Here is a 57,671-nt window from a genome sequence, read left to right as displayed (position 1 = left end):
GTCTAATCCACCATTTTAATGTTGTTTATATGATTACGTTACGACTACCTAGGCTTGTTATGTTGCTTTCGACGATTTCAAGTTAAATCTATTCCAGTAGTGTAAGCGCTATATGTCTTACTTATACCCTCATCTAAACTAAACTCAGGTTTCCACCCAAGTTCATGAATCCGGGACGAGTCAAGTAGTTTTTGGGGAGTGCCATCAGGCTTGTTTTGATCTTTTATTATACGACCTGTAAAACCAACGACTTTGGCAATTTTCTCGGCGAGATTTTGAATAGATAAGTCACTGCCATAACCAACATTTATAAGACCAGGAACAACTGAATAGTTGAGTAATTCTTGATAAGCTTGCGCAGAAAGTTTAGCAAGAAAAATGCATGCAGACGCCATATCATCTACATATAAAAATTCACGACGAGGATTTCCGCTTCCCCATATTTCTACTTCTGATGAGCCGGAAATTTTAGCTGTATGGAATTTTCGTATTAGAGCGGGTAGCACATGTGAGTTATCCAGATCGTAATTGTCGTTGGGCCCGTAAAGATTGGTAGGCATCACAGAAAGGAATTTGCTACCAAATTGTTTATTGTATGACCGACAGGTTTCAATGCCTGCAATTTTTGCAACTGCATAGGCACGATTAGTCAGTTCCAACGGACCGCTAAGGAGATATTCTTCTTTAATTGGTTGTGGACAGTTTCTGGGATAAATGCAACTGGAGCCTAGAAACAACAATCGTTGAACATTAGTTTTGTAAGCAGCATGGATAACATTTGTTTGAATAACTAAGTTTTGTCGAATAAATTCGGCAGGATAAGAGTTGTTGGCGTGAATACCTCCTACTTTAGCAGCAGCAAGAAAAACGTATTCGGGCTTTTCCTCAGCGAAAAATGCTTCGGTAGCGTGCTGGTCAGTTAAGTCCAGCTCTGCATGTCTGCGTAGTAACAGGTTGGAATAGCCATTGGCTTGCAAGTTACGGACTAAGGCAGATCCCACCAGTCCATTGTGTCCAGCTACGTATATCTTTGCATTTTTGTCCATAAATTATCCTTTGTAAAGTCGCTATTTACTTCTAATTTTATCAGTCATTAGTGAAGAAAGGCCGAATTTTAGCGTTAAGCCTAACTTAAGCAGCTTAAAAATGGCAATTCCCAAGTATTATGCAATTCTTTGGTATATGTAACTGTTACATTTTAATGACTGAATAATTAACGAGACGGATATCTTAATTCCCTTCATGCTCAGCAAACACAGTCATTTTTCCTTGTTTATCAAAAGAGATAACTTGATAAGCTTGTTTTTGCCCTTCAGTTTCCATACCCGGACTGCCTAACGGCATTCTGGGTGCAGAGATACCCGCCACATCGGGTTTTAATTGTAAAAGCTTTTTAATATCATTCGCTGGCACATGTCCTTCAATGACGTAGCCATTAACCAGAGCAGTATGGCAGGATGCTAATTTGTCCGGGATACCATATTTGGCTTTGATAGCTTGCATATCATCGGTAATGATGGTCTTAATATTGAACTGATTAGCTTCAACATGTTCGGACCATTTGCCGCAACAACTACAGGAGGGGCTTCGATAGACGGTCATTTCCACGGGAGTGATAGATTCGTCAGCCAAAATGGGTAAGCTTAGAAAGGATGACATCAGTATGCTGAACAATTTGAAAGTTTTCATTTTTTCACACCGCTGAAATTGAAAATGTATAAGTTTTTTGCGCAAAGCCTAACAGATAGCAAGCTATCGGGTCGGAGAGGTATGTTCAACATTAAGGACTCCAAACTTTAATCGCCATTAATGGTAATCAAGATAGAGCGCATCCCAGCTTGATTTCGATGTTCACATAAATAAATACCCTGCCAGATACCCAGTGCAAGTTTTCCATCACATATGGGTATAGTAAGGGAGCAGCCCAATAAGACGGATTTTATGTGTGCAGGCATATCATCTGCGCCTTCCAATATATGTCGAAAATAAGTCTGATTTTCAGGAACTGCCCTTGAGAAATAACTCTCCAGATCGCGACGTACATCGGCATTTTCATTAATGCTTAAAGAAGCAGAAGTATGCTGCAAGAAAATATGTGCCAGCCCTAACCTAAATTTATTAAGATCAGGCAGCTGCTGTAGTATTTCATCTGTTATCAGATGAAAGCCGCGCGGTTTAGCACTTAAATGCAACTGCTTTTGCATCCACATTAGCTGCGCACATGATATTGTGGACTAAGTTCATGCACTGCATCAACCATCGCTTTTACATGCTCAGGATTAATGTCTGGCAAAATGCCATGCCCCAAGTTAAACACATGGCCACTACCGTGACCGTAACTGTTTAAAACTTTGCCTACCTTATTACGGATTACTTCAGGTGAAGCATAGAGCGTAATGGGATCCATATTACCCTGCAAAACGACTTTTTCACCCACACGGTTTCTGGCATTGCCAATGTCGGTTTGCCAGTCTAATCCGAGTGCGTCGTATCCACTATCGGCCATTGATTCTAGCCACAGTCCGCCACCTTTAGTAAACAAAATACAGGGAATTTGTTGGCCATCACGCGTTGTGTTCAGCAATTGTCGAACTTGCTGAGCGTATTGGAGTGAAAACTCTAGATAATCATCATGGCTTAGCATGCCACCCCAAGTATCAAAGACCATCACCACATCTGCGCCTGCAGCAATTTGAGCATTTAGATAAGCTGCAACAGATTGTGCTAGTTTGGCTAGTAAGGTATGCATGCATAGTGGTTGTTCGAATAGCATGCCTTTAACTTTTTGGAAGTTTTTACTGCTTTTCCCTTCTACCATATAGGTTGCCAATGTCCAGGGGCTACCCGAAAAACCAATTAATGGCACACGACCATGCAAATTAGTTTTTATCAGACGTACAGCATCCATTACATAGCGCAGCTCAATTTCTGGGTCAGGGATAGGGAGATTTTTAACATCCTCAGCAGTTTTGATGGGGTGTGCAAATTGTGGCCCCTCGCCTTCAGCAAATGATAGACCTAAGCCCATTGCATCAGGAATTGTCAAAATATCTGAAAACAAAATAGCGGCATCAAAACTAAATCTTTCTAAGGGTTGTAGTGTTACTTCACAAGCCAGTTCTGGGTTGGTGCATAACTGCATAAAACTACCTGCTTTACTGCGAGTTTGACGATACTCTGGCAAATATCGGCCTGCTTGGCGCATCATCCAAACCGGAGTGCGTTCAACTTCTTGTTTAAGTAGGGTTCTGATAAATAAATCGTTTTCTAGGATAGTCATGTGCTAAGTGTTAATTTCGGTGTCTGCTTTCAATTTGAATGGCCCGAAAGCGTTTTTCCAGTGCTTGTTTAAATTCATTTGGCATCGTGGCTTTGTATTGTTTGGCTTCGTTAGCGGTCTTAAAAGATCCGTAAATTAGCACGTATTTTTCTGGCTCGCCGATACCTTTAGTGATTGGATAGTATTTTAGATTGTCGCTATATTCATCGTATTTCTTAATAAAACGGCTTGCAGCTAGTTTATTAGATAAAACCATGATTTGTAATGTATAATTGTTCGCTGGTTGTGCTTGTATCCAATCATCAGTGTCAGTCTCGCTGACAGGTTTGTCAGGTTTTTTTTCAGCGGTATGGACAGTGGATTCCGGTGTTTTGGCGAGAGTAGTTGTCTCAACTACGGGCGGAGTGGTTAATGTTGGTTTTTCAGCTTGAGAACTAATAACAGGCGCAGATTTAACGATCTGAGCAGTACTTGCATTTGTACTGGTGGACGGCAAGGCAGGGATAACCGGCAAATTAGATGGCTGTAGCTTTATTTCTTGCGAGATAATGTCCTTGTCTTGGTTTAGTGATTGAGTTGACGAAGGTTCGCTGGTGCTTATTGTCGGCAATGCTGCTTTGTTAAATGCATCATTCTTAACGGGTTCAATTTGGCTAGGCGTTAAAACATTTTCTTTTATGTCTTGATTCTGAATAGTTGTTGCAGGAGTATCGGGCTTTACGTCAGAAAATGTTGGGATGGCTAACAGTGATTTTGTGACTTTCTTGTCGTCTTCGGGCTGATTAGCGATGGAAGTCTCTATGGTATTTGTTGATATAGGAAAGGATGGCAAAAGCAGTGTGATACACCAGCCAGTAATAACAACTATTAAGGTGATACTTAGCCATAATCCAATCCGACTTCTTTTCCGATTTTGGTAGCGATCAAGCTTGGGGAGTTCTTGCAGAATTTTGCCAGGTATGCCATGCGTTTCACGATAAAGCGCCGTTACCAGATTGTCGTCGACAGCTTGAAACGATAATGCTGCTCCAGGTTGAGCTGATAAGTTTTGTAAAAACTCTCGGCATTGTTTTAAGTTCAGAGGGGGTAATTCAATGAAATGACAATCGTCTACTGTTTTATCCGAAGCGTGTTTAATATGAAATTGATCATAAGTCATAGAAAAAACAAGTTGTAATTTTGGCATTGATTCGGACAATGCGATTAATTCGCCTAAGAGACCTGGCACCAGTTCTCCTGCATCGTCGATCATTAATATTACTTTTTGCTGTTCACAAAAGTGGCGTAGCACAGTCAGATCAAATCGATTATCTGTATCTTTTATATCTAGAAATCGATTCAAATTATTAATAATAGTTTCAAAGCTTAGATTAGCAGATCCTTGCTGCGGACATATCCACCACTGGTCGCCACGGCTTTCTTGTAATGTGTTTAGAAATGTGGTTTTACCTATGCCCTCAGGGCCGCACACGACAAGTGGTTGACGCAAATTGCTAAGTAAATGAATCAGCAAGTCTAACTTTTGGGAACGTTCCTGAGAAAGTAACGTGCGCATAGTAGTATTGCTGGCAGTCAGCTTTGAATTAGTTTGAGTAATTTTTTTATTATCCTGCATAATTTTTCAGCGTTGCAAGCAGCTGTGCATGATCGACATTGATGGGCAACGAAGCTTTACCCATTGCTTCCAGTAGAATAAGCCGGATTTTGCCATCCAGATTTTTTTTGTCCACCGACATTAGTTCAAGGAAGTGATCAACTGTCATTTGTTCAGGCGTTAACACAGGCAAATGTGCTGATTTAAAAATGGCAATAATGCGCTCAACTTCCTGTAAATTTAGCCAACCTATACGTCTGGAAAGATCTGCTGCCAAACAACATCCGATTGCAACGGCTTCCCCATGTAGATAATGGCCATAGCCCGTACCCGTTTCTATGGCGTGACCAAAAGTATGTCCCAAATTTAATGTAGCACGTACTCCGGTTTCAAACTCATCTTCACCAACCACTTCGGCTTTGTTTATACAAGATCGTTCAATTGCATAGGTAAGTGCAGATTTATCTCTGGCCAATAAATTTTTCATATTGGCTTCCAGCCAAAATAAGAAGTCGATATCACGAATCAAACCATATTTTATGACTTCTGCAAGACCTGCCGATAGTTGTCTATCTTCTAGGCTATCCAGCACATCTACATCAGCAATCACACATTTGGGTTGGCAAAAAGCGCCTATCATGTTTTTGCCCAAAGGGTGATTAACGCCCGTTTTACCACCTACTGATGAGTCGACTTGGGCTAATAATGTGGTGGGAATCTGTATAAAAGCAATGCCACGTTGATAACAGGCAGCAGCAAATCCCGTCATATCGCCGATAACGCCACCACCTAGTGCTATTAAAGTAGAGTTGCGGCTAAATTTGTTTGCTAGCAAATGATCAAAAATTTGTTCCAGATAGTGCAAAGTTTTGTATTGCTCACCATCCGGCAAGATAACCGACTGCACTGTGTAATCTTGCAACACTGCTTCTAACTTTGCTAAATACAAAGGTGCTACAGTAACATTACTGACAATCGCTACCTGTTTTGACTGGATGTGTTGAGTCAATAATCGGGATTGGTTTAACAAGCCAGAGCCGATGTAAATGGGGTAGCTTCTATCATTATTTAATTCAACTATCAATTCTTTCATGATTGTCCAAAGCTGTTCGATACTGTTGTAGAATGGTTTTAACGACGGTTTTACCAGGAATAGAACCGGAATCTATTTTAAAGTTAGCACATTCTTTATAAAGTGGTTCTCGTTGAGCAAGCAATGATTGCAAGCGCTGTTTGGGGTTGGCCGTTTGCAACAAAGGTCTTTGAGTGTCGTGTCGGGTTCGGTAAAGTATTTTATCTATTGAACAATATAAATAGACCACGAAACCCGTTTGTTTTATGGCTTCACGATTTTCAGCTTTAAGGATCGCTCCTCCGCCGGTTGCCATGACGATACCTTGCAAAGCAGTCAATTCGGCAATGACACTTTGCTCACGAATTCTAAAGCCTTCTTCGCCTTCGTAGGAGAATATAGTGGAAATACTCGTACCAGTGCTTTGCTCAATAATTTTATCGCTATCATAAAACGGGCGATGTAAGGCTTTGGCAAGTTGTTTTCCTATGGTGGTTTTACCAACCCCCATTAAACCAATAAGGTAGATATTCTCCATTTTATTCATGTGCAATGGCGAGATTTATGCATTAAAGCTCGGCATTATGCCCACTTTTCTATAGGAATAAAATTTTATCTTAACTCTTTAAAATGGGCAGCAATTTGAGTCTGAATTTTTTCTGCCATTGCTTTACGATCAATGGCGTCTCGGATTGGCCTGCCAACTACCAGAAAATCAGCCCCATTTTGAATGGCTTCATCAACACTGACGGCACGTTTTTGGTCATCGTCCTCGCGATTATCAACAGGCCTAATTCCAGGTGTGATGACCAACAGGTTTTGTCCTAGTTGTTCTCTTATCAGAGGGGCTTCCAATCCAGACGACACAATGCCATCGCAACCAATTTGGAAAGCGCGTTTTGCACGGGATAACACTAAATCTGTAATGTTACATTGAAATCCCAGATCGTCAAGATCACCTCGGTCAAGGCTAGTCAATGCGGTAACCGCTAAAACTTTCAAATTGCCTTTGTTTTGAACTGCGGCTTCCATGATGGCATCATTACCATGAATAGTGGCTAAATCGACGCCTTTAATGCTTAAGGCTTTTATTGCCCTACCTACGGTGGCGGGTATGTCAAAAAATTTTAAATCTACAAAAACTTTTTTATCGCGGGCTTTTAACCAGTCGATAAATCCGAAATAATCTCCAGACATGAACAGTTCCATGCCTACCTTATAAAAAACAACCGCATCCCCTAGTTCTTCAACTAAATTTTGTGCTTCGGCAATACTGGATACATCCAACGCCATGATTAGTCGCTCGCGAACAGGAATGGCTTTTGTAGAGATAAATGCAGAGTTTGTCATGCCGATTTCCAGATTGGTAAAAATGTACAAATGATTAAATACCTGGATTTTATCCGATGTTTGATCAGGAAGGCGTATTTTTGTGAATTATCTGATGTGATACCGATTCCTACATTTCAAATTTGTGTTTAATAGGTTATTGTAGTATTGATAAATGCATTAATACATTGTGAACAAGCCTTGTTTAATTTGTATGGGTAAATATTCTGCTACTCATAGGCATAATTACTTATGTTTATTCAAAAACTACAGTTGGCTAATATATCCATAACTGACCTGAATTAAAGGGTAAATAGGACAATTGCGTTATGAATCAGATACGTTCAAAAGGCTTGATCAGACCTTTACATTCTCAGTTGCAGGGTCTTACACGTGCTGTTGATAGTTTGCTGATTGTTGGTTCGCTATTAGCTTCTTTAAAGGTTTATAACATTCCCTTAGCTCCAGAGTACTTATTTGTTAGTTTAAGTAGCATTGTACTTTTTAGCCTGTTTGCTGAAAATCAGGAGATTTATCATGGTTGGCGTGGTGCGCCCATGTTTGATGAGGCAATACGGATTTTGTTTTCATGGTTAGCAACATTTGTGTTTATCTTTACGGGATTATATTTATCCAGCGACACCTTTCATTTTTCAAGGACCGTAATTGAGTTGTGGCTGCCATTGGTGCCTTTGTTAATTATCCTTGTTCATTCAACACGTCGAGCTATATTGGCTTACTTGAGACGACATGGTTTAAATAGTCGTAACTACGCTATATTGGGGGCTAATAGTCTGGGGCAAAGATTAAAAACAGCTTTGACTGATATGCCTTGGTTAGGCTACACCTTTGTCGGATACTATGATGATCGTACTTTTGGTAAGGACTCCCGGCTTGACGAATCGCAGCAGACGGCTGGTAATTTTAAAGACTTGTTGTCGATGGCTCAAAATGGTGAGATAGACCACATCTATATCACTTTACCTCTGCGTGCAGAAAGAAGAATCAATCAGTTGATTCAGGAATTGGCGGATAGCACCGTTTCTGTAAACATCGTGCCAGATTTTTTTACCTTTAATTTAATTCAGTCGAAATGGAGTAATGTACAAGGTATCCCAGTAGTCAGTGTATTTGATACGCCATTTAATGCGATGAACGGGGCAACAAAACGTATAGAAGATCTAATATTGTGTTTAATTATTTTGCCCATTATTTTTTTTCCGATGTTGGCTATTGCCATAGCGATAAAGTCCACATCGCCAGGCCCCGTCATTTTTAAACAGAGACGATATGGCATCAAAGGCGAACAAATCGAAGTTTGGAAATTCAGGTCTATGTCGGTCTGTGAGAACGGTGATAATATTAAACAGGCAACTGCCAACGATAGCCGGGTTACGCCTTTAGGTAGTTTTTTAAGACGCACTTCTTTGGATGAGTTGCCTCAGTTTTTAAATGTACTGCAAGGCACAATGTCTGTAGTGGGACCACGTCCGCATGCCATTGCGCATAACGAGTATTATCGTAAACAAATTCAAGGCTATATGCTACGTCATAAGGTTAAACCGGGTATCACTGGGCAGGCACAAATTAATGGATGTAGGGGGGAAACTGATACGATTGAAAAAATGGAGGCCCGTATTCATCACGATCTAGAATATTTGCGGCATTGGTCTTTGTGGTTGGATGTTAAAATTGTGTTTATGACTTTATATAAAGGTTTTATTGGCAAACAAGTTTATTAATTCAAACCGTGTGGGTTCCTGTCATTATGCAGATAATTGGCAAATGCCACTAAAACGGCTAGTTACCAAATTAGATCATCAGGAATTTGATAAGCCGCATAAGGATCTTCCGTGGCATGCACTTCTTGACTATTTTCATTGAGCAGAACTACGCTTTCTGCATCGCGAGACACTATTTTACGCGCGATTTCTGCGGGTACCATTTCATATTGGTTATCAACACAAATAATTCCAATTCGACCAGAAATTAAAGCTAAACGAACATTTTCGCTGACATAGACTGTTTTGACCTTATTCAGATGGTTAAATTGGTATAGGACGCCATTGACATCCTGTTCGATACGATTAAGGGTGACGATTTGTTTAATTTGTGCCAATAAGGCTTTTTTTTCCTCAGTTTGTTTGCGTAGCAGATTGAGTTCTCGGTCGCGTTCTGCTTGCTGCAAGCGGGTTTGTTCCAGGTTAATCTTTAATTCATCAACAATTTCAATACCTTGACTGCGCTGTAGCTTGGACTGCTTACGCTTGTCAGTTTTAACTTGTTTGGCTTTTGCATCACTAGCCAGGCCAGATTGGAGAAGTTGCTCCTGTAAAGATAATGTTTGTGGTTTTTTCATGGGTATCTATAACCGTTAAAAAATAGAAAAATTTTACATCAGTCCGACAAAATCTAGTCAACCAGAATAAAAAAGCAGTATGTTTCTTAAGCAATGCTCAATAGGATTAGCCCGATTAGCGGCCCAGCATTTTAGATGTGGCATCTTGCCACCATTTTAAAGGGCGGGTGAGAGCTGTATTGCAATGATCATAACCTTGATATTCAATTCCTTTAAATACTTCGTCACGTAACCACAAATAAGCAACAGGTGCGCTTTGCTGAAGGCGCTCCGGTATCAGGATATACTGTGCCATCAGTTCTGCCAGTTTTTCCTGTGTGTTACCGTCGTAACGCCCTTCGTTAACTTCCCATAAATATTCAAAAGCTTCAAACCATTTAGATGGCCAAAGAGCCAGTTTGGCTTCTGCTATAATTTTCTCAGTCTCTTCAGCGTTAGAAATTTTTCGATATTGATAGAAAAAGTATAAATCGTCTGTACCGTTCCAAAAGTGAAAATTATCAATGGTATGAGCAATTTCATGCACTACAATGGGTAAACGGAAATCAACCAGATATTCAAGATCAATGTCACGATAAGACGATCCTTCCTTACCTTTATCGAAAGCCTTAATTGTAAAAATAATTAGATTCTGACCACTATACACTTGTGCTACTGTCTGGTTGCGGAACCCGTAACCAGGAACCAGTGTCAGTGGGTGAGTATGATCTTGCCAGATGCTGGTTTTGTAATCATCGGGAAACGCTTCAAGAATCAGTGCTTGTAATGCGCTGGGTTTGTTAGCAATTTCTTGAGCTAAATGATCATTTGGCTTAGCTTTGCTAATTGATTTTCGTAAAAAAGCTGGAATTTTACGAATGGCTTTTTCGAAAATCCGTAAATGATCGGCTTTAAAGCGAGGCAACTGGTAATCATCACTATGTTTAATGATGGTTTTGGTGTCGTAAAATAATGCCAATGCTCGCCAGGCTGCATCACGGTCACCCCAGTATTTTTCTAATACACATAAATCATCGGCTTGATTGTTGGCACAATCACGACGGAAGCCAATTAAATCTGCCAGATGCTCGGGATTATTATGATCGGTGAGCACTAAAACAGCCTGTTTTCGCAAGCCAGGATGATTAGCTTCGTAAAATTCGATAATGGCAGCCAATGCGCCAATGGGAGCGTACTCTTGTTGGCTGGTTGCGCATAATAAATCGGTATTTTGCGATAGTGAAAAAAATCTGTTCTGAAACAGAGTTTCGGCTTTGCTGTCAGCGTATGTTAACAGTGGCAGGCAGAGTAACAGACAGACTAGACGCATCATGTATAGTAAGCACTTTCGAAAACAAACGATCAAAGTTAATGATTTAGACGCTATTATTTCAAGCGAATGGTCGAGTTTTAGTGTTAATGGTGATCTAAGCCCATGGTATCCCATATTTTTTGAATAACGCCTTCATCCTTATAATCACCCATCGGTGCTCCGTTAGGATAATTGAGTTTAAATACTCGATCAGCATCCGCAGCCATATCTTCTAAACCCAGTTTTCGATAACCGTCTGCCATCATTTGCAATGCAATTGGAATTGCAGGAGTGCGCGGAAATTCTTTCAGAACATAATTTGCACGATTGATTGCTGCTTCATAAGCTTTGCGGCGCATGTAAAAATCAGCAACATGAATTTCGTACATACCCAGATTATTTCGTAGTGCTGTCATACGTTGTTTTGCATCGGGTGCATATTGGCTATTGGGAAAACGACGAATTAACTCCTGAAAATTGTCAAAAGAATCGCGGGCGCTTCCCGGATCGCGTTGCGATGAGTCGGTTGGTAAGAAACGATCAATAAAACCAATCCCACGATTATAATTCACCAAGCCTTTCAAATAATAGGCATAATCGACATTAGGATTGCGTGGGTGGGTTTTAATAAACCGATCTGCTGCCGCAATGGCCGCTTCTGGATCGTCATTTTTGTAATAAGCATAAGCCACATTTATTTGTGCTTGCGGAGCATATTCGCCAAAAGGATAACGAGCTTCTAATGCTTCGTATAAAGCAACGGCTCTCTGGTAACTTTTTTTATCCAAAGCGGTTCTTGCTTCGTCATGGAATTTTTTTTCATCCCAGTTGGCAAACTCATCTTCTTTTTCTTTACTGGATGATGAGCCCTTGTCAAATAACCCTCCCAGGGTTTCACAGCCTGATAAAATTAAGATTAAACTTGCAAGAAAAATAATTTTTACTAAAAGAAATCGCATACGATAGACAACACGTTGTAATATTGTTGGTTTTTTGGCGCTTAAAGCGGCATTTGGTTAGGAGTATAACTTAAAAACGATTATGACGATAATAACGGCAAGGGTTCCTGAGGAACTGGCAGGCATGCGCCTCGATCAATGTTTGGCAGAAATGTTTTCTGACTATTCTCGCAGTAAGCTGCAAACCTGGATTAAAGCCGGGCGAGTGCAGGTGAATGGTGTGGTCTTGAAAGGCAGAGACAAGCTAGATGGTGGTGAAGAAATTGAATTAGATGCAGAAGCTGAAGCGGTCTTGGACTATGATGCTGAAGATATTCCTTTGGACATCATTTACGAAGATAACTCACTTTTAATCATTAACAAACCCGCTGGTTTAGTAGTACATCCAGCAGTTGGCAATTGGAATGGCACTTTAGTCAATGCTTTGCTTAATCACGATCCTGAGCTAAATACTCTTCCTCGTGCGGGTATTGTGCATCGTATTGATAAAGATACAACTGGGTTATTAATGGTTGCCAAAACTCTACAGGCCCATAATAGTCTAGTTGGGCAATTGCAGGACAGGAGTATAACCCGCGAATATCTAGCGCTGGTTAAAGGCTGGATGACGGCTGGGGGCAGCGTTGATGAACCCATTGGGCGTCACCCAGTTGATCGTAAGCGTAATGCGGTAAGACGAGATGGTAAGGAAGCGGTTACTCATTATCGATTGGAAAGGCGTTTTAAACGCCATACATTGATTCGCGTTAAGCTGGAAACAGGGCGCACTCATCAAATTCGTGTACACATGACCCATATCAATTATCCGTTGGTGGGTGATCAGGTCTATGGCGGGCGCTTTCAAATGCCAGCTGATTGTAATCCTGCCCTTGCTGATGCTTTACGTAGTTTCAAGCGGCAGGCCTTGCATGCAGTCAAATTGGGCTTGGAGCATCCTGAAACGGGTGAATATTGCGAATGGGAACAAGCATTGCCAGACGATATGCAGCATTTGCTAAATGTGCTGGCCGAAAATGAACTGGATTAAACCTGATTGGCCTCTACCAGCCCATATCCATGCTGCTGTGACCCTCAGGTCTGGTGGCGTCAGTGTTGGTGCGTTTTCGACATTAAATCCAGCTACGCACGTTAATGATTATTCAGACCATGTAAATCGTAATCGAGAAATTATCAAGGAAATGTTGCAATTGCCAAGTGAACCAGTTTGGTTACAGCAAGTGCATGGCGTGCGGGTGATTAAAGCTGATACTGTTAATGGCTTGGAATGTGCAGATGCTAGTTATACTGATCAGCCTGGCGTGGTGTGTGCAATACTCACTGCTGATTGTTTACCCGTACTTTTTTGTGGTGATGGGGGGCGGGTGGTTGCTGCTGCCCATGCTGGATGGCGAGGGTTACAAGCTGGAATCCTTTCTGAAACTTTTAAACAAATGAATTGCCAATCGGTTCTTGCATGGCTTGGTCCTGCCATTGGACCTCGGCATTTTGAAGTAGGCGAAGCTGTTTATAATGCTTTTGTTGATGACAGTGCTGTTTATAAAACAGCTTTTCAGGCAATTTCGTCTGGTAAATGGTTGGCAGATATTTATCAATTGGCGCGAATTCAACTTAACCATTTGGGAGTCAAACAAATTTACGGTGGCGGTTTGTGTACGGTTACAGATGCCGCTCGATTCTATTCATACCGTCGAGATGGCGCTGTTACCGGTCGCATGGCGAGTTTGATCTGGAGTTCAAAGTCTTGAGTTTATTGTTTTATATTATTATTTTTACCGCTATCGGTGGCGTTCTTAGTGTGTTAGCGGCTAGTGTATTTTTATTGTTACCAGAACAACAACGGCAACGTGTATTGCCGCATGGAATTAGTTTTGCGATTGGTGCATTATTAACAGGTGCTTTTTGCGGTTTGATTCCACATGCTTTTGAAGAGGTTGCTAGTTCCGAAATATCGGTATTATCCAGTACGCTATTGATTGGTATCCTGCTGTTTTTTGGATTGGAAAAATTATTGATTTGGCGGCATTGTCATTCACATGCGTGTGAAGCGCATGGCGAAGAAGCGCATGCTGATCATGCCTTTCATGGGCATGGTCACACCAGTCAAGCTGTTCAGCAAAATCATCGTCCGGCGGGTACTTTTATTATTTTGGGCGATAGTATTCACAATTTTGTTGATGGTGTACTGATTGCTGCAGCATTTATGACTGATGTACAGCTGGGTATTGTGACGAGTCTGGCGGTAGCTGCCCACGAAATTCCACAAGAAGTAGGGGATTTTGCAATTTTGTTACATAGTGGTTATAGCCGGAGAAAGGCACTTATCTACAATATTTTATCAAGCTTGGCAACAGTATTGGGGGGAGTGTTGGCCTATTTCAGTTTGGGTGATTTGCATACATTATTGCCTTATTTTCTGACTTTGGCGGCTTCCAGTTTTATTTATATTGCGGTAGCGGATCTGATACCCTCGTTACACCAAAAAACGGATCTCAAAACATCGTTACAACAGATCGGATTTATATTGGCTGGCGTAGGATTAATATTGTTAATGCAAACGATTGCGCATGGAGTGACTGGATAAATTTCTGACCAGATTGATAGTCAGGCATAAAAAAGGCGCATTGCCGATGCAACGCGCCTTTTTTAACGTTAACGCTTATAATTTGTCTGCGTTTTTTGTCAGGTATTCGGCTACACCTTTAGGGTTAGCGTTCATGCCTGCATCGCCTTTATTCCATCCTGCTGGGCAAACTTCGCCATGTTGTTCATGGAATTGTAACGCGTCAATCATACGCAACATTTCGTCTATATTACGACCTAAGGGTAGGTCATTTACTACCTGGTGGCGGACTTTGCCGGATTTATCAATCAGAAAGCTGCCACGATAAGCGACGCCGCCCTCAGATTCTACATCGTAATCTTTTGCGATAGTGTGTTTAATATCTGCTGCCAGAGTATAACGAACTGGCCCAATGCCTCCTGCATTGATAGGTGTGTTACGCCAAGCATTATGAGTGAAGTGTGAATCAATGGAAACGCCAACCACTTCTACGCCACGACTTTTGAATTCATCGATGCGATGGTCAAAAGCGATTAATTCGCTGGGGCAGACAAAGGTAAAGTCTAGCGGATAAAAGAAAATAACCGCGTATTTACCGCTAGTTGCAGCGGAAAAACTGTAAGAATCAACTATCTCACCATCAGCTAAAACTGCAGGTACTGTGAAATCAGGTGCTTGTTTGCCAACTAAAACGCTCATCAATTTTCTCCTAATTTTTTTCAAAAACAAAGGGTTATAATATTCTTTATGCCTCGGTTAAAAGGCCGATAGCTATTCTACACTAAATTTCTTGTGAGCTAATTAATAAACTATGAAAATACTACTTGCGCAACTGACAAATTCGCGTTAATTTGTAATCCGTAACTTACACTGGTGGCTCGTTAATTAGATCAATAAATCAATGCACGAGTTTTTCTAATGTTAATTTCTTTTGATGATGATGTATGACAAAAGTTAAACATGTAACCGAACCTGATGCCTTTGGATTTCAAGTGCGTATTGTTCGTCGCGGCAAAGAAAGCAGCCGCTATTTTTCCCATAAGCTGTGGGGAAGTAAAACAAAATCTCTAAAAGCCGCAATTACTTGGCGGGATCAAATGCTGGTTGTGCTAAAAGGGAGCAAAACCCGCTTTTTGAAACCACCTAAAAATAAGACCACTACCGGTGTTACTGGTGTGTCTAGAACCATTAAGTTTGACCATCGTAAAGATAAAAGCTATTTATGCTATACAGTATTCTGGGTTAAAGACGGTAAATCACGTAACAAAACTTTTCAGGTTGGTAATGTACAAATTGTTACTGCTGATGATGAGCTACATGCTTTCCGTACAGCGCGCCTTTTCCGTAGTTGTTATGAACATGCAATTGATCATGACGCAGAGTTCGATGATACCAAATTTGCAAATTGGAAAAAACTGCGCCTTTATGAAAACGAAAGGTTAGACGCAGTTAGTTAAGCACTATTTTATTCGGTCGACCTTAGTTCAATACGCATTGACAGGTCGGCCGCAGTTAAATGTTTGGTCAATGCGCCTATAGAAATGAAATCTACACCTGTTCGCGCATACTCACGTATATTGTCTAAAGTTATATTTCCTGAAGCTTCCAACTCCGCTTTGCCGCAATTGTTATTTACGGCTGTTACGATATCGGCAATTGAAAAATTATCCAGCATGATGCGGTCAGGCTTTGCAGCCAAGGCTAGTGCAAATTCATCCAGGTTTTCCACTTCAACTTCCACCATTGCCTGACTGCACTGTCTGGCAGACAATACGGCTTGAGATATTGAGCCAGCCGCAATGATATGATTTTCTTTAATTAAAATGGCATCAAATAAGCCGATGCGATGATTAAAACAGCCACCACACCTTACCGCATATTTTTGGGCTTGGCGTAAGCCAGGAATGGTTTTGCGTGTATCGAGTACCTTACAGTCCGTACCTGCAACGGCATTTGCGTATAAGCGCGCGGATGTTGCTGTCGCAGAAAGCGTTTGCAATAAGTTTAATGCCGTACGTTCGCCGCTTAGCAGGCTGCGGGCGGGCCCATTTAACTTACAAAGTATGGTGTTAGCTTTTACAAAATCGCCGTCTTTACAAAACCACTCAATCGATACGTCTGTACTTAAATGTTTAAACACAGCTTCGAACCAAGTTTGTCCACAAAGAACAATATCCTGTCGTGTTATTACGTTGGCGGTCGCCTTAGTATTGATTGGAATAATAGTTGCAGTTAAGTCGCCACTACCTATATCTTCGTTAAGAAATGCGGCTATCTCAGTGCTGGTTGGGTACATAAATCAGTTTTGCTAGAATATAATGAGGGTTATTATAAGTTGAAATACTGATTAATTTAAAATCTTGGTACTGACAAAATACTTCGATATGAAAATTGGATTTAACTTAAAATCCGTTTTCCATAGTGATTTATTTAAATCGGTGAGTATAATTATGCGTTACCTGCATACCATGATTCGGGTTAAAAACCTGGAAGAATCATTAGATTTTTACTGTCAAAAGTTGGGTTTAGTGGAAGTAAGACGGTTGGAAAGTGAAGCGGGGCGTTTTACGCTGGTTTATTTATCCGCATCTTTTGATTTTGTGGCGGCAAAAAACATGGATGCGCCCTTGTTGGAACTTACCTATAACTGGGATACAGAGGACTATACTGGCGGACGAAATTTCGGACATTTGGCCTTTGAAGTGGATAATATTTACGATTTTTGTCAAGACCTCCTAGAGCAAGGCGTGAGCATACTTCGGCCTCCACGTGATGGTTGGATGGCTTTTATTCGTTCTCCTGATCAAATATCCATAGAACTATTGCAAAAAGGTAGCCCTTTGCCTATTCAGGAGCCTTGGGCATCTATGCCTAGTGTGGGTGTGTGGTAAGCGAGAAAGCTTTGTCGCCACTTAGCTTGTATATTCATTTTCCCTGGTGTATTCGCAAATGCCCCTACTGCGATTTTAATTCGCATGAAACAAAATCGGCTATACCAGAGGCGCAATATGTTGACGCTTTACTGGCTGATTTACAGCGTGAACTTAGTTTGCTGGTGACCCAACCCCAAATAATCAGTATTTTTATGGGGGGTGGTACGCCTAGTTTATTTTCGGCGACAGAAATTGGACGCTTACTGTCTGAAATCAAACAATGTGTAACTTTGGCGGATGATTGTGAGATCACAATGGAAGCTAATCCTGGTAGTTTTGAAAGTGCCAAATTTCACGAATTTCGGTCAATAGGTATTAACCGGCTATCTATTGGCGTCCAAACATTTAACGACCAGTATTTGAAAGATTTAGGCCGTATTCATAATGCTAAAGAGGCTATTCGGGCGGTGGAAATTGCACGTGCTGCCGGATTTGAAAATTTTAATCTGGATTTCATGTTTGGTTTACCGGGGCAAACCCTTGCTGACGCCATGCATGATATTCAAACCGCAATCGCTTTAAAACCAACGCATATCTCTTTTTACCAATTGACATTGGAGCCCAATACTTATTTTTACAAGTATCCTCCGTTATTACCCGATGATGAAGATATATTCAGTGCACAAAAAGCCTGTCAGCAACAATTGGCAGAAAATGGTTATCAGCAGTATGAAGTTTCCGCGTATGCTTTACCGGGTTATCAGTGTCAACATAATAAAAATTATTGGCAATTTGGTGACTACCTGGGCATTGGAGCTGGAGCACATGGAAAAATTAGTCAAACTTTACCAACCCATATTATACGAACAGCTAAACCTAAAAATCCTGAGCAGTATTTAAAACAAGCCTGTGTTGATCAGCGTACTGTTATTGAAGTTGCGCAATTGCCTTTGGAGTTTTTAATGAACGCCCTGCGCTTGAGTAACGGTTTTAGTCTGGATGACTATCAGCGAGTCACCGGTTTAGACAGGAAAAGTCTGGAACCCACATTAACGCAATGTTTAAAGCAAAGTTTATTGGTAGAACATCAGCAACGCTTTCGTTGTTCCGCTAAAGGCTGGGATTTTCTTGATGTGATTCTCGAAAAGTTCTGTCCTTAACCTAAGCAGGGTATAATCAATCATCAAATACCTATATTAAAATTCACTATGCTTGCATATCAACAACAATTTATCCAATATGCCTTGAATTGTGGCGTGCTTAAATTTGGCGAATTCCAATTAAAATCTGGACGCACTAGCCCTTATTTTTTCAACACAGGTTTGTTTAAAACGGGGGCTCAACTGGATATGCTTGGGCAGTTTTATGCGGAAGCCTTAATTAATTCAGGTTTGGAAGTCGATGTTCTTTATGGACCTGCCTATAAAGGCATTCCCTTGGTCAGTACAACCGCTATTGCCTATTCACGTAAGAAAACAGATATTCCGTTTGCTTTTAACCGTAAAGAAGCGAAAGATCATGGTGAGGGTGGTGTTATAGTGGGTTCAGCATTATATGGTAAAGTTTTGATACTGGATGATGTGATAACTGCGGGTACCTCTGTGCGTGAATCAGTAGAGATTATTAATGCTGCAGGCGCAACGGTAGCAGGGGTATTGATTGCTTTGGATCGTCAGGAAAAAGGTCACTCTGCGCGTTCAGCAGTTCAGGAAGTCTCTGCGCAATTTGGCATTCCCGTTTTATCGATTATATCTTTAGAAGATATTATTGAATTTATTCGGCAAGATGTCTCAAACTTTGAAAAATTAGCTATTATTAATGATTATCGTCAAGAATATGGTATTAATACCAATTCCTGATATCTCTAATCCTAGAAACAGCAGTTGACCGCTTCGTTAACTAATTAAAGTTATTAGAATCAATGAATTTAGTCATTAATCGTACTCACCTAAATGGTGAGACCGCTACACAGCCGACGATACCGTTTTCAGCTCATCTAACTGCGTTGCAATTCCTTTTAGAATGCGGCCATGTGGTGTATCGCGCCTTGCCAGACAAACTGAAAACGGCACCCTCGGGTACGTTCAACTGCTGTTTCTAGGATAATTAATCCATGCAAGTCTTTAATGCAAATGTCACTATAGCGACTGATTGCCAAATCAGGCTATACGATTGGTCTTGTTTAAAATTTGTGATCATTATGTGCTTATATGAGTTAGTCAGCAGAGTAGGTTTACTATGAGAAATCTGGAATTTAAAGAAGAGTTGCTAGACTATTCACATTGGCGGGATAAGTTAATACAATCAATTGAATTGTATAGGGAATGGCGTCGATATAATAAATTCAATGATGAACAAAGTAACGATACTATACTGAGTATTTTACAAAGTCTGCGTGCTGATCGAGTAACATTGGCGTTTGTTGCTGAGTTCTCCCGTGGTAAAACAGAATTAATCAATGCACTTTTTTTTGCAGAAACCGGCGTGCGACTTTTGCCGTCTTCGCCCGGACGCACCACGATGTCACCCACCGAGTTATTTTGGGATCAAAAAGGTGGCAGTTATATTCGTTTGCTCGACATTGAAACTCGTCTTGAAGATACTTCCTTATTAAATTATAAAAGTCAGCTTGATTGCTGGACACAAATTGATTTGGATTGTGACTCGCCCACACAGATGCAGGAAGCCTTTAAATCACTGATTGCAACCAAGCAGGTTAGTAAAGATAAGGCGTATAAACTAGGTTTATGGAATGAGCGAGAAGCTGCCGAACAAGGTAATATTAATCCTGAATATGTGGAAATACCCTGTTGGCGTCATGCTTTAATTAGTTTTCCACACCCGTTATTGAAGGAAGGTTTATGCATACTTGATACTCCAGGTTTAAATGCATTAGGCTGTGAACCAGAGCTAACTTTAAATATATTACCCAGTGCCCAGGCTATTATTTTTGTACTGGCTGCAGACACGGGAGTGACGAAGTCGGATCTGGAAATGTGGAATTCCCATGTTTGCAATGCTAGTGGTCAACAGCGTCAAGGTTTGGCTGTAGTGATGAACAAAATCGATTCCATGTGGGATGATTTGGCTGAAAATCACAACTGCGATGCTGCCATTCAAAATCAAATTCAATCCACTGCATCTATTTTAAATATCGACCAGAATTTTATCTTTGCGGTATCTGCAAAACAAGGATTATTGGCAAAAATCAGAAATGATGCTGATTTGCTTGAAAAAAGCCGTTTGCAAAAGTTAGAAAACTACCTATCCAAAGATATACTCGATCAACGTCGTAACATCCTGACAGCGGGGGTACGCAAAGAAATTGGGTATATGGTTAGTGAATCTTTGAAGTTGATGGAAACTAAAATTGTTAATGCAGAAAAACAATTAAAAGAATTTAAGCAGATTGATTTCAATAATCAAGAAATGACAGAGAAATTGATGGCGGAAACCCGTGAACATCAAAGTACCTATTTGCTAAATGTGGAAAATTTTCAAGCCAGTCGTAAAGTGTTTGCTGTACAAGCCAGAATGCTGATCAATAGTTTCGCGAATGAAAAAATTGACGAAATTATCAAGAGAACCCGGGTGGAAATGGACAAAAGTTTAACCACCTTTGGTTTAAAACAGAGTATCCGTAAATTATTTGATGAGTTGCGAGATCTGCTGCAAGATTCTTTAGATATTACAGATGAAACGCGTCGTTTGGTAAAGGCTATTCATAAAAAATTTCGTGATGATTATGGTTTTAATGAAATTGAACCAGAGTTATTTTCAATTAAATATTATCAATTCGAATTAGAACAGATTTTTGCAGAGGGTGATGCATTTCGAAATAGCGCCAGAACCACCATGACTGAGCAAAGTGTCGTCATCAATAAGCTTTATACCACCCTGATTTATAAAGCCAGATATATTTTGCAACAAGCTTACAGAGATTCTGCAATTTGGAGCAATAGCGTACTAAATCCACTTATTCATCAGATTAAAGATCATAAAATTCAAATCGAAGGTCGGTTGCAGATGCTTAAAAAAATCAATCAGTCAAAAGATATGGTTGCCGTCAGTATCGCTCAGCTTGAAGCAGAGCTGGCACCGATAAAACTTCAGCGCCAGCAATTGGTTGGTATCATCAAAGCCATGCATTTTGAAGTCAAAATTAATTAAGCTTTTTATTTACGTGTTGTACTAAACGTATAAGAGCGCACCAGACCTTGAGGGTCAAAACGAAGTAATAAATCCTGTGTATCGTTATTTCCAAATATGGAATACTTGTATATGCCGTACGTCCAGGTGGTGTGTCCATCTTCTAAGCCAGTGCGCCAGGGTGTACCAAAGAGATCGTTAATGTCCTGTTTCCGGGTTTGACCAATTTTGATTTCGGAAACCCGGCTGGCCGCGAATTCTTGTCCCACCGTAAAGCAGCCTGTCAATTGTGTGGCAGTAATACTGCAAATAAGCAATAATAAGTTAAATTTTCCAGTCAGTAAGCTATGGGTTTTCATAAGTAATCCCTGTTTGATAAAAATTAAAGGTGTGATGCCCCTACAGAGGGGTGTTTTGTTGCAGAAATCCGTAATCTGAGCTCATTTTAGCCAAAATATTATGTCTACCCAAGCAAACAGATATACATTAGACAACTTAAAATTTGATAATCGTTTTGTGCGTGAACTTCCTGCTGATGCTGAAACTGACAATTATCGCCGACAAGTTTACCAAGCCTGTTATTCTCGCGTAATCCCTACTCAAGTAGCAGAGCCTACCTTAGTGGCCTATTCTCCAGATATGGCCGCACAACTGGATTTATCTGCAGACGTCTGTCAATCTATAGCTTTCAGTCAAATATTTGTTGGCAATAGTTTAGCTGAAGGAATGGACCCTTATGCCTGTTGTTATGGAGGGCATCAATTTGGACATTGGGCAGGACAGTTGGGTGATGGTCGGGTCATTAATCTTGGAGAAGCTGTTACGCGTCAAGGCGAATATCTGACTTTACAATTAAAAGGTGCCGGTCTGACACCTTATTCACGCAGTGCAGACGGACTGGCTGTGTTACGTTCATCTATTCGCGAATTTTTATGCAGTGAAGCAATGTATTACTTGGGAGTACCCACTACCCGTGCGTTAAGCGTCATTCTAACCGGAAAACAGGTTAGACGCGATATGTTTTACGATGGTAATCCGCAATGGGAGCAGGGTGCAGTGGTTTGCCGAGTTGCACCTTCTTTTACTCGATTTGGCAGTTTTCAAATTTTCACCTCCCGTGATGATTTGGGTACCTTAAAAAAACTGGTAGATTACACTATAGCACATGATTTTCCCCATCTAGGATCTCCAACCCCAGCGATTTATTTGCAATGGTTCACAGAGGTTTGTGAAAAAACGGCCGATATGATTATTCATTGGCAACGCGTAGGATTTGTACATGGTGTAATGAATACAGACAATATGTCGATACTGGGGCTGACCATTGATTATGGTCCCTATGGATGGTTAGAAAATTATGATCCTGATTGGACACCAAACACTACAGATGCACAGGGTCGTCGTTATCGCTATGGAAATCAGCCACAAATCGCCTATTGGAATTTGGTGCAGCTGGCCAATGCTATTTACCCATTGATTAAACGCGCAGAACCTCTACAGCAGGCGGTAAGTCATTACTTCTCACGATTTGAAAAAGGTTGGCAAACTATGCAAGCCGTTAAGTTGGGATTAGAGACGTTTAATCCAGACAGTGATGAGAGTTTGTTGACAGATTTATTTAAATTGTTACAGATAGCAGAAGTTGACATGACCTTGTTTTATCGAGGTTTAGCCAATTTGAATGTCAATTCGACGCTAAGTGAGTTTTACCTTTTTATTGAACAGGTTAGTTATAAAGCGCTAGATCACGAGAGTACGATATTAGCCGAAGCATGGTTTAATGACTATTTACAGCGGTTGCGGAAAAATACCATCAATGATCAAGATCGTATTACGCAAATGCAAAGTGTTAACCCTTGTTATGTATTACGAAATTATCTCGCTCAAGAAGCCATTGATCAGGCTGAACAGGGAGATTTTGCTTTGGTGGAAGAATTGTTAGACGTGCTACGTCAGCCGTACACTGAGCAGCCAGGTAAATCACGTTTTACTGCCAAACGACCCGATTGGGCTAAACAACGAGCGGGTTGTTCAATGTTATCCTGTAGTTCATGATTAATGGCTGAACGCGTTCAGCGCGTTCAGCCATCAGATTTTATCGTTCTAAATAACTAAGCTTCCCAGTTTTGCCGTTCCATTCGTCGGCATCGGGTGAAGCGTCTTTCACTTCAGTGATAACGGGCCATAATTTTGACAATTCTGCATTCAACGCGATGAATTGTTCTTGCCCTTCAGGCACTTCATCTTCAGCATAAATTGCGTTAGCAGGGCATTCTGGTTCACAAAGTGTGCAATCGATACATTCATCAGGATCGATAACCAGAAAATTAGGTCCTTCATGAAAGCAGTCGACAGGACAGACGTCAACGCAATCGGTGAATTTGCATTTGATGCAGTTTTCGGTGATGACAAAAGCCATAATGTTCTTCCAAGGTAATGATAATGAACAAGTTTCCGCCGTACGGAAACTTTATGGTTTAAAAGACCTGTTGTAAAGACAGCAGGTAGATAAATAATGTAAAAGTGATTTGGACTGAAGACCGAAATCAGTCTTCAGTTACCACCCAATATAATGATTATTTATCTTTGTTACGTTCTTTAACTTCTTTGATGACTTCTTCTGCTACGTTGCGAGGGCAAGGTGTATAGTGAGAAAACTCCATTGAGAACTGACCACGACCCGAAGTCATGGTACGTAAATCACCAATATAACCAAACATATCGCTAAGCGGAACATCGGCTTTAATTCGAACCCCTGTTACACCTGGATCTTGTGATTTGATCATACCGCGACGACGGTTAAGGTCGCCAATAACATCACCCACATGACTATCTGGTGTGAATACATCAACTTTCATAATCGGTTCCAACAGTTGTGGACTCGCTTTAGGAATGGATTGACGATAGGCAGCGCGTGCGGCAATTTCGAAAGCAATAGAGGACGAGTCAACAGCATGGAATGAACCATCGGTCAGATTGACTTTGAAGTCTAACAATGGGAAGCCCGCCAAAACACCTTTATCGATACTTGCTTTGAAACCTTTTTCCACAGCTGGCCAGTATTCTCTAGGTACGTTACCACCAGTAACGGTAGATTCAAATACAAAGCCGCTACCCACTTCACCTGGTTCGATGATGTAATCGATTTTGGCGTACTGTCCAGAACCACCTGATTGTTTTTTATGGGTATAACTGTCTTCAATGCGTTGTGTAATCGTTTCCCGATAAGCAACTTGAGGTTTACCTACGTTTACATCCACACCATGAGTACGTCTTAAAATATCAACTTTAATGTCAAGATGTAATTCGCCCATCCCTTTGATGATGACTTCGCCGCTTTCTTGGTCGGTTTCAACGCGGAAAGATGGATCTTCCTGAATCATCTTACCCAGTGCTATACCCATTTTTTCGTTACTGCCCTTATCTTTAGGCGAAATAGCAATAGAAATAACTGGATCAGGGAATACCATTGGTTCCAATGTTGCTGGCTTGTCTGGATCACATAAAGTATGACCCGTTTGTACGTTTTTCATACCGATAACTGCCACGATATCACCTGCTTGGGCAGAATCGCGCTCTTCACGTGAGTTAGCGTGCATTTCAACGATACGACCAATACGTTCGGTTTTTCCGGTAAAGGTATTTAAAACCGTAGTTCCTTTTTCCAGTCTTCCTGAGTATATACGTAAGAAGGTAAGAGCACCAAAACGGTCGTCCATGATTTTAAATGCCAAGGCGCGTAAAGGTTTGCTTGCATCGACAATCGCAAAAGTACCGGTTGGGTTACCTTCCAGATCCACTTCAGGTTGTGGTTTAACTTCGGTAGGATCAGGCAAATAATCAACAACAGCATTCAATACCAACTGCACACCTTTGTTTTTGAAAGAAGAGCCGCCATAGGTAGGGAAAAATGCCAGTTCACGGGTACCAGTGCGGATGCAGCGATTAACGGTCTCCATGTCGGGTTCAATACCTTCCAGATATTTTTCCATGGCATCATCATCCTGCTCAACAGCAGTTTCAATCAGTTTTTCACGCCATTCTTCAATAAGATCTGCCATTTCTGCAGGTGGCTCTTGAATAGTGTATTTCAATGGATCCCCTGAATCATCCCAAACCCAAGCTTTGCGGGTCAGCAAATCAACTACACCCACAAAATTTTCTTCAGTACCAATAGGGAGTGTCATCACTAAAGGGCGTGCACCTAATACATCTTCTACCTGTTTAACCACGCGATAGAAGTCAGCGCCTAAACGGTCAAGTTTATTGATGTAAATGATCCTGGAAACTTCAGAGTCGTTGGCATAGCGCCAGTTGGTTTCTGATTGGGGTTCAACACCACCAGAACCACAGAATACACCGATACCACCATCCAATACTTTCAGTGAACGATAAACTTCGATAGTAAAGTCAACGTGACCCGGAGTATCAATAATATTTAAACGGTGACCATTCCATTCGCAAGATGTTGCGGCAGACTGAATGGTAATACCGCGTTCTTGCTCTTGCTCCATGAAGTCTGTTGTCGCTGCACCGTCATGTACTTCACCGATTTTATGGATTTTTCCGGTCAATTTTAAAATCCGTTCGGTCGTGGTTGTTTTACCGGCATCTACGTGTGCGAAGATACCGATATTTCTGTATAGCGATAGATCAGTCATGGTTATACTCTAAATGAATGAAAACTTTATTAACCCTTGGCACCTTGCCAGGGTTTCCTCAATGACAGTGTCAATGAAATCTCACCATTCTAACCGAAAATTCAAAAAAAACAGAATGTCAATTTTTTTACAGTATGGAATGGGGTTGTAATTGGGTGATTTGTAGCCTTCTAAGCCTGTTCTTCCAGAATTTGCTTCAAAAAAGGGATGGTTAGTTTACGTTTTGCTACCAAGGTGGCGCGATCAATTTTTTCAAGTAATACCCACAAAGCTGACAAATCATGCACATAATGATTGAGTAGAAACTTTCCCACGCCGGGAGGGATATCAAAACCTAAATCATGTGCTTTATAGGTTAAAGCTTCAATTAGCTGATCATCGCGCAAGGACTGAATTTTCAAGGTAAGCCCCCATCCCATCCGCGTTTTAAGATCCAATAGGCTAAACGGTAAAAATTTGGGCGGACAGTCAGCGGTGAGTAACAAGCGACCATTATTTTGCCGATGGTTGTTATAAAAATTGAATAATGATAGTTGCCAAACGGCATTTTCGGCAATATGTTGTAAATTATCCAGAGCGACGATTTCCATGTTTTCAAGGCCTTCCAAAATAGCTGGTGAGGGAAGATTATCTTGATTAAAACAAAGATAAAAGGGGTCTTTACCTAATGATTTTGCTAATTGGCAACAAGCATGCAGCAAATGGCTCTTGCCACTTCCAGAGTCACCCCAGAGATAAATTTGCTGTTCTTGTTCTTTTTCTGCAAACGTATGTAATTGATTGATAATTTCTGCATTATTGCCGGGAAAATAACTGGTAAAAGTCTGGTTACTTTGGAATTCAAATGCGATGGGGATTTGCATAGACGAATGACTCAGATTTTTTCTGCCTTATATACATACATGCCTGCCCCAAAACACAACAACAGGCTAAATGTTAGTTCCAGTAGAGCATAAGGCCGCTCAGGCTCACTAACGTATGCTTCAGCTATAGCATGGGCAAAATACGGTAAACTTAGATACGTCATCCACGTACAACTTTTGAGCTGGCAGTTTAAAAAACCTCTAAAGGGCAGCAACAGTGGACCGATAGTCATTATAATTAACAAGGCAGTCGGAAATCCGCTCACTGGAAATAGCAAAGTATGCCAGGCAAGTTGTAGAAAAAATAAACCAAAAAAACCCACCAGTCCTGCGTAATAGTAGTAAATGCGTTGCATAGTAAATGTCGTCTAAAGCTGTGTTGAACAAAAGGATTGTTGGCTAGCCGACAATTTTAAAACATAAGGTATCAAAAACCAGTGTACACAGTCTAACTTTTGCTATTTTAACGATCTAAACCAGTAAAAAGACTCATGTTACTAGTCCTTTTTAACTTAAATTCTAAAATAGGCAATGCTGCGTTCCAGAGACGCTGCGATAACTTCTAATTGCTTTGCTGATTCAGATGTTTTGTCTACAGCTATACTGTTTTCACCGGTCATTTCCGCAATACGTTCCACATTTTGAGCAATTTCGCTACAGGTTTTGCTTTGCTCTCTAATAGCGACTGAAATTTGATTTATCCGCTCAACGACTTTACCTGTACTGGATTTGATATCATTAATAGCTTCCCCTGCTTGGTAAGCCAATACCGAGCCTGAACTGACCTGTTCAACGCCTGTTTTCATGCAAGTAACAGCGTTCTTGGTTCCAGCCTGAATTTTTTCGATGGTTGCGGTAATTTCCAATGTAGAAGATCGAGTACGTTCCGCTAAACTACGCACTTCATCTGCCACTACAGCAAAGCCACGACCTTGCTCCCCGGCCCGAGCGGCTTCGATTGCGGCATTTAATGCCAGTAGATTTGTTTGCTCAGCAATAGCTTTAATGACGTTGACGACTGTGGAAACTTCCTTAGAGTGTTGTTCCAACACCCCAATCACCTGAGCGGAATCTTCTACAGAACGTACAATGTTGTTCATACTTGAAGCCGCCTTGTGGATAACTTGACTTCCATTTTCGGAAATGGTTTCAGTCTCGCTGCTAATATTTTGAGCGGTTTGCGCACTTTTTGAAACTTCTGCAATACTTAAATTCATTTCTTCTACTGCCGCAGCAGTAGTAGTGGTAGCATCGCGTTGTATATGAGAGGCATGAGCAACTTCTTGTGCCGTTTGCACTAAACGTTTTGCTGCTTCACTAGCCATATGGGCATTGTTTTCAATTTCGCTAAAAATTTGCCGAAGATTACTGCGCATTGCCACAATAGAAGCCATTAAGCTGGTAGTATCGTTAGCTTTTAGAGGTATCTCTGTCTGAAGATTTCCTGATGCAATATCACGTGCTACATTTGTTACATAATTTATTTCGCCGCCCAATTTTTCATATATTATGCGTACTAGAAACACAGCAGTACCCGCAGAAAATATAATGACAATCAAACCAAGCAATAAATTAGCAAACTTAAGATTTGATGAGTCCGCTATGATAATTGCAATGTTTTTATCCATTTCGGTAGATTGAAATTGCTCAAGTTTGCCTATTAATGCAGTATATTCACGTATATCTTGATGCAAAGTACTAACTAGATAATGCTTGGCGTCGTCTACATAGCCGGTTTTAATTTTTTGTATATATAACTGCCTATGCTCAGTATAAACTTTACGTGCAGCCAGTGCCTGTGCTAATAACTCTTTTTCATTGACACTCGTTACCAGTTTTTGTAATTGATCAAAGCTATCTGTAATACTTTTGCTATTGGCGGAAATTTCATCATTGATGGCATTAATTTCGGCTAAATTGGTCGTTTCTTGGAGTAAAAGAGTATTACTCCAGTTTTTTAACACATTAGTGCGTACATTATTGGCATGTATACTGGTGGGGTAGACATTCTTGGCAATCACTTCTGTTCCAGCAATTACTTTACTGCTCATTAATTGAGACATGCTTACCATAATTATATTCAGCAGGATAATGGCACCTAGAGTCCATGCCAACAAGCTTGAAATTTTCATCTTTCCAAACATTATCACCTCTAATCCTCAATTATTCTATTGATAGCATAATTATAGATAATAAAATTCAATGTATTGGAATATATTGATATATATTTACATTTTTTGAACTAGGATAGTTTTTGCGGTACAGGCAACCACATTTGATAAATGCTTATAATGATTTGCATTCCCATCGACAAGCCCATCAATGTACCACTAATAACAACAACATAGGCAAACTCGGGAAGCGCTTTGGTGATGAACCAGGATAGTACATCTAATAACATTGCAATAAAGGGTATAACGACCGCCACGCGTTTAACGTAGATATTAATGTCACAGAGTAGAAAAATTCTACCTATAAAATATAGAATAAAAGCAATACCAAATAAATGGATGTGAGACACCCTCACTAGGCTAGGCAAAGGCGCTCCGCCAGAATGTGTGACTTCTTTGACACCTTTATAATTGGATAAATCCGGAAGTGACGCGTTAATCGTAGGTGTATGGCAAATCGCACAATCCCGATTCAATATTGGTGCAATCTCTGTTTGGTAAGTCGTTTCTTCAGCGCCCTTATGTATCCATTTGCTGATAATTTCTTTATCAGTTTTAAATTTCAAATTGGGTTCCATAATACCGTTAATTGCTGTTTCTAATCGGCTTTGGTTGTAAGAGCCATGGTACATGATGGCAATATCGTCAATCGACAGGCCACGTTTACCATCACGACCCTGATGGGAGTAATAAGTGTTCATTAAAGCGACAATATAACCCAGAGTTATGGTTAACAAAAATACGGTATTCAATATTTTTTCGCTGGTAGATATGTCGCTAAAGCGCGTGCAGTGTTTGTTCATAGTCGTCATTGATAGCATAGATAAAATACCGGAAAGTATCTGCTAGTGATACCAGCCAACAGATTTTGTTACCTGCGTTTACGGTTACCTTAATCCGTCAAAGTTTAAAAAATCAGCCAAGTATTTAAATACAGGGTGTTGTTGTCGCTAGCGTTTCGAGGCATGCCTGTGTCACCGGGTTGTACATTCGTATAGTTTTTGCTTGAGCCGTTAAATCGGGTGTAGGCTACATACTGCAAAGCAAAGCGAATATTTAAATAAGATTCGATCCCGGCTGAAGCTGTTTTGCCGAACGGAACATAGTCGAGTTCGAATGTAAAATATTCAGAATTGGGTTTGTTGGTTGGCGATGCGTAGAGAGTGGTATCGGTACTTCCAGATAAATGATTAAAGCCAGCCGCAAAACTATAGGTTTGATCATAAGTATAAGAGCCATTTAAGCCCAGAAATCCTATTTGCTGTTGGGGATGTGTTGCTCCGCCTTGATTTGCCGTAGCCAATAATTCTTGCTGTTCACGAATATAGCTAGCCTTAACTTCGTATATATGCAATGGATTGGCTAGATATTGATAGTTAAAATCCATGCCTAAATCGGTGTAACGGTCGGTACCCGCAATATTTACATTAGGTTGAATGTTTGCCCTAAAACCAAAGTGACCCAGTGAAAAATAATGCCCGTGCCAATCTTTTTGCAACGCAATTCGCCAATAGGGAGCGCCTCCATCAATTTTAACTGCACCGTTATCCCATTCACCCAGGCCTTTTTGCGCGTATTTGGCAAAGCTAGTGTAAGCACCTGCTTCAAGAAAAACCAAGTCATCAATCATACTATACAATGTTGCACCGCCCACTTGTTGACCCAAAGCGCCAATAATGGGTCCTACCGCGGGAGTGTTAGCCAGAGATGAGCCTACATATGGAAATCCCCATGCTGGAGTGGTATTCCATAAATCTTGAACCGTTGGGTTGTTATTAAAAGAGATGCCGTAAATCAGGTTTTTATCTAACACATCAGATTCAGAGCTTAACCGAATATCTGTGTTGTCCAGTGATAATCGGTTATATATCCCATCATAGCTAAACTGGACAAATGCTCCCATTTGTTGGAGTACTTTACCGCCAAAAAAGACTGATGCCTGATCGAGTGCTAGGTTGTTATTGCTGTTGTAGCCCCGATTTTTGAAATTGGCATCGAAATTTGGATTATCTGGATTGATGAATTTATCGTCATTCCTCTTCGTGTTGGTTAAAGAACCTTGAATCGTACCTCCAAAGCGACTTAAAAATGAATCACCTCCACCAGAGGAATAAGCATTCAACTTAAATTGCCTACCCAAGGGGGTTAAATTGGGCCCAAATGCCTGCGTATGACAGCTAATGCATGCCATGCCTGTTTGACGGGTAAAACTGGGTAGTGCAAACGCAGTATTGGAAATACTTATAAAAAAAACAAGTTCACAAACTATTAATAGCTGTCTTTTATTAAGCGATTTTGATCTTTGTAAAATATTCATAAGAAGTACATTGGTTAGATTGCACTACCTGCGCAATTATTTATCGGCAAGTCAGTTTGATTAATAGAGATTTTTAAAGATTAAGTGATTTAAAAGTCTAATCACTCTGCTTTGTTATGTGTCGATTTCTATAGTTATAAAAGTAAAAACAACAACATGTGATATTTGAAATTTAGTTTTATTAGGTTACTAAATGGGCAGATTGCCTAACGCAAAATTAAGTAATCGTAAGCCAAGAAATGAAAAAGGCACGGCTAAAATCAGTAAAACTGCGATATAACCAATTGCTTTGTAGATGTCATATTTGGAAGGGTTTTGACAATGCATAAATTTTCTCGGTTAAATTAAAGATCTATATGAATCAGTAACAGATTTAATAAAGTTTTTTAAAAAAAATCAAAGTTTTTTCGGGAATACAATTTATGAGGCCATTGACTCATTTCGGCATTTTTTAAAGTGCGTCTTCTCGGGCTGATATTGGATTTGTGCTAAGCTCGACATGTCTCGATCTATGCTCCCTAAAATAAAGTTAACTTTATATGTCTATTCCTAATAGTGGTAACAAAGTTCAATGGGTAAAAAATTTATAGAAAGTTTCTGCCATTAATAAAATAAAATCACCTCCTGATTACCCATAAGCTTTTGAAAATTCAATTCTTAGTCATTGGATTTTAGATTTCAACCCGTGCTATATGGTTTTATTCCATAAGTTGGGTTGGGTTAAAATGAAACCCAAAAGTTTGCCATTCTTGAGTTTACCTATACCCGCTTCTTTATTGGCATAGCCGTTTAACTAGAGCTTTTGTTTAATAAGGTATTACTATTTACTTCAGAAGCCAAAATTATGGCTGTTCTAAATTAATTTCTGTAAAGTTGAGATTTATTCTAATAAATAAGTATGAAATTAATGTTAAGGATTTATTAAAATAAAATTAAGATAATTTTGTGAAAAATAAATCATAACTTGTTTTATATTTATTAAATGAGAATAATACAATAGGTGTTTTACTTGTAATAACAATGGTTAATAAGCCATTTTTTGAACGACAATACTTTGGATTACTAACAAGGGGGTATTGTTGTGGCGAAAGCCAATGCTAGGTACACCAATCACTATCGTAAATATCATTGATGCGGCTTAGTTAGTGAAACCTTGTTTATCGAGGTGAATTAATTTGATATGTGGCGCGCAACAAAAAAGGCCTAGGTCGTTAAACCTAAGCCTTTATATGTCTGGTAGCGGGGGCAGGATTTGAACCTACGACCTTCGGGTTATGAGCCCGACGAGCTACCAAGCTGCTCCACCCCGCGATTGAGCTATGCATTTTGACATGATTATTATTGTTTGGCAAGACTTTTTTTCGATTCAGGTAATTAATAAATCAAAAGGATAGATTTTAGGTTTAATGGCTCTCACCTACGGGGGCCGCAAAACCATCGGCTACCAAGGCTGCAATATTGTTTGCAGTTAATGCTTGTAAGAAAGTTACCAGATCTGCAATTTCTGGCTCGGATAAGCCTAATGGCTTTATCAAAGGCGATAAGTTTTCGTTTACAACACCTCCAGCATTGTAAAAACGCACCACTTCTTCCAGTGTTGCTATAGAGCCATTGTGCATATAGGGTGCGCTAAGTGCTATGTTGCGTAACGAGGGCGTTTTATATGCCCAGCGGTCGTTTGGGGTTTGGCTGATTTCATAATAGCCAAGATCATTTTCTTTCACTTCGGAAATAGTATTGAGTTGTTGACTGGCAACGTCTATAAAAGTGCCGGGGGCTATTTGTACTTGCTTTTTTGCAGGCGTTAATTGCATGGCTTCACGATAGCCTATGCCGGTATTATGCCGATTTTGATCACTAAATAATGCATAGTGCTTGTCTAGACTATGACATTGGTTACAAGCGGCTTTGCCAGTGAATAAGCGAAAACCACGTTGTGCCTGCAAACTTAGGGCTTGAAGTTGTTTGCCGTAATACCAGCGGTCAAATGCAGAATCTGCTGCATTCAGTGTGCGTTGATAACTTGCCAGTGCCTGACCTATAGTTTCCATGCCAGCGGGTTTGTGGAACGCTGATTCAAAAAGGCCATTATAATCGGCGCTGTTTTTAATTTTATCTACCACATATCCAATAGAGGGATTAGCCATTTCATTATGTGCCAATAAAGGTCCCCAAGCTTGTTGTTCCAGCTGATTTTCACGTCCATCATGAAATAATAGCCTAGCATAACCCACATTGTATAAAGTCGGTGCATTACGGCGAATGCTACGCCCTTCCACGCCTATCGGCGTGCGCAATTCATTACTGCTAAAGCCCTGTTCGGGAATATGGCAAATGGCGCAAGAAAAGGTATTGTTAAATGATAGTCGGCGGTCATAAAACAATTTCCGACCCAAGGCTATTTTATCGGTGGTTACAGCATTGTTGGCTGGTTGAGGTAATTTGGGTAAACCTAAGGGTGGTTTCAAAGCATATTCAATCAAGTTGGCAGCATGGCCTTGGCGAAGTTCCAGAGCGAGAGAGTGGGTTTGATAGTCTGTTTGTTGATAATTTTGCTTATCGTCACCCGGCCGAAACAGGTTTTCATGACTGATAATTGTCTTTGGCTTGGCCGATGCAGGGTTTTCCAATAAGGTTTTGATGTCATTAATGACTGTATCGGCATGTAGAAAGTCTACGTTATAGATATTGCGAATTTTCTGGTGAGTATCTATTAAATATACGCGGAGTAGATGTGAATAGGTTCCCGTAAATTCGCCGTTTTTATCAACAATTTTTTGAATATTTTGCGGATAATCGTTAAGAATAGGCTTTAGTTGTTGTTCTGACTGAGTGGTCAGAAATTGCCAGTTGACCGTATTACTGTTCAAGCCTTCACCATAATGTTGCATAGCGGCTGGCTTGTCATGTTCGGGATTAAAACTTAAGGTTAGTAGGCGCACATGTTTGGCTAATTCGGGTTGTTTTTGCAGCTGGCGGGATAATTTATGGAGTACTTGGGTGGCTAACGGGCAGCCATTGACATCGCTACAGGAGGTATAGATAAAACTCAGCAATACCAGCTTATTATCCATAAGTTGATAAAGTGTGGTGGCTTTATTATCGGTTGTAATTACCTCGCCGTTGCCAGCCTGTCCAATGATAGGTAACTGATAACTACCCGGAGCAGCGGGTTGGAAAGCCAGTGGATAGTAACCAGGCGCTGCTGTAGACGTATCTGCCTGGCTAACGTTGCACGCCAAACAAAGTAAAGCCGTTATATAAACATAAATTGGAGTTGCTTTTCTGCGCATCTTTGACGTGAGTTAAACAGGGTTAAGAGCCGTTTGACCAAGTTGTTAGCTAAGATCAAACGGTCATTTTCAACTATATACCCCTTCCAAAAGCCAGTTTTAAGGGCTGGCTTGAGCTTTAGCTAAGCGTTTTGTAACAATTCAAGCTTAATCACATCTGTAGAATGTGCGGCGCATTAATCGCGACAAATGCACTTTACTGTGTTCAGTGTATCCTGTCGCTCATTTCTTTTAAGTTATAAAAAATTACGCCGAATCGTTACTTTCATTTTAGCTGCCGAGGTGTAGTCACCTTATATGCTTAATTGCTTATGACTTATTTTTTTTGTCATATAAAGCATAAGCACCAAAGCGCATCTGATGTGCTCGTCCTAGTTTTTCCTTGGTAAAATCAATAGCAAACTGTTGGGTCAATTGTTTGCCATCCCAGTGATAAGCTTTAAAAAACTGCTCGTTATCAGCGCCTTTTTTATCCCAGTTAGCTAATAGGGAGGAGGTGTAATATAAGCGCTTACCATCCCAGCTAGACGATACCATGTTCACTTGTGCGCCAATTTTTTGTTCAAAAAATTGTTTGGGGTGGAGTGGGTCACTAATGTCAAAGGCACGAGTCTTGCCGTCCATAAAGGTGTTCACCCATAACGTTTTGTCATCACTGGAAATAGAAATATCGACAGGCAGTGGAATTTTACTAGGATCGCCAATATCAGCTACTGCTTGCGCTTGCCACTCGCCTTTGCTGTCGGTATTAATCAGCCAAATTTTAGATGTCAGCGCGGTACTGGTAAAACAATAATCGTGTTTATCGGCCAATGCACAACGAATTTCCAGCGGTGCGCCCGGAACATCAAATACTTTTTTGGGCTGATGACTATGTAAATCCCATTGCACGACAGTATTGCCAAAACGTTTCATTGCTTCGGGGTCGGTGAGCATTTTTCCAAAATCCATCATGTAATTCGACCAGCCAGTAAATGAGGAGGTCAAAAGCAGATTGTGACGTGGCAAGGCACGGACATCATAGTTGTAGCCATCAGCATAATTACCGGATTTAATGGCACCCTGTAAATTGCTATCGGTGGGTAACCAGTAGGTTGCTATGTATTCACCTGCATTGTTATATTCAACCAATGCAGTGCGTCCACCATGATCTTTGTTGTTGGATAAACCGGTAATCAGCATACGCCCCGGTAAGGCATACAAACTATGCGGCCCCACTACGCCACCACTTTTGGAGACAAAATCAGTAATTACTTTAGTGAGTTTCGGTTTGGCTGGATCGCTATACACATCAAATACAAAAATTTTGTTGGTATCCAGCCCTCCTGCCCATAAAAATTTACGGTCATCAGTAAAGTCAGAGTGATGGGCTTCATTGCGTCCGCCAACAGACACGCTATTGATAACTTTGCCATAGTTAGGCGATTTGGGGTTAACATCTGCCGTGACTAGTTTATCTTGTTCGTCTCCCAAGCCTTCTACACCCAATGTCCAGATGTAGACAAAATCCTCTTGACCCGTGATTTTGGGTGCATAGGGTGAGGTACAGGTTTCGTCTGCCTGGGCAGATGATGCACTCACGCTGAGTATAGAGGCAATCAGCGTAGCTTTAAAATACGACGGCAGATTTTTTGCTAAAAATAATTTATTCATAGTATGCATTCCGATAGTTATTATTATGTTTGATCAGTTGTGATTTGCGAAAGCTTTAGGGTAATCACCATAATCTTTAATTCATTCAAGATTTGTAACAAGTACTAAAGCTCGGTTTTTAGAGGTTCCTCCTTAGCTATTACTGCGGGTAGTTGGATCAATAATGGTATGGATTTTTTCGATTCGATTCGCGGGGAAGCCACCTTGTGCGGCGTGTTCACGAATAGCGTTTTCATCGTCGGCAATATAGATGCAATAAACTTTGTCAGCGGTAACAAAGCTTTCTAACCATTGTATTTGTGGCCCCATGTTGCGCAGAATGCCGCAGGATTTTTGCGCAATACTCTGTAACTCTTCTGCTGTTAACTGGCCTGCGCCCTGAATATCGCGCTCGATAATGAATTTAGGCATAAAATCTCCAAATATAAACGACCGGTCGTCTTAAGTGCCGGACTAAAAAAACAGCCAGCTTGGCTGTCGAGTGATGGGTTTTGCTTTCCCATCAATTCTGATAACTATTTAGCGCATTTAGGTAATATAAAATCAATGGACTGCAGGATTTTCTTCACCCAGTGAAGAAAATCTGTCGCATTTGATGTGCCTACTTGCATTTGCACATCCTTTAGAACCTAACCCTTACTTAAAATAGTTATCTAAACCATAAAATAATCTTCCAGTAAATCCTCACAACACGCTTTAAGTGGAGCAACCGATTGCTCCACTTTCATGCGTAATAATGCGCCTTGCCAGCTATTTAGCATTAAATCAGCCATGCTTTTGGCGGAACGATCCTTGCGTACCACACCTTCTTGCTGCCCACGTTCCAGAGCTGTTTTTTGTAAATCGCTATAACGTGCTACCGCTTCCAGTAACGCATTTCGACACAATGGACTGGTGTCACCAATTTCTCCCATCAAATTACCCAGTAAACACCCGCCTTTAAAACCACTTTCTGCTACTTCAGCAATCAACTCTTTGTAATAAGTGCGCAATGCCTCAAGCCCAGTTAAAGCCGGATTTTGTAAATGTAAGCTAAGTCGCTGAATAAATGGCTCTATGTAATGATTGATTGCTTCGGCGGCAAATTGTTCCTTGCTGTTAAAATAGGAATAAAACGAACCTTTGGGAATTTGCACGGTTTCCAGAATTTCTTTCAGTCCGGTAGCGTGATAGCCTTTTTCCAGTAAGATCGTGACACCCTGTTCTAGCAAGCGGTCTTTTTTAATATGTTTGGGTTTTAATGAGTGCATGGCTTTATTATGCGACCGGTCGTCTATTATGTAAAGTTTAATTTAGTTCTCGCTAGAGATTGTTGTAAAGTGGGCTAACAGCATACAATTAATGATTTAAGCATAGCTACGAATTGTGTAAGGCAAGTCCTTAATTGACTAGATATGTTAATTCTGATTAAAACGCAGCAAACTGATACTCATAATGCAACAATACCTTGATTTATTAAATAAAATCCTCAGCGAAGGTTATCGCAAAGCGGATCGTACCGGCAGCGGTACGCTCTCTATTTTTGGTCATCAATTACGTTTTGATTTGGCGCAAGGTTTTCCGTTGCTGACTACCAAGAAAATACATTTAAAATCAATCATTCATGAGTTATTATGGTTTTTAAGCGGTAATACCAATATTAGTTATTTACAGCAAAATGGAGTCACTATCTGGGATGAGTGGGCCAATGAACAAGGAGAGTTAGGTCCTATTTATGGAAAACAATGGCGAAACTGGCCGGTGGCTAATGGCTTGGCGATTGATCAGATCTCTGAAGTACTGAGGCAAATACAGCAGACCCCCAATAGCCGCCGTATGCTGGTATCTGCCTGGAATGTGGCAGATTTGCCCGATGAAAGCTTGTCGCCACAAGTCAATGTCGCTAATGGCAAAATGGCTTTGGCGGCTTGTCATACTTTGTTTCAGTTTTATGTTGCAGAGGGTAAATTGTCTTGCCAGCTTTATCAGCGCAGTTGCGATACTTTTTTAGGCTTACCGTTTAATATTGCCAGTTATGCTCTGCTAACGCACATGTTGGCAGAACAAGCAGATTTACAGGTAGGCGATTTTATTTGGACGGGTGGCGATATTCATTTATATTTGAACCATCTTGAACAGGCTCAGGAACAATTGTTAAGGCAGCCTTTGTCGTTACCCAGTATACAGTTACAGCGTAAACCGGAATCAATTTTTGCCTATTGCTATGAGGATTTTCAACTGCTTAATTATCAAGCACATCCAGCTATTAAAGCGCCTATCTCGGTATAATTACGGTGAATAATGAAAAGCGGCTTAAAATTTTTGCACAGTTAAGCGAAGCCATACCCAATCCTGTAACAGAACTAAATTATAGTACAGCATTTGAATTATTGATTGCAGTGGTATTATCTGCGCAAGCTACCGATAAAGGTGTTAACAAAGCAACGGAAAAACTGTTTGCGGTTGCCAATACGCCTGCGGCCATTTTGAGCTTAGGTGAAAGCGGCCTTAAGGAATATATAAAAACCATTGGCCTGTTTAACAGTAAAGCCAGTAATATTATTAAGCTTTGTACGGCGTTAATGACTCATCATCAGGGGCAAGTGCCGGAAAATAGAGAGGCATTGGAAGCCCTGGCAGGTGTTGGACGTAAAACGGCAAACGTCATTTTAAATACCGCCTTTGATCAGCCGACTATTGCGGTAGATACTCATATTTTTAGGGTTGCAAACCGTACCGGTTTAGGGCCGGGTAAAAATGTGATGGACGTTGAAAAAAAACTCGACAAAACGGTGCCGAAAGTTTACAAAAAAGCTGCACATCATTTGCTTATTCTACACGGTAGGTATACTTGTACTGCCAGAAAACCAAAATGTCAAAATTGTTGTATAGCGCTATGGTGTGAATTTAAAGAAAAGAAATAAAGCTGAATATGCAATAATCCACGTTGAACTTTAGCCAGATAGCATTATCGATAAATGATGCTGAGCGCGAAGTTTAGCACAATAACAAACTATAAAAGTAGATAAGAGGATAAGGCAATGAAAAAATTTAACAAAACTCCACTAGTTTCCGCAATGGGTACTATGGTTATTTCCGGTTTTGCAGCTAATGTCACTGCTGACAGCAATCCGTTTTCAATGACTGAATTGTCCAATGGCTACATGCAAGTGGCTGCTGATACAGCCAACAAGGTAAATGAAGGTGGCTGTGGCGCAAATGGTAAAACGGCTGCAAACACCGTCAAAAAAGCTGAAGGTGCTTGCGGTGAAGGTAAATGTGGCGGCATGATGAACAATGGCAAAATGAAAGCGGGTATGGAAAGTACCTGTGGTGCCATGATGAAAGGTAAAGAAGGTTCTTGCGGAGCCATGGATGCAAATAAAGCTGCAGACAATAAAAAATCTACAGAAATGTCTTGTGGGGCTATGATGAAAGGCCACGAAGGTAGTTGTGGTGCCGCAGTCGATGCCAAAAAAGCGGCAGGCAAATAATATTCTTTAACTGTTCAGCCAGCAGGGTATCAGTGTTTGATGCCCTGCTTAAAGCTTATGTTTGCTGGATGGTTGCAATTCTTTTACCTTATTTGTAGCACGCCTGTATGGACTTTTTGCAATACCTTAATGATTATGGCTATTACGCCCTATTCATCATTACTTTTCTTGAGGGAGAAACCGTGCTTATCATTGCCGGTTTTTTAGCAAGTACCGGACACTTGGCCTTACCCTGGGTCATTGTCTCTGCATTTCTGGGTACCTTTGCCGGAGATCAAACCTTTTTCTATTTGGGGCGCTTTAAAGGTATCGCCTTTTTGGAAAAACGTCCGAGTTGGCATCGCAAAACCGACAAAGTCTTCGATTTACTACGCCGCCATCAAATTAAAGTAGTATTGGGATTCAGATTTATCTACGGAGTGCGTAATGTGACACCTTTTGTTATTGGTGCAAGTCGTATGAATCCGGCCAAGTTTTTTGCACTTAATTTTATTGGTGCTTTGGTATGGGCTATCATTTTTGGTTGTGTTGGATATCAATTCGGGCATGTGGCAGAAGCGATGATAGGCGATATTAAAAAATACGAAGTATATTTGTTGAGCGCCTTGGTATTAGCTGGTGTTTTGCTGTTTTGGCGTTCAACCCAGAAAGCCGAAAAGTAAATAGGCCATGCGTACCACTCAGCAACTAGTTTACGGTGCAGGATTGGGCTTACGACGCTCATTCTTGAGCGAGATAATTGACCATCCCGCTGAACAGGTTGATTTTTTCGAAGTTGCACCGGAAAACTGGATGAATATAGGGGGTAAACTTGGCAAACAATTTCGTGCCATGACAGAGCGCTATCCTTTTATTTGTCATGGATTGTCTTTATCCATAGGTAGTACCGATCCGCTAGATCTGGCTTTTGTGCATAATCTTAAGCATTTTATGCTTCAGCACGGCATCAAGTTTTACAGTGAACACCTCAGTTACTGTAGTCAGCAAGGGCATCTTTACGATTTGATGCCTATGCCGTTTACCGGAGAAGCCGTTAAACATACGGCGCAACGTATCAGGCAAGTGCAGGATATATTAGAGCAAAAAATTGCTATCGAAAATATTTCCTATTACGCGGCACCGGGTCAGGAATTACCGGAAATTGAATTTTTCAATGCGGTGGTGGCTGAAGCCGATTGTGATGTTTTACTCGATATTAATAATATTTATGTAAACAGTGTCAATCATGGTTACGATGCCGAAGCGTTTCTGCGGGCGATTCCGGCAGAACGAATTAGCTATGCTCATATTGCCGGGCATTTTGTGGAAGCCGACGATTTTTTGATCGATACGCACGGTGCCACGGTGATTGATCCAGTTTGGGATTTGCTTGGCAAAGCTTATCGTTTGTATGGGGTGTTTCCTACCTTATTAGAGCGGGATTTTAATCTTCCGCCTTTAGCCGATTTGCTGGAAGAGGTGGCGATAATTGCTCAAATACAGCAAGCGTCGCGTGTCAGTCAGGTGGCCTAATGGCTGTCGATTTTAAAAGCAAGCAGGCTGAGTTTGCCGCCTATATTCGCGACCCGCTTAAGAACGTGCCGCCTGCGGATGTACACCCGCAGCGCATGGTCATGTACCATGAATTATTTTTCAATAATTTCGATAGTTTTTTAAGCAGTAATTTTCCAGTTATTAGGACTTTGTTCGACGACTCGCAATGGCAGGCTTTAAGTAGCGATTTTTTTGCCACGCATCGGTGTAAAACGCCTTACTTTGCAGAGTTTGCAGAAGAATTTATCAGTTATCTGCAAAATCGTCCGCCTGTGGAAGGTTATCCGTTTTTACTGGAATTGGCGCATTACGAATGGGTAGAAATGGCGTTATCTATCGCTGAAGCAGAGCCTCGGCTTGCCGATAGCACATTTATCGAAAATTTATCCACACAGGCACTCGCATTGTCACCCTTGGCCTGGCCTTTGGCTTATCAGTACCCGGTGCAACAGATTTCTACACAGTATTTACCGCTCACCCCGCCCGATTTTCCCACCTATCTATTGGTGTATCGCGATCAGGACTATAATGTACATTTTGTGCAAATTACACCACTCACCTACAGGTTGCTGGATATTCTTGAGCAACAACCTGGCAGTAGTGCGATGCAGTGTATAAACAGCCTAAGTGCCGAAATACAGCAGTTTGATGCGGATACGTTGAGTAGAGAAGGTCTAAAAATCTTTCAGGATATGTTGCTAAAAGGCATTGTTATTCCGGCTGACGGCGTTTAAAGGAATGCACCCAAACTAAACCTTCATCATTCCATACCATATTGGCATGCATTTTTAAAATGATGTCTTTATACAAGGCTAAACTGGGGAAACCTTCAGCCTGAGCATCCGCATCGGTCATGTCGCCTATTTTGTGTCTCTCAACACTGGTTACTTCAAATTCTACCCCTTCCAGAATGAAAGTTTCGCCTGGATAAGCATACAGTCCATCACGGCGTTGCTGGGTTTTATGGCCTGCAAGTGCAGCAGCCACTAGTTTGGGTTGTGTCACCAGTCGTTCAATAGCACAGGTTTTTGTGGGGTAATCGTTGTCAGTCATAATTTTCTGTGAGTCTAAAATTTCTTGCCAGCCTAAAGCAAACGCTCAAAATGAGCAAGTACAAAGCAGTTAAATTTCAATTTGATGCCTAAATTCAGTGCAGCAATTGGGCGTTTGGGCGTTTAATCGGTAAAATAGGCGCTTTGATTAACCCACTGTAAGGTTTGCCATGCGCACTTCTCAATTTCCACTTAGTACCGTTAAAGAAATACCTGCCGATGCAGAAATAGCCAGTCACAAACTAATGATACGTGCCGGTTTAATACGTAAACTGGCTGCCGGGGTTTATACCTGGTTGCCACTGGGGTTACGGGTGTTGCGTAAGGTTGAACAAATAACCCGCGAAGAAATGAATAAAGCGGGTGCATTGGAAGTGTTGATGCCTGCCTTACAACCAGCCGAACTTTGGCAGGAAACCGGACGTTGGGAAAAATATGGGCCAGAACTGGCGCGCTTGAAAGATCGACATGAGCGTGATTTTTGTTTGGGGCCTACCCACGAAGAAATTATTACCGATTTGGCGCGTAATGAGCTAAAAAGTTATAAACAATTACCAGTCACCTATTATCAAATTCAGACTAAATTTCGCGACGAAATTCGGCCACGTTTTGGCATTATGCGTTGTAGAGAGTTTTTGATGAAAGATGCTTATTCCTTTCATTTGGATCAAACCTCCTTGCAGGAAACATACGAGGTAATGTATCAAACATATACCAATATATTTAATCGTTTTGGTCTTAAATTTCGCGCGGTGATTGCCGATTCCGGCGCTATAGGTGGCGCGGTATCTCACGAGTTTCATGTGTTGGCCGATTCAGGTGAAGACGCTATCGCTTTTTCAACTGGCAGCGATTATGCCGCCAATGTCGAAAAAGCCGAAGCATTACCAGCAACTGGCAGCCGAGTAGCAACCAGTGCCGAGTTTCAGCGCCAGGATACACCCAATCAGCACAGTATTGCCGATGTCAGTGAGTTTTTTAAAGTCAGTCCAGCGCAATGTTTAAAAACCCTGATAGTCAGAGGCGAAGAGCAAGGTTTGGTAGCCTTATTGTTACGCGGTGATCATGAGTTAAATCCCATTAAAGCGGAAAAACTACCCGGTGTGTTTTCGCCGTTACAATTTGCCACCGAAGCAGAAATTCAGCTGGCTTGTGGCTGTAAACCGGGTTCCATTGGCCCTATTGGTTTACGTATACCCATTATTGCCGATCATAGTGTTAGCCTGCTGGCCGATTTTATTTGTGGTGCTAATCAGGACGGGCAACATTATGTAGGCGTTAATTGGGAGCGGGATGTGCCACTACCTACCCAGATTGCCGATTTACGCATGGTGGTCAATGGCGATCCCAGTCCAGATGGTAAAGGCGAGATTACTATTGCTCGAGGCATAGAAGTGGGACATATTTTTCAACTGGGTAACAAATACAGTCAGGCCATGAATGCTGCGGTTATCAACGAAGCCGGTAAAAATCACATTATGCTGATGGGCTGTTACGGTATTGGTATATCGCGGGTTGTGGCAGCCGCCATTGAACAAGGTCATGATGAGCGCGGCATCATCTGGCCGAACGAGCTGGCCCCCTTTCAGGTAGCACTGTGCCCCATGAATATGCATAAATCTGATCGCTTGGGAGATACAGTAGACAAACTGTATCAGGAACTACAGGTGGCAGGGATAGAAGTGTTGCTGGATGACAGAAAAGTGCGTGCCGGTTTTATGTTTTCGGATATGGAGTTGATTGGTATACCGCATCGCATCGTATTAAGCGATCGCGGTTTGGATAGTGGTACGGTTGAATATCAGGGGCGTACCGATACAGAAAGTCAGGAATTGCCGTTTGCGGAGATTGTCAGCTTTATTAAAAGTAAACTGGCTTAAAGCTGGTTGGCTGTTCACTTAATAAGGTAGATAACCAAGAAATAACCGTTCGTCCTGAGCTCTGTCGAAGGATGAACGGTTATGCTGCTTATCCTTCGACAAGGCTCCCATGGACGGTGCTTTCTAGTGAAGTGCATCGTTTGCGAATGATGCGCCGCCCGTTGGTTGGCACATCCACTTGCTATTTAACGTACCAAGGTAAACATAACTTTCACAGCACCACATTTTGGGCAGCCCCAATCTTCGGGTACATCTTCCCACAAGGTACCCGGTGGTATGCCTTGTTTAGGGTCGCCCAGCGCTTCGTCATAAATATGACCACAGGTTTTACATTTATATTTTCTGTATTCTGCCATCTTCTTGCCTCTGATTGAAAGGTTAATAATGCCTTTTTATTCTAACCCAAGCACGGTTGTTAAAAAACCATGAATTATTTGTAGGTTAGTGAGTAGTGGGTATCTGTTCTTGGGCTAAATATTGTCACGCTCTGTCTATATAGAATGGCTAGACATTTAAAAAAGTGACCAAAATGGTCACATTTTGACTTTATAAGGTGGATTTTTCTAGTTTTAATTCGATTAATACACTTTGTTCATATACTTATTTTTAGCAGAAAGCCAATAGGTATCAGGGTAATCGGTATAGAAATCTATGTTGGCATACAATATGCTAGTTATAAATTGTTTTTTACACTTTATAACAATTTAGGAGCGTCATTAATGACTATGCAATTCCAAAAAGCTCAACAAGGTTTTACGTTAATCGAGCTGATGATCGTGGTTGCGATTATCGGTATTTTATCGGCCATGGCAATTCCAGCTTATACAAACTATACCACCAGAGCACAAGTTTCAGAGGCTATGATACTTTTAGACGGTATTAAAACACCCACTGTTCAGGGTATCTCTGAGCTGGGTATTGCAGGTGGATGTAGCTCTACTAATAATCCTTATTTGACGAATAGTTTTGTTTCGAAGGGTACTTATGTAACTATTGCATATCAAGCCGTATCTGGTTCTAACTGTCCGATAAGTGCAACATTCAACGCAAGTTCTTCGATAAATTCAGCTACGATCACATTTACTTACAATGTTTCTAGCGGGTCTTGGCTTTGCACAACTGCTAATGTTGGCGCAGCTAAACCAGCTACGTGTAGTTAATTTGTTTAGCCTTTTGTAGATATAGATTGAACGAGCCCGATAAGGGCTCGTTTTTTTTACTTTTATTATTTTCCTTCCTAATGAACTCGAATATAAACGCAAATAGATTGTATGTCGTGTTGTTGCATGGATTGGGACTGCTAGTTTTCATTCCCTTTACCTATCATAGAGGTACAGACCCAATGACAAATTTTGTCAATGAATGGCTGGCCTTTCTGCTGGGAATTTTGGTGATTGCGAGCTATTTATTTTTGGTTAAGCCGAAGACTATAAAGATTCCAGCTATTATTGTGTTGCCGATTAGTTTGGTGGGATTAGTGCTAGTGCAAATGCTGTTCAACACTGCCATGGTATTTAGCAGTGCACATTTGGCTATTTTGTATTTAATTTGGGCTGCTTTTTTGTTGGTTGTTGTAGCAAATATTCGAGATCAACTAGGGGTTAGCAAAATTTCTTTGGTGTTGAGTGGCTATTTTGTCGCAGGCGGTTTTTGGAATTTTTTCATAGAGTTTAGGCATTTTGGGTTTTCAGCAACTGGTTTTCAGATACAACCAGAGTTAATGGGGGTGGGTAGCCTGGGCCAAAGAAATCATCTGTGCGATTATGTATTTTTGTCCAGTTGTTCTTTGCTGTATTTGTTTGCTCGTAATCGGGTTGGCTGGTGGATTTTAAGTCTTGGGTTATTATTCTTTACTGCTGAAATGACGTTATCAACCTCTCGAACTGCTTTTCTATATTTTTTGGCAGGCGCCGTTCTGATCGCTTTCTGGCGTAAAATGCAGGATAAAGTTGTTTATCAGCGTTTGTTTAAAGGCTATTTACTGTTTGCCGTACTTTTTATAGTTTGGCAGTCCTTATATCCTCTATTGGTGCAAGCCGTGCAACCTTTGCAAAGTCATGGTGGCGCGGGTGTCACAAGGTTAATAATGGGTGGCAGTTCAGCCAATACGCCCTCTGTGCGTTTATTTTTTTGGCAAGAAGCCTGGGAAATTTTTCTACAAGCACCTTGGTTGGGTGTAGGTGTTGGTGAATATGATTGGGCATTTTTTATGCATAGCCAAGAGCATTCGCATGCATTAATAAACAACCATATCGAGCACGCACATAATCTGTTCTTGCATATCATGTCAGAAATGGGTCTGGCTGGTTTGTTATGTGTTTTGATTTGTGGCGGTTTGTGGTTAAAACAGGTTTGGCAAACACAAGTGAAGTATTATGAGATTGGGAGTTGGTGGTTGTGTGCATTACTTATAACACTGGGCATTCACAGTATGCTTGAATATCCCTTGTGGTACAGTCATTTTTTAGGTGTTTTTGCAATCATATTAGGCTGCTATGATAGTCGCCATTATACTTTACACTTTACTAGGTTGATGCATGGTGCCTTGTGTTTCATTCCAGTGTTTGCTCTGTATTTATTGATCGATACCGGGCGCAGTTTTTTAATTCTGGAAAAGTATTACGAAGCGGCCAGACTGGGCCACTCTATTCCAGGTGATGGTCAAGAAGTGGTAGCCATTAGTAATGGCGGATTGCTAAAACCATATGGCATGAAATATTTTGCGGTAATGTTCAAGCTGGAAAGTGCACATGCCGATGAGCGTGCTACCTTTACTGAAAAAGCCATGCATTTTGAACCTATACCGCCTTTAGTCTATAAACAGGCCGCTTATCTGGCATTTGATGACAAACCACAGGAGGCTTTGCAGTTATTTCATAGGTCTGTAGCTTCGTATCCTACCTTTCTTCCCGATTTTGTGGAACAGATAAATATGCTACCACAAGGTGATCAGGATAAACTGGCCTTTTTATTTGACGCTAAAACCGCAGAATTGGTTGCTGGACATTAATTTCATAGGTTAGACTGGTTTTGGTACACCATATTACCCTTTGTAACCCCTTAAATATAGTAATTTCAACCATTGCTATGGTCTAAAAAAGATGCAAAGAATTGAGAAAGGTTTTACATTGATTGAACTGATGATAGTTGTTTCTATCATTGGTATTTTAGTTTTGATAGCACTCCCAGCGTATAGTAATTATGTAGCAAAATCACAATTAGCAGAGGCTACAGGCTTGTTGTCCGGGTTTAAGATACCCGTTATGACTGCAGTAGATACGACTGGTTTGGTTAATTGTAATAATAGTGCTAGTGGCGCATTATCGAGTTTGGTTTCATCTGGGAACTACGTTAATAATATAACTCTCAGTACCGACAACACATCTTATTGCAAAGCGTTAACCAGTTTTAATACCAATACCGGGGTTGCATCTTATCAGGTATCAAATACCTATTGGTTTGGCGGTGCGAAAATTGGCTGGACATGCGCGGCCAATCTACCTGCTAATTTAATGTTACCGGGTTGTAGTTACAGCTTAAATCCGTAACTTAGTGTTTGGGATTTAGAGTTTTGGGCTGCTTATAAAAACAACGGAGCCAATACCAAAGTTACCGTTGCCAACAGCTTAATCAACACATGCAGACTCGGGCCTGCTGTATCTTTAAACGGATCGCCCACCGTATCCCCCACTACAGTGGCCGCATGGGTGGGGTTTTTAATTTTTTGGCCGTTGGCATCTGTCATATATTTGCCGCCATGCGCACCTGATTCCACATATTTTTTGGCGTTATCCCAGGCACCGCCAGCATTATTCAGATACAGTGCCATCAGTATTCCCACCAGCGTAGCCACCATCAACAGCGCAGCAACACTTTCTGCGGCGATGAGCGGACCTTCTACGCCGATAAACGCTTTAAACAGCAAACCCACCACCAGCGGTGCCAACACCACCAGTAAGCCGGGAGCGATCATTTTACGTAGCGCTGCGCGGGTAACAATATCCACACATGCTGCATAATCCGGTTTAAAGTCGTCACTAAACTGGATAATGTCGTTAACGCGCGGCAAACTGGCAAACTGGTGACGCACTTCTTCAATAATGCTTTTTGCGGTACTGCCTACTGCACGAATGGTCATCGAGCAAAATAAAAATACCAGCATGGCACCCAGTAAGGCACCCACAAACACCACGGGTTTGCCCAGATTGACTACAAATTCGCTGGATTCGGGCAAACCGGCATAATTTTTAATTTCGTCCATATAGGCTTGAAATAACAGAAAGGCAGCCAGACCGGCACTGCCTATGGCATAACCTTTGGTGAGTGCTTTGGTGGTATTGCCCACCGCATCCAGTTTGTCGGTACGCTCACGTATTTCGGGTGGCTGTTCGGTCATTTCTATAATGCCGCCAGCATTGTCGGTGATAGGCCCAAAACTATCCATGGCTAGAATATAAGCGGCAGTTGCCAGCATACCCATAGTGGCAACAGCCGTACCAAATAATCCCGCGTGTGGTAAACCGCTGGTTACGCCCAGATAATATGAACTTAATAAGGCACATGCCATGACGATGGTTGGCATCCAGGTACATTCAAAACCGACAGCAGTCCCTTCTATGATATTGGTCGCAGGACCAGTGGTGCTGGCGGCCGCAATAGCTTGTACCGGCCGGAAACGGGCTTCGGTGTAATATTGGGTAATATAAACAAAAGCGACCGAGGTTAACACGCCAATAATGCCGCATAGGGTAAAATGCCACCAGGCGTCACTGGCCAGTGGATTGTCCAGCAGCCATTTTGCAGCCAATGCAAACAAGGGCATGGCCAGGAATACACTAATGAAATAACCACGATTCAACGCCTGCATGGGCTCTTGCTGTTCACTGTTAAGGCGCACACTGAGTATGCCAACCATACTGGCGAGTATGCCAAAGGCGCGGGCAATTAATGGAAACATCATGACGCCCAATAGTCCGTTGCTAAAACCCATGCCTGCATTTTCAGCAGCGACTGCCAAGCTACTCGCCAGTATCATGGCACCTATATTTTCTGCCGCTGTGGATTCAAATAAATCGGCTCCCCGCCCCGCACAATCGCCTACATTGTCACCCACCAAATCAGCAATAACCGCAGGATTACGCGGGTCGTCTTCGGGTATACCGGCTTCCACTTTGCCCACCAGATCGGCACCCACATCGGCGGCTTTGGTATAAATACCACCACCTACTTGCGCGAAGAGCGCCACAAATGAAGCACCAAAACCGTAACCGACAATGAGCAATGGAATTTTAACGATATGGATTTCAGGCGTCAGTAATTTTACCAGGGCAAATAATCCCGCTACTCCCAATAAACTCATGGCGACTACCACCATGCCGGTAACACCGCCTGCACGCAGAGCAATCTGTAATGCGCCGTTCAAGCTGGTGCGGGCGGCAGCGGCAGCACGAATATTGGCGCGGATACTCACCCACATACCCACGTAACCCGCACACACCGAGCATATTGCACCCAATATAAAGGAAACAGTTATCCAAATCGCTAATGGCATGGCGGTTGAGACTGGATCAAACTCGCGGTGGGTACGTATCAGGCCATAGCCTATAAATAACAGCAGGGCAAACACTGCGCTAAGACCCAAAATAGTGCGATTTTGACGTTTTAGAAAGGCTTCTGCGCCTTCTTTTATGGCATCAGAAATTTTAAGCATCGCTGCAGTGCCGGTTTCTTTGCTCAACACCCATCGAGCCAGCCAGGCTGCGAAAGCTAAACCCATCAGGGGGATACCAAGGACTAGCGCATTCAATGTGGCAAAATTTGCAGTTAGCATAAGTAGTCTTTTAAATTATTGAGGAGGTTTGTCATTTTTCAGCCTAACTGCTCTCGTACACCCATAAGGTTTAATGCGAAGTTGCGACGTTCTATGCTCACGGTGGGTAATACATCAAAGCGTAAAAGTACAACCCATTGCGCCTCTAAACTACCCTAGGCCTAGTAATTAGGGGGGTTTGGCGTTATTACACACTTGAAGTTTAGCGTAAGGGTAAGTTTATATAGGATGATGGCATGGACTTCTCCCCACCCCTAACGGTGTCATAATGCACCTGGCAAATAAACAAGGGTAAGGAGAAATCCATGATCAAGAATAACGTAATTGGTTTAGATTTAGCAAAAAACATTTTTCATCTGGTGAGTTTTAATGCTGAACTGAAACAGATTAAAAAGAAAGTAAAGCGAGCGGATTTATTGTCGTACATAGCGAACTTGCCAGTCAGTATCATTGGTATGGAAGCCTGTGGAGGCTCGCATTATTGGGCGCGAGAAATCAAGAAACTGGGGCATGAAGTGGTATTGCTGAATGCCCGTTATGTGAAAGGGTTTGTGGTGGGCAATAAAAATGATTATAACGATGCAGAGGCTATTTGGACGGCAACACACCAACCGAAAAGACGAACAGTTTCGCTTAAGACGCTTGAGCAGCAAGATATTCAAATGCTGCATCGATTGCGTCAAAGTACAGTGGATGAACGGACGGCGGTGGCGAATCGAATTCGGGGTTTTTTAGGTGAGTGGGGAATTGTGCTGCCTATAGGCATCAATCAGCTCAGAACGCACCTCACTGAAATTATTGAAGATGCTGAGAATGGTTTAAGCGTGATCAGTCGAAATCTGTTTGCCAAACAGCTTGAAAAACTCAAGGAATTGGATAAAACGATCAAAGAGTATGATAAGCAGATTGATCAACTCTGTATTCAGAGCGAATTATGTCAACGATTTGTAGAGGTTCCAGGTATAGGAGCCATTACGGCTACTATGGCTGCATCGGATATAGGGGACGGTAAAGGCTATACCAAAAGCAAAAATTATGCAGCCAGTTTAGGCATTGTACCCAAACAGCACACGAGTGGTGACAAGGTGGTGTTGTTGGGTATCAGTAAACGAGGTAATGGCTATCTGCGAACTTTACTGATTCACGGCGCCCGATCAGTCTTGAAAAACTGCCAAGGTAAAACAGACTCGCTAAGTCGATGGTTGCAGGCGCTAATTGAACGACGTGGTTTTAACAAAGCGGCCGTCGCACTGGCCAATAAAAATGCCCGAATTTTGTGGGTAATGGCTACACAAAATAAGAGGTATGAGGTTAGGTCCGCCGATGTAGTCATGTCGTAGCGTGGATAACCCTCAGTTGATATGATTAAAAGTGAATGGTGTAACACAGAGTAAAACAGATTGCGGAGGCAAGTAAATCCAATTGATGATAACAACAGGTCAGACCGGTGCTATTTATCCCGTTCAAGCACATAGATTTTAAAAATCGTTAGGATGTTTGTGGAAATAGCGCGCGAATACGTTCATCAAGGTTCAGTGGTTAAATTAATCAACCTCTAATTGAAACCGAATATATGGCGGCAATCTTGATTACTTTTGAAATCATTCATTTTGGTAAAATTTGTCTTGCAATAGGGGGGAAGTCCATATATGGTGACAAGGTGGTGTTGTTGGGTATCAGTAAACGAGGTAATGGCTATCTGCGAACTTTACTGATTCACGGCGCCCGATCAGTCTTGAAAAACTGCCAAGGTAAAACAGACTCGCTAAGTCGATGGTTGCAGGCGCTAATTGAACGACGTGGTTTTAACAAAGCGGCCGTCGCACTGGCCAATAAAAATGCCCGAATTTTGTGGGTAATGGCTACACAAAATAAGAGGTATGAGGTTAGGTCCGCCGATGTAGTCATGTCGTAGCGTGTAGGCCGGGTTATCCACGCCTTACCCAACACCTACACGTGATAGAAGGGTTCCGGTGTTGGGTAAGGCGTGGATAACCCTCAGTTGATATGATTAAAAGTGAATGGTGTAACACAGAGTAAAACAGATTGCGGAGGCAAGTAAATCCAATTGATGATAACAACAGGTCAGACCGGTGCTATTTATCCCGTTCAAGCACATAGATTTTAAAAATCGTTAGGATGTTTGTGGAAATAGCGCGCGAATACGTTCATCAAGGTTCAGTGGTTAAATTAATCAACCTCTAATTGAAACCGAATATATGGCGGCAATCTTGATTACTTTTGAAATCATTCATTTTGGTAAAATTTGTCTTGCAATAGGGGGGAAGTCCATATATGTGCCGATGCCTGGAAGCGCATGAATAGCGACAGATGCGCTTTAATCTGTTCAGCACATTGATATTACATTATAAATTACGCTGATTAGTTATTAAATATATCTTCTGGTGCGTAATAAGCATACCAAAAACCCTTTAATTCTAACAGGTATTGGTTAAACATTAATGACAGTAATAGATTTATAATGGCTTACACAGCCAGCATTAATTACCAAACAATTGATGATCGATTAAATCACACAAACAATGCGATATGAGTAAATGTACCTCTTGAATTCGGGCAGTTGACCAAGAAGGTACTCTGATTTCAATATCTGCTTCATCCAAAACGGTGGCTAGGCTACCGCCGTCTTTACCGGTTAGCGCAATAATGGTCATTTCACGATCATGTGCCACCTTTGCCGCTTTTATCAAATTGCCGGAATTGCCACTACTGGTGTAAATCAGCAAAATATCGCCAGCTTGTCCAAGCGCGCGTAACTGTTTGGCGAAAATTTCATCATAATGATAATCGTTGGCTATGGAGGTAATGGTGGAGGTATCTGTGGTTAGGGCAATGGCCGGTAGTGATGGGCGTTCACGCTCAAAACGATTAAGCATTTCTGAGGAAAAATGTTGCGCATCACCAGCCGAGCCACCATTACCACAGGCTAGTACTTTTTTATCGTTTACCAGGCTTTCCACTATTTTCTGCGAGGCGAATTCAATCAATTCGCAAAGACTGGTCATGGCATCCTGTTTGGTTTGGATGCTATCGGAAAAATGGTTAATGATGCGGTCGTGTAAACTCATAATTCTCAGGTTTGAAAAGCGTTTTTAATCCAGTCGAATTTCTGATCGCTGGTGATGGCTACCACATCGAAACGAATGCCGAGGTGGTGTAGTTTGTTGATTATGACATAGTACTGAGTCGCTGCAATGATTCGTGCCTGCTTTTGTGTGGTAATACTGGCCAACGCGCCGCCAAAACGATCAGAATTACGGAATCTGACTTCGACGATGACCAGTATATCCTTGTCTTTCATGACTATATCCAACTCCCCATGTTTACAGCGAAAATTGCTGGAAACCAGTTTTAAGCCCTGTTTTTGCAGATAGTTAAGGGCTTGTTGCTCAGCATTTTCGCCCTTTTGTAAATGTGCTGCTTTGGATTTAGAAAATATCATGAAAGATTACTCGATAAAACCGGAAGCGACAGGTATTCCGCCTTTAAACTGTGCACAAACCAGTTTACGGGTTATCCTGTTTTCGCTATTGATAGATAAATGTCCGGTGCTGCCTGTAAAGGCTTTGCTGCTTAATTCCGGTAAATGGCCGACCAGATTATAAGCATCCATTCCTAATGCCAATAATCTGATCTGTGTATCACTCAACGTTTGCCAATGTTGTTGCAAGGCGGCCTGACTCTGCGCGCCTTTATATAAATCGGCAAAAAACCAGGGGATATCGCAGAAATTAATTTTACCTAATTCAGCATCCCGAATAGGATCCGGTTGTCCGCTATAAATATTGGGCATGGCATACACGGCCAAATCTGCATTTTGATAATATTTTAATTGTACTGCTAACTCGCGACCCACCTCTGGATTGGCACTGACAAACACGGTTTGAGCCTGATTCGTTTTAGTAGCATCACTGGTTGAACTCAGTAGCGCTTTTAACATATCGCCAATATCATGCTGTTTAGGATCATAACTTTGCATGCCGGACACTAAGCCGCCATTACTTTGCCAAGCTGTCGTCATATATTGACCAATGCGTTGACCTTGTGAGGTATTAGGTACCAATAAAAGTGCCGTTTGTCGACCGTCCCGCCAGGCTTTTAAAGCCAGTTGTTCTGCTTCATCAATTGGACTTAAGCCAAATTGATACAGATTAGGTTTACTTAAATCTTCAACATGGTTGAGTGCCAGTACGGGTACGCTAAGTTCGACTGATTTTGCCAAAGTCTGTATTTGTTCTTTGACCAGTGGGCCTATGATCTGTTTTGCGCCTTCAGCCACGGCCTGTTTGTAAAGAGTGCTAATATCACCCTGCTCCGTATCATAAAATTTTAAAGGAAGGGTGGCTTGAGTGCTTTTGCTAGCCAGTTGTTGCGCAATTTGTAAGCCCTCTTTAATTACTTTTCCAGCTTGGGTTAAACTGCCGCTAGCGGGTAGGAGTACTGCAATGTGAGCCGTATTGACGGTTGCTAATTCGGTGCTTTCCGGAATATTGGTTTGCATATCTGTGGCAGGTTTAGCCAGATAAGTTTGTAAAAAATCCGCATTGGCAGGATGTTTGGGGTAGAGCTGTCGCCATTGCCGTATTTGTGCGTTAAGTTCGACTCCGGCTTGATCTCGTTGTTTAAAGATTTTGGCCAAAGCCATCCAGCCATTTAGATCATCCATGGTTGCTGGTGGTGCACTTAACTCGTCTAAGGATAAAGTACTCAGCATATCTAAAATGCTAATAATATTATCCTGTTGCTGTTGTGGGGTAAGCAATAAATTGCCCAATCTGATTCTGGCATTAACGCCCTGTATGATATTACCTGTAAGGGAGTAAGCAAAAGCAAGTGATTGGTAATAATTTATTTTGTCAGTATCGTTTAACAATTTGGGTCTGATATTGGTCAATTTTGTTAGAGCGCGTTCGGCGTCTCCATTATTTAATGCGATTTGTGTGTCCAGCAGATTAAATTTGCTGCGTTGCTCACTGGCTAAATTGGCGTAATTAATGATATCTAATTCTCTAACAGCCGCTGATTGATTACCGGCATTTAGAAAGGTTTCGGCATTAAGCAAATGCTGACTGGCTTGAGAGTTCGCCAAGGCATAGGGGCTAATATTGTTTTGAGGGAGTTCCGCTTTCTTGCCCTGTTGCTGAGCGGGAGAGCGTTGCATGGCCTCAGGTTTAACCGATTCGTGACTACAGGCGGTGATTATTAGTAAGCTTAAAAACCAGCAAATCGCACCGTAACAGGGCATAATGAAAACATGGCGTGAGTCAGTCATAGCAACAGAGGATATGAAAACAGATGTGCGGAAAATTATACGTGGTTGCAACCCCTATAGGTAATCTGGCCGATTTTAGTTTTAGAGCAATCGAAACCCTTAAACAGGTGGATTTGATTGCAGCTGAAGATACCCGCCATATTATTATGTTGTTGCAGCATTATGGTATCAGTAAACCATTAATTTCGCTGCATCAGCATAATGAAGAACATGCCTCTAAGGGGTTAATTGAGCGTATGCAGCAAGGCCAATCCATCGCTTTAGTCTCAGATGCAGGTACACCATTGTTGAGTGATCCAGGTTTACCTTTAGTTAAACTCTGTAAACAATCTGGCATTGATGTAGTCCCTATACCAGGTGCCTGTGCATTAATTGCCGCATTGTCGGCTAGCGGTTTACCGGTCAGTCGTTTTAGTTTTGAAGGTTTTTTACCCCGGACTTCTTCGGCTCGAAAAACCTTTTTTCAGAGCAAGCTGCTGGAAACCAGTACCTGGGTTTTTTATGAATCCAGTCATCGCATTCAAGCTACGCTGGAAGATTTGGCAGAGGTTTTTCCAAGTGAACATCCTATTGCCGTGGCCCGGGAAATGACCAAAATACACGAAACCATCTTGCAAGACAGTTTGGTTAGTATTTTGGAGCGGGTTAAAAATGAAGAAAATATGCGTAAGGGTGAATTTGTCGTCATCGTTGGTGGCGTACCTGACAAACATGAAGACGAATTGGTTAGTGAAGAACAGCGCCGCATTTTGGAACTATTGATGCAAGAATGTTCAATTAAAACTGCGGTGGCTTTAGCGGTAGAGATTACCGGTCAACGTAAAAAAATACTTTACCAATTAGCCTTGGAAATTCAAGAAACTAAAGCCGGATAATAAACAGTACGCGGAATAGTTACGAACATTTTTATCAAGTATCGTTGCCTTTTTCGCGTAAAGCACTGTGCTTGATGCCATAACCAAAATAAATTATAAAACCAATTAACAACCAGACAAACAAACGTACCCAGGTATCAAAGGGTAGGCCTGCCATTAAGGCCAGACAAACTAAAATGCCTGCCAAAGGTACGTAAGGTACATACGGACATTTAAAATGCCGTGGAAATTCCGGGTGGCTGTTACGTAATATCCATACCCCGCCACAAACCAGAATAAACGCAAATAATGTACCGATGCTGACCAGTTCACCCAGCTTTTCTATAGGCATAAAGCCAGCCACTATGGCCACAGCGACGCCTACCAGCAAAGTGGATAGATAAGGTGTTTGAAAATTAGGGTGTATATTGGCAAATAAGGGTGGTAATAATTTATCTTTGGACATAGAAAAGAAAATTCGGCTTTGTCCCATCAATAAAACCAACATCACTGAGGTTAAACCAGCAATTGCGCCCAGTTTAATGATGGGAGACAACCACGGCATGCCCATATGATCGACCGCTAAAGCAATGGGTGCAGGCACATCCAATGTTGTGTAAGAAACCACACCCGTTAATACCACCGATACTAGAATATACAGAATTGTGCATATTACCAGCGAACCAATAATGCCGAACGGTACGTCTTTTTCTGGATTAATGGCTTCTTGCGCTGCGGTTGATACCGCATCAAAACCTATATAAGCAAAAAAAATCACACCGGCTCCGGTTAAGATGCCGCCGAAACCAAAAGGTGCAAAATTTTCCCAGTTAGTGGTTTGTATATGACCACTACCGGCAATAATAAACACAACAATGACTGCCAATTTAATCAGCACCATGGCAAAATTAAAGCTAGCGGATTGGCGTATGCCCAAGACTAGTAAACCTGTCAGTAATAAAATAATGAGCATGGCCGGTAAATTTACAAAACCCGCGGCAGGATCAGCTAGATAAGCGGTGGTTAAATAAACAGGTAAATGGATGCCGATAGACTCTAAAAAACTGGTTAAATAGCCTGACCAGCCTATGGCTACCGTACTGCTGGCTAAGGCATATTCCAGAATTAAATCCCAACCAATAATCCAGGCGGTTAACTCTCCCAGTGTGGCATAAGCATAACTATAAGCACTACCGGAAACGGGAATCATAGCGGCCAGCTCGCTGTAACACATGGCTGCCAAAGCGCAAGCGATACCTGCTAGTATAAATGACACGGTAATTGCGGGTCCTGCATATTTGGCTGCGGCAATACCTGTTAACACAAAAATTC

54 protein-coding genes, 1 tRNA gene and 1 pseudogene (1 of these 56 cut by a window edge) are annotated in these 57,671 nt (G+C 41.5%); 23 read left to right on the top strand and 33 right to left on the bottom strand.

Annotated elements, in window-relative coordinates; all coding sequences use genetic code 11:
* Positions 1-77 precede the first annotated feature (77 nt).
* From ABH008_RS01080 to pyrF, 8 genes are all read right to left on the bottom strand, one after another.
* Positions 78-1,046 carry a GDP-L-fucose synthase gene (locus ABH008_RS01080; RefSeq protein WP_347988028.1) on the bottom strand — a complete coding sequence of 323 codons (969 nt, stop codon included), beginning with the start codon at positions 1,044-1,046 and terminating at the stop codon, positions 78-80.
* A gap of 184 nt (positions 1,047-1,230) precedes the next feature.
* The gene (locus tag ABH008_RS01075) at positions 1,231-1,689 is read right to left on the bottom strand and encodes a DUF411 domain-containing protein (RefSeq protein WP_347988027.1); all 459 of its coding nucleotides are present in this window, start codon (positions 1,687-1,689) and stop codon (positions 1,231-1,233) included.
* 107 nt (positions 1,690-1,796) lie between these two features.
* Positions 1,797-2,210: a secondary thiamine-phosphate synthase enzyme YjbQ gene (locus tag ABH008_RS01070; protein WP_347988026.1), complete on the bottom strand. Its 414-nt coding sequence runs from the start codon at positions 2,208-2,210 to the stop codon at positions 1,797-1,799.
* Positions 2,210-3,280 carry a uroporphyrinogen decarboxylase gene (gene hemE / locus ABH008_RS01065; RefSeq protein ID WP_347988025.1) on the bottom strand — a complete coding sequence of 357 codons (1,071 nt, stop codon included), beginning with the start codon at positions 3,278-3,280 and terminating at the stop codon, positions 2,210-2,212. The genes ABH008_RS01070 and hemE overlap by 1 nt, the downstream gene beginning before the upstream one ends.
* Positions 3,281-3,290: 10 nt before the next feature.
* Complete coding sequence (locus tag ABH008_RS01060) at positions 3,291-4,895, bottom strand: AAA family ATPase (RefSeq protein WP_347988024.1); 1,605 nt, start codon at positions 4,893-4,895, stop codon at positions 3,291-3,293.
* On the bottom strand, positions 4,885-5,967 hold the full coding sequence (gene aroB / locus ABH008_RS01055) for a 3-dehydroquinate synthase (protein ID WP_347988023.1): 1,083 nt from the start codon (positions 5,965-5,967) through the stop codon (positions 4,885-4,887). Before aroB ends, ABH008_RS01060 begins: the two co-directional genes overlap by 11 nt.
* Positions 5,948-6,493 carry a shikimate kinase gene (locus ABH008_RS01050; RefSeq protein ID WP_347988022.1) on the bottom strand — a complete coding sequence of 182 codons (546 nt, stop codon included), beginning with the start codon at positions 6,491-6,493 and terminating at the stop codon, positions 5,948-5,950. The genes aroB and ABH008_RS01050 overlap by 20 nt, the downstream gene beginning before the upstream one ends.
* A 65-nt stretch (positions 6,494-6,558) precedes the next feature.
* Entirely contained in the window at positions 6,559-7,296 is a 738-nt protein-coding gene (gene pyrF / locus ABH008_RS01045) for an orotidine-5'-phosphate decarboxylase (RefSeq protein WP_347988021.1), read from the bottom strand.
* A gap of 308 nt (positions 7,297-7,604) precedes the next feature.
* Between pyrF and ABH008_RS01040 the strand changes: the two genes are divergently transcribed.
* Entirely contained in the window at positions 7,605-9,017 is a 1,413-nt protein-coding gene (locus tag ABH008_RS01040; RefSeq protein WP_347988020.1) for an undecaprenyl-phosphate glucose phosphotransferase, read from the top strand.
* Positions 9,018-9,079: 62 nt separating this feature from the next.
* Here ABH008_RS01040 and ABH008_RS01035 read toward each other — a convergent pair whose 3' ends face one another.
* The 3 genes from ABH008_RS01035 to ABH008_RS01025 form a co-directional block, all read right to left on the bottom strand.
* A complete protein-coding gene (locus ABH008_RS01035; protein WP_347988019.1) occupies positions 9,080-9,634 on the bottom strand; it encodes a DUF2058 domain-containing protein in 555 nt (184 codons plus the stop codon).
* 115 nt (positions 9,635-9,749) lie between these two features.
* On the bottom strand, positions 9,750-10,946 hold the full coding sequence (locus ABH008_RS01030; protein WP_347988018.1) for a hypothetical protein: 1,197 nt from the start codon (positions 10,944-10,946) through the stop codon (positions 9,750-9,752).
* An 83-nt stretch (positions 10,947-11,029) separates the two neighbouring features.
* The gene (locus ABH008_RS01025) at positions 11,030-11,884 is read right to left on the bottom strand and encodes an outer membrane protein assembly factor BamD (protein WP_347988017.1); all 855 of its coding nucleotides are present in this window, start codon (positions 11,882-11,884) and stop codon (positions 11,030-11,032) included.
* Positions 11,885-11,966: 82 nt separating this feature from the next.
* On the opposite strand from ABH008_RS01025, the gene rluD reads away from it, so the two are divergent.
* From rluD to ABH008_RS01010, 3 genes are read left to right on the top strand one after another with little or no spacing between them, the layout of a single operon-like run.
* Complete coding sequence (rluD, locus tag ABH008_RS01020) at positions 11,967-12,911, top strand: 23S rRNA pseudouridine(1911/1915/1917) synthase RluD (protein WP_347988016.1); 945 nt, start codon at positions 11,967-11,969, stop codon at positions 12,909-12,911.
* Positions 12,898-13,629, top strand: a complete 732-nt coding sequence (pgeF, locus tag ABH008_RS01015; RefSeq protein WP_347988015.1) for a peptidoglycan editing factor PgeF — start codon at positions 12,898-12,900, stop codon at positions 13,627-13,629. The genes rluD and pgeF overlap by 14 nt, the downstream gene beginning before the upstream one ends.
* A complete protein-coding gene (locus ABH008_RS01010) occupies positions 13,626-14,465 on the top strand; it encodes a ZIP family metal transporter (protein WP_347988014.1) in 840 nt (279 codons plus the stop codon). The genes pgeF and ABH008_RS01010 overlap by 4 nt, the downstream gene beginning before the upstream one ends.
* A gap of 75 nt (positions 14,466-14,540) precedes the next feature.
* On the opposite strand, the gene ABH008_RS01005 is transcribed toward ABH008_RS01010, so the two are convergent.
* Entirely contained in the window at positions 14,541-15,143 is a 603-nt protein-coding gene (locus ABH008_RS01005; protein ID WP_347988013.1) for a peroxiredoxin C, read from the bottom strand.
* 245 nt (positions 15,144-15,388) lie between these two features.
* Between ABH008_RS01005 and ABH008_RS01000 the strand changes: the two genes are divergently transcribed.
* Positions 15,389-15,901, top strand: a complete 513-nt coding sequence (locus tag ABH008_RS01000) for a hypothetical protein (protein WP_347988012.1) — start codon at positions 15,389-15,391, stop codon at positions 15,899-15,901.
* 8 nt (positions 15,902-15,909) lie between these two features.
* Here ABH008_RS01000 and nadC read toward each other — a convergent pair whose 3' ends face one another.
* Positions 15,910-16,740 (bottom strand): carboxylating nicotinate-nucleotide diphosphorylase, encoded by an 831-nt coding sequence (gene nadC / locus ABH008_RS00995; RefSeq protein WP_347988011.1) that lies wholly within the window; start codon positions 16,738-16,740, stop codon positions 15,910-15,912.
* Positions 16,741-16,894: 154 nt separating this feature from the next.
* Here nadC and ABH008_RS00990 point away from each other — a divergent pair, with 154 nt between their 5' ends.
* The 4 genes from ABH008_RS00990 (at position 16,895) to ABH008_RS00975 (ending at position 21,487) form a co-directional block, all read left to right on the top strand.
* Complete coding sequence (locus ABH008_RS00990) at positions 16,895-17,335, top strand: VOC family protein (protein ID WP_347988010.1); 441 nt, start codon at positions 16,895-16,897, stop codon at positions 17,333-17,335.
* 11 nt (positions 17,336-17,346) lie between these two features.
* Complete coding sequence (hemW, locus tag ABH008_RS00985) at positions 17,347-18,477, top strand: radical SAM family heme chaperone HemW (RefSeq protein WP_347988009.1); 1,131 nt, start codon at positions 17,347-17,349, stop codon at positions 18,475-18,477.
* Between the two features lie 48 nt (positions 18,478-18,525).
* On the top strand, positions 18,526-19,176 hold the full coding sequence (pyrE, locus tag ABH008_RS00980; RefSeq protein ID WP_347988008.1) for an orotate phosphoribosyltransferase: 651 nt from the start codon (positions 18,526-18,528) through the stop codon (positions 19,174-19,176).
* 379 nt (positions 19,177-19,555) lie between these two features.
* Positions 19,556-21,487, top strand: a complete 1,932-nt coding sequence (locus ABH008_RS00975; protein ID WP_347988007.1) for a dynamin family protein — start codon at positions 19,556-19,558, stop codon at positions 21,485-21,487.
* A gap of 5 nt (positions 21,488-21,492) precedes the next feature.
* Here the strand turns inward: ABH008_RS00975 and bamE are convergent, their stop codons facing one another.
* Positions 21,493-21,825, bottom strand: coding sequence for an outer membrane protein assembly factor BamE (gene bamE, locus ABH008_RS00970; RefSeq protein WP_347988006.1), 333 nt, complete (start codon positions 21,823-21,825; stop codon positions 21,493-21,495).
* A gap of 100 nt (positions 21,826-21,925) precedes the next feature.
* Between bamE and ABH008_RS00965 the strand changes: the two genes are divergently transcribed.
* Complete coding sequence (locus tag ABH008_RS00965; RefSeq protein WP_347988005.1) at positions 21,926-23,521, top strand: protein adenylyltransferase SelO; 1,596 nt, start codon at positions 21,926-21,928, stop codon at positions 23,519-23,521.
* Between the two features lie 40 nt (positions 23,522-23,561).
* Here ABH008_RS00965 and fdxA read toward each other — a convergent pair whose 3' ends face one another.
* From fdxA to ABH008_RS00905, 12 genes are all read right to left on the bottom strand, one after another.
* Positions 23,562-23,885: a ferredoxin FdxA gene (fdxA, locus tag ABH008_RS00960; RefSeq protein WP_347988004.1), complete on the bottom strand. Its 324-nt coding sequence runs from the start codon at positions 23,883-23,885 to the stop codon at positions 23,562-23,564.
* A 157-nt stretch (positions 23,886-24,042) separates the two neighbouring features.
* Positions 24,043-26,127, bottom strand: coding sequence for an elongation factor G (gene fusA, locus ABH008_RS00955; protein ID WP_347988003.1), 2,085 nt, complete (start codon positions 26,125-26,127; stop codon positions 24,043-24,045).
* Positions 26,128-26,297: 170 nt separating this feature from the next.
* Positions 26,298-26,990, bottom strand: a complete 693-nt coding sequence (gene hda, locus ABH008_RS00950; protein WP_347988002.1) for a DnaA regulatory inactivator Hda — start codon at positions 26,988-26,990, stop codon at positions 26,298-26,300.
* An 11-nt stretch (positions 26,991-27,001) separates the two neighbouring features.
* Entirely contained in the window at positions 27,002-27,346 is a 345-nt protein-coding gene (locus ABH008_RS00945) for a DUF2069 domain-containing protein (RefSeq protein WP_347988001.1), read from the bottom strand.
* Positions 27,347-27,502: 156 nt separating this feature from the next.
* Positions 27,503-29,122, bottom strand: coding sequence for a methyl-accepting chemotaxis protein (locus ABH008_RS00940; protein ID WP_347988000.1), 1,620 nt, complete (start codon positions 29,120-29,122; stop codon positions 27,503-27,505).
* Positions 29,123-29,232: 110 nt separating this feature from the next.
* Entirely contained in the window at positions 29,233-29,964 is a 732-nt protein-coding gene (locus tag ABH008_RS00935; RefSeq protein WP_347987999.1) for a hypothetical protein, read from the bottom strand.
* Between the two features lie 104 nt (positions 29,965-30,068).
* Entirely contained in the window at positions 30,069-31,478 is a 1,410-nt protein-coding gene (locus tag ABH008_RS00930) for a cytochrome C (protein ID WP_347987998.1), read from the bottom strand.
* Positions 31,479-32,712: 1,234 nt separating this feature from the next.
* Positions 32,713-32,789, bottom strand: a tRNA-Met gene (locus ABH008_RS00925).
* A gap of 92 nt (positions 32,790-32,881) precedes the next feature.
* Entirely contained in the window at positions 32,882-34,771 is a 1,890-nt protein-coding gene (locus tag ABH008_RS00920; RefSeq protein WP_347987997.1) for a cytochrome c peroxidase, read from the bottom strand.
* Between the two features lie 309 nt (positions 34,772-35,080).
* Positions 35,081-36,424, bottom strand: coding sequence for a selenium-binding protein SBP56-related protein (locus tag ABH008_RS00915; RefSeq protein ID WP_347987996.1), 1,344 nt, complete (start codon positions 36,422-36,424; stop codon positions 35,081-35,083).
* A gap of 132 nt (positions 36,425-36,556) precedes the next feature.
* On the bottom strand, positions 36,557-36,835 hold the full coding sequence (locus ABH008_RS00910; protein WP_347987995.1) for a DUF4242 domain-containing protein: 279 nt from the start codon (positions 36,833-36,835) through the stop codon (positions 36,557-36,559).
* Between the two features lie 242 nt (positions 36,836-37,077).
* Positions 37,078-37,674 carry a TetR family transcriptional regulator C-terminal domain-containing protein gene (locus ABH008_RS00905; protein ID WP_347987994.1) on the bottom strand — a complete coding sequence of 199 codons (597 nt, stop codon included), beginning with the start codon at positions 37,672-37,674 and terminating at the stop codon, positions 37,078-37,080.
* 184 nt (positions 37,675-37,858) lie between these two features.
* Between ABH008_RS00905 and thyA the strand changes: the two genes are divergently transcribed.
* The 6 genes from thyA to ABH008_RS00875 all read left to right on the top strand — a co-directional run bounded on the left by thyA (position 37,859) and on the right by ABH008_RS00875 (position 42,164).
* On the top strand, positions 37,859-38,692 hold the full coding sequence (gene thyA / locus ABH008_RS00900; protein ID WP_347987993.1) for a thymidylate synthase: 834 nt from the start codon (positions 37,859-37,861) through the stop codon (positions 38,690-38,692).
* A 5-nt stretch (positions 38,693-38,697) separates the two neighbouring features.
* Positions 38,698-39,327, top strand: coding sequence for an endonuclease III (nth, locus tag ABH008_RS00895; protein WP_347987992.1), 630 nt, complete (start codon positions 38,698-38,700; stop codon positions 39,325-39,327).
* A 117-nt stretch (positions 39,328-39,444) separates the two neighbouring features.
* A complete protein-coding gene (locus ABH008_RS00890; protein ID WP_347987991.1) occupies positions 39,445-39,897 on the top strand; it encodes a hypothetical protein in 453 nt (150 codons plus the stop codon).
* Between the two features lie 107 nt (positions 39,898-40,004).
* Positions 40,005-40,559: a DedA family protein gene (locus tag ABH008_RS00885; protein WP_347987990.1), complete on the top strand. Its 555-nt coding sequence runs from the start codon at positions 40,005-40,007 to the stop codon at positions 40,557-40,559.
* Between the two features lie 7 nt (positions 40,560-40,566).
* Entirely contained in the window at positions 40,567-41,409 is an 843-nt protein-coding gene (locus tag ABH008_RS00880) for a DUF692 domain-containing protein (protein ID WP_347987989.1), read from the top strand.
* Entirely contained in the window at positions 41,409-42,164 is a 756-nt protein-coding gene (locus ABH008_RS00875; RefSeq protein WP_347987988.1) for a putative DNA-binding domain-containing protein, read from the top strand. The genes ABH008_RS00880 and ABH008_RS00875 overlap by 1 nt, the downstream gene beginning before the upstream one ends.
* On the opposite strand, the gene ABH008_RS00870 is transcribed toward ABH008_RS00875, so the two are convergent.
* Positions 42,142-42,483, bottom strand: a complete 342-nt coding sequence (locus tag ABH008_RS00870) for an ASCH domain-containing protein (RefSeq protein WP_347987987.1) — start codon at positions 42,481-42,483, stop codon at positions 42,142-42,144. The two genes, ABH008_RS00875 and ABH008_RS00870, sit on opposite strands and share 23 nt — an antisense overlap.
* Positions 42,484-42,652: 169 nt before the next feature.
* Between ABH008_RS00870 and ABH008_RS00865 the strand changes: the two genes are divergently transcribed.
* Positions 42,653-44,362: a proline--tRNA ligase gene (locus tag ABH008_RS00865; RefSeq protein ID WP_347987986.1), complete on the top strand. Its 1,710-nt coding sequence runs from the start codon at positions 42,653-42,655 to the stop codon at positions 44,360-44,362.
* 185 nt (positions 44,363-44,547) lie between these two features.
* Here ABH008_RS00865 and ABH008_RS00860 read toward each other — a convergent pair whose 3' ends face one another.
* Entirely contained in the window at positions 44,548-44,718 is a 171-nt protein-coding gene (locus tag ABH008_RS00860; protein ID WP_347987985.1) for a rubredoxin, read from the bottom strand.
* A gap of 363 nt (positions 44,719-45,081) precedes the next feature.
* Between ABH008_RS00860 and ABH008_RS00855 the strand changes: the two genes are divergently transcribed.
* The 3 genes from ABH008_RS00855 to ABH008_RS00845 all read left to right on the top strand — a co-directional run bounded on the left by ABH008_RS00855 (position 45,082) and on the right by ABH008_RS00845 (position 47,910).
* Positions 45,082-45,522 carry a pilin gene (locus ABH008_RS00855; RefSeq protein WP_347987984.1) on the top strand — a complete coding sequence of 147 codons (441 nt, stop codon included), beginning with the start codon at positions 45,082-45,084 and terminating at the stop codon, positions 45,520-45,522.
* 182 nt (positions 45,523-45,704) lie between these two features.
* Positions 45,705-47,372 carry a Wzy polymerase domain-containing protein gene (locus ABH008_RS00850; RefSeq protein ID WP_347987983.1) on the top strand — a complete coding sequence of 556 codons (1,668 nt, stop codon included), beginning with the start codon at positions 45,705-45,707 and terminating at the stop codon, positions 47,370-47,372.
* A gap of 91 nt (positions 47,373-47,463) precedes the next feature.
* Positions 47,464-47,910, top strand: a complete 447-nt coding sequence (locus ABH008_RS00845; protein ID WP_347987982.1) for a prepilin-type N-terminal cleavage/methylation domain-containing protein — start codon at positions 47,464-47,466, stop codon at positions 47,908-47,910.
* A gap of 32 nt (positions 47,911-47,942) precedes the next feature.
* On the opposite strand, the gene ABH008_RS00840 is transcribed toward ABH008_RS00845, so the two are convergent.
* Positions 47,943-50,192 (bottom strand): sodium-translocating pyrophosphatase, encoded by a 2,250-nt coding sequence (locus ABH008_RS00840; protein WP_347987981.1) that lies wholly within the window; start codon positions 50,190-50,192, stop codon positions 47,943-47,945.
* 305 nt (positions 50,193-50,497) lie between these two features.
* Here ABH008_RS00840 and ABH008_RS00835 point away from each other — a divergent pair, with 305 nt between their 5' ends.
* Both ABH008_RS00835 and ABH008_RS00830 read left to right on the top strand, forming a co-directional pair.
* The gene (locus ABH008_RS00835; protein ID WP_347985910.1) at positions 50,498-51,532 is read left to right on the top strand and encodes an IS110 family transposase; all 1,035 of its coding nucleotides are present in this window, start codon (positions 50,498-50,500) and stop codon (positions 51,530-51,532) included.
* Between the two features lie 326 nt (positions 51,533-51,858).
* A pseudogene (locus ABH008_RS00830) lies at positions 51,859-52,107 on the top strand (IS110 family transposase); the annotation flags it as partial.
* Positions 52,108-52,693: 586 nt separating this feature from the next.
* Here ABH008_RS00830 and ABH008_RS00825 read toward each other — a convergent pair.
* Genes ABH008_RS00825 through ABH008_RS00815 form a run of 3 tightly spaced genes read right to left on the bottom strand, consistent with a single transcriptional unit; the run spans position 52,694 to position 55,485 of the window.
* Entirely contained in the window at positions 52,694-53,281 is a 588-nt protein-coding gene (locus ABH008_RS00825; RefSeq protein ID WP_347987980.1) for a phosphoheptose isomerase, read from the bottom strand.
* Positions 53,282-53,286: 5 nt separating this feature from the next.
* On the bottom strand, positions 53,287-53,655 hold the full coding sequence (locus tag ABH008_RS00820) for a YraN family protein (protein ID WP_347987979.1): 369 nt from the start codon (positions 53,653-53,655) through the stop codon (positions 53,287-53,289).
* Between the two features lie 6 nt (positions 53,656-53,661).
* Positions 53,662-55,485, bottom strand: coding sequence for a penicillin-binding protein activator (locus ABH008_RS00815; protein WP_347987978.1), 1,824 nt, complete (start codon positions 55,483-55,485; stop codon positions 53,662-53,664).
* Between the two features lie 23 nt (positions 55,486-55,508).
* Between ABH008_RS00815 and rsmI the strand changes: the two genes are divergently transcribed.
* On the top strand, positions 55,509-56,360 hold the full coding sequence (gene rsmI, locus ABH008_RS00810) for a 16S rRNA (cytidine(1402)-2'-O)-methyltransferase (RefSeq protein ID WP_347987977.1): 852 nt from the start codon (positions 55,509-55,511) through the stop codon (positions 56,358-56,360).
* 34 nt (positions 56,361-56,394) lie between these two features.
* On the opposite strand, the gene ABH008_RS00805 is transcribed toward rsmI, so the two are convergent.
* Positions 56,395-57,671 carry the 3' portion of an amino acid permease gene (locus ABH008_RS00805; protein WP_347987976.1) on the bottom strand. The gene runs 130 nt beyond the window's last position, so only the last 1,277 of its 1,407 coding nucleotides appear in the window; the start codon falls outside the window, past its right edge; it ends in the stop codon at positions 56,395-56,397.

Origin of the sequence: Methylomonas sp. AM2-LC (assembly GCF_039904985.1) — a bacterium.
GTDB lineage: Bacteria > Pseudomonadota > Gammaproteobacteria > Methylococcales > Methylomonadaceae > Methylomonas.
Note: the sequence above shows the minus strand (reverse complement) of the source record. Positions and strands in the feature narration are given on the sequence as shown.

Bases quoted from the DNA above. Each gene is read 5' to 3' on its own strand.
- ABH008_RS00865 (WP_347987986.1), top strand. From the start codon at position 42,653: ATGCGCACTTCTCAATTTCCACTTAGTACCGTTAAAGAAATACCTGCC.
- ABH008_RS01050 (WP_347988022.1), bottom strand. From the start codon at position 6,493: ATGAATAAAATGGAGAATATCTACCTTATTGGTTTAATGGGGGTTGGT.
- ABH008_RS00935 (WP_347987999.1), bottom strand. From the start codon at position 29,964: ATGAACAAACACTGCACGCGCTTTAGCGACATATCTACCAGCGAAAAA.
- ABH008_RS00910 (WP_347987995.1), bottom strand. From the start codon at position 36,835: ATGCCTAAATTCATTATCGAGCGCGATATTCAGGGCGCAGGCCAGTTA.
- ABH008_RS00905 (WP_347987994.1), bottom strand. From the start codon at position 37,674: ATGCACTCATTAAAACCCAAACATATTAAAAAAGACCGCTTGCTAGAA.
- ABH008_RS01070 (WP_347988026.1), bottom strand. From the start codon at position 2,210: ATGTGGATGCAAAAGCAGTTGCATTTAAGTGCTAAACCGCGCGGCTTT.
- ABH008_RS00930 (WP_347987998.1), bottom strand. From the start codon at position 31,478: ATGAATATTTTACAAAGATCAAAATCGCTTAATAAAAGACAGCTATTA.
- ABH008_RS00870 (WP_347987987.1), bottom strand. From the start codon at position 42,483: ATGACTGACAACGATTACCCCACAAAAACCTGTGCTATTGAACGACTG.
- rluD (WP_347988016.1), top strand. From the start codon at position 11,967: ATGACGATAATAACGGCAAGGGTTCCTGAGGAACTGGCAGGCATGCGC.
- ABH008_RS01000 (WP_347988012.1), top strand. From the start codon at position 15,389: ATGACAAAAGTTAAACATGTAACCGAACCTGATGCCTTTGGATTTCAA.
- ABH008_RS00850 (WP_347987983.1), top strand. From the start codon at position 45,705: ATGACAAATTTTGTCAATGAATGGCTGGCCTTTCTGCTGGGAATTTTG.
- ABH008_RS01035 (WP_347988019.1), bottom strand. From the start codon at position 9,634: ATGAAAAAACCACAAACATTATCTTTACAGGAGCAACTTCTCCAATCT.
- fusA (WP_347988003.1), bottom strand. From the start codon at position 26,127: ATGACTGATCTATCGCTATACAGAAATATCGGTATCTTCGCACACGTA.
- ABH008_RS00920 (WP_347987997.1), bottom strand. From the start codon at position 34,771: ATGCGCAGAAAAGCAACTCCAATTTATGTTTATATAACGGCTTTACTT.
- hemE (WP_347988025.1), bottom strand. From the start codon at position 3,280: ATGACTATCCTAGAAAACGATTTATTTATCAGAACCCTACTTAAACAA.
- ABH008_RS01030 (WP_347988018.1), bottom strand. From the start codon at position 10,946: ATGATGCGTCTAGTCTGTCTGTTACTCTGCCTGCCACTGTTAACATAC.
- ABH008_RS00885 (WP_347987990.1), top strand. From the start codon at position 40,005: ATGGACTTTTTGCAATACCTTAATGATTATGGCTATTACGCCCTATTC.
- ABH008_RS00835 (WP_347985910.1), top strand. From the start codon at position 50,498: ATGATCAAGAATAACGTAATTGGTTTAGATTTAGCAAAAAACATTTTT.
- ABH008_RS00815 (WP_347987978.1), bottom strand. From the start codon at position 55,485: ATGACTGACTCACGCCATGTTTTCATTATGCCCTGTTACGGTGCGATT.
- ABH008_RS00880 (WP_347987989.1), top strand. From the start codon at position 40,567: ATGCGTACCACTCAGCAACTAGTTTACGGTGCAGGATTGGGCTTACGA.
- ABH008_RS01025 (WP_347988017.1), bottom strand. From the start codon at position 11,884: ATGCGATTTCTTTTAGTAAAAATTATTTTTCTTGCAAGTTTAATCTTA.
- ABH008_RS00825 (WP_347987980.1), bottom strand. From the start codon at position 53,281: ATGAGTTTACACGACCGCATCATTAACCATTTTTCCGATAGCATCCAA.
- ABH008_RS01060 (WP_347988024.1), bottom strand. From the start codon at position 4,895: ATGCAGGATAATAAAAAAATTACTCAAACTAATTCAAAGCTGACTGCC.
- rsmI (WP_347987977.1), top strand. From the start codon at position 55,509: ATGTGCGGAAAATTATACGTGGTTGCAACCCCTATAGGTAATCTGGCC.
- ABH008_RS00890 (WP_347987991.1), top strand. From the start codon at position 39,445: ATGAAAAAATTTAACAAAACTCCACTAGTTTCCGCAATGGGTACTATG.
- pyrF (WP_347988021.1), bottom strand. From the start codon at position 7,296: ATGACAAACTCTGCATTTATCTCTACAAAAGCCATTCCTGTTCGCGAG.
- ABH008_RS00990 (WP_347988010.1), top strand. From the start codon at position 16,895: ATGCGTTACCTGCATACCATGATTCGGGTTAAAAACCTGGAAGAATCA.
- bamE (WP_347988006.1), bottom strand. From the start codon at position 21,825: ATGAAAACCCATAGCTTACTGACTGGAAAATTTAACTTATTATTGCTT.
- ABH008_RS00940 (WP_347988000.1), bottom strand. From the start codon at position 29,122: ATGAAAATTTCAAGCTTGTTGGCATGGACTCTAGGTGCCATTATCCTG.
- ABH008_RS00915 (WP_347987996.1), bottom strand. From the start codon at position 36,424: ATGAATAAATTATTTTTAGCAAAAAATCTGCCGTCGTATTTTAAAGCT.
- ABH008_RS00945 (WP_347988001.1), bottom strand. From the start codon at position 27,346: ATGCAACGCATTTACTACTATTACGCAGGACTGGTGGGTTTTTTTGGT.
- pgeF (WP_347988015.1), top strand. From the start codon at position 12,898: ATGAACTGGATTAAACCTGATTGGCCTCTACCAGCCCATATCCATGCT.
- aroB (WP_347988023.1), bottom strand. From the start codon at position 5,967: ATGAAAGAATTGATAGTTGAATTAAATAATGATAGAAGCTACCCCATT.
- ABH008_RS00975 (WP_347988007.1), top strand. From the start codon at position 19,556: ATGAGAAATCTGGAATTTAAAGAAGAGTTGCTAGACTATTCACATTGG.
- ABH008_RS01080 (WP_347988028.1), bottom strand. From the start codon at position 1,046: ATGGACAAAAATGCAAAGATATACGTAGCTGGACACAATGGACTGGTG.
- ABH008_RS01075 (WP_347988027.1), bottom strand. From the start codon at position 1,689: ATGAAAACTTTCAAATTGTTCAGCATACTGATGTCATCCTTTCTAAGC.
- thyA (WP_347987993.1), top strand. From the start codon at position 37,859: ATGCAACAATACCTTGATTTATTAAATAAAATCCTCAGCGAAGGTTAT.
- ABH008_RS00845 (WP_347987982.1), top strand. From the start codon at position 47,464: ATGCAAAGAATTGAGAAAGGTTTTACATTGATTGAACTGATGATAGTT.
- ABH008_RS01005 (WP_347988013.1), bottom strand. From the start codon at position 15,143: ATGAGCGTTTTAGTTGGCAAACAAGCACCTGATTTCACAGTACCTGCA.
- ABH008_RS01040 (WP_347988020.1), top strand. From the start codon at position 7,605: ATGAATCAGATACGTTCAAAAGGCTTGATCAGACCTTTACATTCTCAG.
- ABH008_RS00820 (WP_347987979.1), bottom strand. From the start codon at position 53,655: ATGATATTTTCTAAATCCAAAGCAGCACATTTACAAAAGGGCGAAAAT.
- pyrE (WP_347988008.1), top strand. From the start codon at position 18,526: ATGCTTGCATATCAACAACAATTTATCCAATATGCCTTGAATTGTGGC.
- ABH008_RS00965 (WP_347988005.1), top strand. From the start codon at position 21,926: ATGTCTACCCAAGCAAACAGATATACATTAGACAACTTAAAATTTGAT.
- nadC (WP_347988011.1), bottom strand. From the start codon at position 16,740: ATGTACCCAACCAGCACTGAGATAGCCGCATTTCTTAACGAAGATATA.
- ABH008_RS00840 (WP_347987981.1), bottom strand. From the start codon at position 50,192: ATGCTAACTGCAAATTTTGCCACATTGAATGCGCTAGTCCTTGGTATC.
- hda (WP_347988002.1), bottom strand. From the start codon at position 26,990: ATGCAAATCCCCATCGCATTTGAATTCCAAAGTAACCAGACTTTTACC.
- ABH008_RS00860 (WP_347987985.1), bottom strand. From the start codon at position 44,718: ATGGCAGAATACAGAAAATATAAATGTAAAACCTGTGGTCATATTTAT.
- ABH008_RS00855 (WP_347987984.1), top strand. From the start codon at position 45,082: ATGACTATGCAATTCCAAAAAGCTCAACAAGGTTTTACGTTAATCGAG.
- ABH008_RS00875 (WP_347987988.1), top strand. From the start codon at position 41,409: ATGGCTGTCGATTTTAAAAGCAAGCAGGCTGAGTTTGCCGCCTATATT.
- fdxA (WP_347988004.1), bottom strand. From the start codon at position 23,885: ATGGCTTTTGTCATCACCGAAAACTGCATCAAATGCAAATTCACCGAT.